Genomic DNA, 55,846 nt, shown 5'->3' on the forward strand with positions numbered 1-55,846 from the left:
GTTGATCTGCGGCACGGTGGGAGCGTCGGCGAATTTCAGGTTGACCACCTCGACCTGGTCGCCGCGCTTCTGGTCGAAGCCGATGGCGGAGCGGACCAGGGCGGCGATGCGGTCGAGCTCGTCCTTGCTGCGCTCTTGATAGACCAGCTCGCCCTTTTCGTTCTTCGAGTAGGCGCCGTCGACCAGAACCGCGACCGAGATGCGGTTGACCCGTCCGGCCTCGGTGACTTCGGTCTTGGTGGTCCGGGAGATCTCGTAATTGTTGGTCTCTTCGGTCTTCTTGCTCTGGTCCCGCGGCTGTTGCGGCGGCGCGTTCTGCTGGTTGCCCGGCAGCTCGTTGTTGACCGTGACCTGGCCGTTGTTCTCGTTGGTCGCCGACTGCTCTTCGCGGGTCTGGCTCGAGCGCAGCACGCGGCCTTCCGGATCGTAGCGGTCGGAGGTCTGGGTGATGCGGTTGTAGTCGAAGTCGGCGGACAGCTGGACGCGGGCGCGGCCCGCTCCGACCACCGAGGAGACGATGTCCTCGACCTGCTTGCGCATCCGCTTCTCGAAGGCGTTGCGGCGCTCGTCGCCGACCTGCTGGTCGATGTCGGTCTGGGTGCCGTCGGCAAGCAGCTGGCCGGCCTCGTCGACGATCGACACCCGCTGCGGCTTCAGGCCGTTGACGGCGGAGGCGACGAGGTGGCGGATGGCGCGGATCTGCGCCGGCTCGAGGGTGCCGCGCACGCGCACGACGATCGAGGCGGACGGCTCCGGGGTCTCGCGCGAGAACAGCGGCCGCTCCGGCAGGACGAGATGGACGCGCGCCGCCTGGACACGGTCGATGGCGCGGATGGTGCGGGCGAGCTCGCCCTCGAGCGCGCGGAGATGGTTGATGTTCTGGACGAAGCTCGTGGTGCCCAGCGCGTCCGACTTGTCGAAGATCTCGTAGCCGACGCCGCCGCCCTTGGGCAGGCCGCCCTCGGCGAGCTTCATGCGCAGCCGGGTCACCTTGTCCTTGGGCACCAGGATCACGCTGCCTTCATTGCGCATCTCGAAGGGAATGCCCTGTCGCTCCAGATCCTTGATGATGCTGGAGGAGTCTTCCATCGTCAGGTCGGTGAAGAGGGTGGTCATCTGCGGCGCGGTCACGCGCATGATGACGAAGCCGAAGAAGCCGATTAAGGCAGCGGTGACTGCGATCATGGCGGTGAGCCGCGCGGCGCCCAAACCCTTCAGGAAGTCCAAGAGACCTTGCAAGCAACTGCCCCATAGTTCGGCATTCGACGGGTGGCCGCTGAAAGGTGATTTGAGCTTCGCGGGCCTTTACGGCCGGTTGCATAGATCGCGAAATTCAATCCTTAACCTTCACCAGCACCCGCATTCCAGGTGGCGATCCGATGTCGGCCGCTGCCCCGCCGTTCGCGGGACGGGGCGCGGAGGTTGAATCGAACCACTGGGCAATTATTGCCTATGGGAAGGTTTCGATATGGTTAACGGTGGTTAAAGGGTCCTAACAAAGTGTAGACATGCAAAAAATCGGCTTGGCAGGGCCAAGCCGATTTTCGAAGAAATCCCGTCGCGTCGGCAACGATCTATTGGCGATATTGCTGAATTCGGGTGGTGCGCAGGCCGGCGAGACCGTGCTGGTCGATCGAGAACTGCCACGACAGGAATTCGTCGACGGTCAGGGTGTAGCGGCTGCACGCTTCCTCGAGGGACAGCAAGCCGCCGCGAACGGCGGCAACGACTTCAGCCTTCCGGCGAATGACCCACCTCTTGGTGCCTGGCGCAGGCAAATCCGCGATGGTGAGTGGGCTGCCGTCAGGCCCGATGACGTATTTCACCCTCGGGCGATGGGGTTCTGTCATGGCGTACTCACAAACTCTTAACCACTGAACTCACGGTAAGACCCTACGCCGCCTCGCTTAAAATTTGCCTAAGCCGAGGGCGCGAATCCGGCGTTGCGCGCGAACGCCGCCACTTCCGGTGGCGCTGCGCCCCGGGAGCGGAATCGTGGTGAATGATTGGTTAAGAATTTCCGGCGCTTACGCTGACAGGTCGCCGCGGCGGCTGAGCTTGTTCAAGTCCAGCCGGGATCGGTTCAGATGGGGTGGGAGCTAGCTCACGATCCGCTGGATCTGGTTCACCGTGTAGGTCTGGCCGCCGATCGTCAGCAACGGCGGCTGCTGGGTCAGGTCGACCGAGGACACGGTGCCCTGGACCTGGGTCGAGATCGCCACCGGACTGCCATTGGTCACATCGGTCGCGACCGTCGTGATCTTGTACTGCCCGTCCGGCCATTGGGTGCCGTCATTGCCCTGGCCGTTCCAGTTGTAGGTCTGATTGTTGCCGGCGCTGGCGGTATATTTGCCGGTGAAGACGGTCTGGCCAACGCTGTTGGTGATGTTGACGGTGAGGTTGCAGTCCTTGGGGATGCTGAGGTCCCAACTCGCCTTTCCGCTGGCCATGGTCGTCGTGGAGCCGCTGACCACGGCGGTCTTGCCGACGAAGGCCAGCGCCTGGGTCGCCTGCGTCGCCTGCTGCATCGTGAGCAGCGATGCGAGCTGGTCGTTGGTCTTGAGCTGCTGCTCGACGCCGGCAAACTGCACGAGCTGCTGGGTGAACTGATTGGTGTCCAGCGGATCCAACGGATTCTGGTTCTGCAGCTGCGTCGTCAGCAGCGTCAGGAAGGTCTGGAAATTGCCGGCAATCGTCGAGCCTGTGCTCGAGCCGAGGCTGTTGTTGCCGGTTGACGAATTGGTGTTGGTCGTGCCCGAGACTGGCGGGCTTGACGTGATCGCGTCGCCGATTGCCATGGAAGCCTCCTGTTAAACCCTGATATCCACGCCGCCTTGCGCGCCGAACATCCGTCCATAGGACCGTCCGGCGAGCTGGACCGGGACGTTTTCGTCCTCGGTCACGATCAGGCGTTGTGCGTTGCCATTCTGTTGATAATCGCCGCCATTCTGGCCGGACGAGTTCTGGTCGCGCAGCGAGAACTGCAATCCGCTGTTGTTGCTCTTGAGGCCGGCGTCCTGCAGCGCCTGCTGGAGCTGCGGCGCCGTCTGCTGCAGCATCGCCAGCGTCTCCGGCTTCTCGACCCGCAGATGCGAGGTCACCTGGCCATTGCGGTCGACGTCGATGCGGACGTCGATGCGGCCGAGCTCGGCCGGATCCAGTCGGATCTCGAAGCGGCTCTTGCCGTTGAGCGCCGAGGCTGCGATCTCGACGGCAAGCCCATGAAGCGGCACAGCGGCCGCCGTGGCGGCGGTCGCGGTCAGGTTGGCCGCGGTGATCTGGCTGGTCGATGCGGCCGGCGTCGACAGCTGGGGCTGCGCGGCGGCCGTGGCCTGTGCACTCGGATCGGGCGCCGGCGCGTTGGTCTGGCTGGTCGTCGGCGCGGCGTTGCGATCATGTGAGGCCGGTGCCTGCAAATTGCCGTTCGCCTTCCCGTCGCCGGCCTCGACGGAGTCCGGCTTGGCTGCAACAGCGGGTTGTTGCGCGAGCGCGCCCTGGCCCGGCTGCTGAGTGGACTGGACGTTGCCATTGCCCGGTTCGGTGACCTTGCCGGCTGCGCCGTCGGCGAGCCCCGTCTTAATCTGTGTGCCCGGCTTGCCCGTCGTCTTGGTGCTGCCGGGAACGGCCGTATCGAGCGCGGCGGTGAAGGTCTGATCGGCAGACGCGGCAGCGTCGCCGGAGGCCGCCGCTGCCGTCTCGGGCGCCGTCGCGGTGGATCCGGCTCCGTCGACATCCTTGGCCGCCCCGGTGGATTTGGCTGCGGCCGCCAGCAGACCTGCCGCGGCATCGACCGAGCCCTGCGGGCCAACACCGGCCACTCCGACGGGCGCGGTCGCGCCGGGCGCATTGGTTTTGCCGTCGCCGCCCGCCGTGCCATCGCCGGTGGCGGGGTTGGCGAGGGTGATGTCGGGCTGGATGACGACGGCGACCGGCGTCGGCACGGCCACGGTCTGCTCGGCTATAGCGGTCGTCGCAGCGCTCGCATCCGTGCTGGCCTGATCGCCGTCCTTCTTGTCGCCCGTCTTGCCGTTGCTGGTCTTTCCGTCGGCGGTCCCGGCCGCATCGGTCTTGGTCGGCGTGCCGGTGGTCGCGTCGGCCGTGGTATCGGGACCGCTGGCGTCGGCGCCCGCAGTGCTGCCGTCGGCCTTGTCCGCCGGCTTGTCCTGCGACTTGGCCTGGGTGGTGCGATCGGCGTCGCCGGCCCGCGCCGGCTCGCGGCTCGGGGTGGAAGCGCTGCCGGCGCGCGGTGACGGCGATGCGGAGGTGGGCGGCGACGCTGTCGACGGATCCGGAGTCGCGGCGTCGACCAGCGCCGAGAAGCTGTCGGACGGCTGCGGAGCGTCCTGACGGGACTGTCTCGGCGCCGTGGTCTTGAGAACCGTGCCTGCCTGGATGTCTGACGTGACGCTGAACACCTTGGACCCTCTCGCGATGAACTCGACCAAGCAGTTCAGCAAGGAGCGGGCCAAGCCGGGGCCGCTGAAAATAGTCAATAAATTCAACTACTTATGGAATCGGTCGCGGCGCGGATCCCCCGCCGCGTCCTCGCCATTTCTGCCCGGCCGGCAAGATTTGCCGCCGGCATCTGCGACCGGCGCAATTGCTTCGCAGGAAGTGCGCCTATATTAGAGACAGATGCTTTCGTGTTGTTTCCGATCAGGACATCCTGTCCGGAGATCGCCCGAAGCAAGCCATCCGCAAAGACGGCGCATGCGAGGCGTTCCCGCGCCGGGAACTCGTTGCCTGACGCCGCGATCGCAGTGACCGGATCATGCTCAACAGTCTCGATCTCGAAGGCCGTCCTGAAGACACCAGGGTCGTCGTCGCCATGTCCGGCGGCGTGGACTCCTCGGTGACGGCCGCGCTGCTGAAGTCGGAAGGCTACGACGTCGTCGGCATCACCCTGCAGCTCTACGATCACGGCGCGGCGACGCACCGCAAGGGCGCGTGCTGCGCCGGCCAGGACATCCACGATGCCCGCAACGTCGCCGAGCGCCTCGGCATCCCGCACTACGTGCTGGACTACGAAGACCGCTTCCGCGAGTCGGTGATCGACAATTTCGCCGCCAGCTACGCTTCGGGCGAAACGCCGGTGCCGTGCATCGAGTGCAACCGCGCCATCAAGTTCGGCGATCTCCTGAAGACCGCGCGCGAGCTCGGCGCCTCCGTGCTCGCCACCGGCCACTACGTCGCCTCGCGGCGGCTGGCGGACGGATCGCGCGCGCTCACTTGCGCGGCGGACAGCGATCGCGACCAGAGCTACTTCCTGTTCGCGACCACGCGCGAGCAGCTCGATTATCTGCGCTTTCCGCTCGGCGACATGACCAAGCCGGAGGTGCGCGAGCTCGCGCGCCGCTTCGGACTGGAGGTCGCCGACAAGCACGACAGCCAGGACATCTGCTTCGTGCCGACCGGCCGCTACACCGACATCATCGGCAAGCTGCGCCCGAACGCGATGGAGCCGGGCGAGATCGTCGATCTCAATGGCCGCGTGCTCGGCGTGCATCAGGGCATCGCGAACTACACGATCGGTCAGCGCAAGGGCCTCGGCATCGCTGCCGGCGCGCCGCTCTACGTCGTCAAGCTGGACGTCGCCACCCGCCGCGTCGTGGTCGGCCCGCGCGAGGCGCTGCGCACGCATCGCATCACGCTGCGCGAGGTCAACTGGATCGGTGACGGCGCGCTCGACGCCGCCGCGCGCGAGGGCCTCGAATTGTTCGTGCGGGTGCGCTCGACGCGGCCGCCGCAGCCGGCTTGGCTGCGCGGTGCGGACGGCCGTTACGAGGTCGAGCTCGTCGCCGGCGAAGAGGGCGTCTCGCCGGGCCAGGCCTGCGTGTTCTACGATGCCGCGTCCGGCCGCGCCCGCGTGCTCGGTGGCGGCTTCATCCAGAGCGCTGTTGCGGAAAGCAGCAGCTTGGGCGGCAACGTGATCAGGCCGCAGCGAGTGGCCGAGCCGGTCCGCGGCTGATCAGCATCCATCATTCAGGGCAGGGGGCATGGGGGACATCGACCGCGCGGGGGTCGAAAAGGCCTATGAGCGCTGGGCGCCGATCTACGATCTGGTGTTCGGCAAGGTCTTCGATCAGGGCCGCCAATCGACCATCGCGGAGGCCGATCGCATCGGCGGCCGCATTCTCGACGTCGGCGTCGGCACCGGTCTGTCCTTGTCGGACTATGCCCGGACCACGAAGATCTGCGGCGTCGATATCTCCGAGCCGATGCTGCGGCGGGCGCAGGCCCGCGTGCGCGAGCTGAAGCTCCTCAATGTCGAGACGCTCGCGGTGATGGATGCCAAGCATCTCGCGTTTCCCGACAATTTCTTCGACGCGGTGGTCGCGCAATACGTCATCACCGCGGTGCCGGATCCCGAAGCGACGCTCGATGATTTCATCCGCGTGCTGAAGCCGGGCGGCGAGCTGATCCTGGTCAACCATATCGGCGCCGAGAGCGGCCCGCGCCGCATCTTCGAGCTCGCCTTCGCGCCGATCGCGCGCCGGCTCGGCTGGCGGCCGGAGTTCCCCTGGGCCCGGCTGGTGAACTGGGCCGCAAAGCATGGCGGCGTCACGCTGGCCGAGCGCCGGCCGATGCCACCGCTCGGACACTTCTCGCTCATTCGCTACCGCAAGGGCTGACCGCCAGATCCTCTGGCCGTGCGCTTTGCCACGCCATCCGCGCGGAACGCGAACGCGGGGTTTGCGTTGCCCCGCCATGAGCATCAGGCAATCCTTGTTCCTCTCCTTCGCACTGGTCTCGGCCGCGGCTGCGGCCCACGCCCAGGCGCCGCCGACGGCGGCCACACCTCCGCAGGCGACGGCGCCGGCCCCCGACGCGAATGCCGCCTGTGCGCCGAATGTCCGCGCGACGGCGACGCCCGACGGCATCACCACCGGCAGCGCCAGCGAGCCGCTCGGCGACAAGCTGGCGAAGACCAACGGCGTGTTGTGTCCGCCGAGCGGGGTCGATCCGGAGATGCACGCGCCGACCCCGGAGGGCGGCACGACGCCGGTGATCCCGCCGCCCGGCAGCCCCGGCGGCTATCCTAACGTGCTGCCGAAATGAGCCTCTTGTGATCTGCATTGCCGACCGCCGCTCTTGGCGCGCACATCGGCCTGTGGCCCTCGACGACCAGCGGATACATGCGCAAGGCCTTGGAGAGTCGTCCGGAAATCCCCTGGTCCGAAAACCGCTGCTGCCCGCGAGCTTTGCTTGACAGGGGCGGAGACGCCTCCTTATATGCCGCCCGTTCACAAGGCCCGGCGCCCGCTTCGACCGGTCTTGCCTTGATCGAACATCGTGGCGGGGTAGCTCAGCTGGTTAGAGCACGGGAATCATAATCCTGGGGTCGGGGGTTCGAGTCCCTCCCCCGCTACCACGCGTGACCCACTATTGTAGCTGCCGTCTGGGAACACTCCTTTCCCGAGTAAAGCAGCTAGCTTTCCCTTCACTTCGATCTCAAATCCTTCCCTGGGTCCCTTCGGGTAAATCGTGACGCTGTGCACGAGAGCCCGGAAATCGTCGATGAGCGTGCCTCGGTCGTCCTCGGCAATGGCGTGGTCCGCCAAGGTTTCCGCTAGCGCATCGACGGTTGCGACATATCGGTCCAAGGTTGCCGGGTGAAGGGCAACCGGAACAGGCGCTTCCTCGAGCGCGGCCAGTTCCGCCTCTACCCGCTCTCGCTCCTCTTTGAGCTCGGCGATGCGTTGCCGAGCGTCGTCCTCCGAAATGACGTATCGGACGACAAGATCGATGTTGCGCTGCCGCTCGCCCTCGATCCGATCGCGCTTCGCCTCCAGGCGCGTGCGTGTTGCGGCGGCGTCTCCGGCAAGGCGCTCTCGTTCACGATTATAGTTGCGCACATAGGTCTCGATCAGCCGAGGATCCTTCAGTTCTTCGGCCATGCCGCTGAGGACCAGATTTTCGACGTCGCGAAGGTACAAGATTCTGCGGTTCGAACAGCTGCCGCTTTCGCGCACGGCCGAGCAGCGGACGCGGGTCTTGCCCGTTTTGTCCCGGTCATGCACCGACAGGCCGGATCCGCAGCAACCGCAGCGAAGAAGTCCGGAAAGCAGATGTGGCGTTCGGCGCTTGACGTGGCTGGCGAGACGGCTCTTCTGCGACTTCAACAGATGAGCCTGTTCCCAAATGGACTGTTCGACGATCCGCAAATGGGGGGCTTCGATGCGCTGCCACTCGTCCGGCGGATTGGGCCGAGACAGCCGCTTTCCGGTGTCGGGATCTTTGACCATCCGGACCTTGTTCCAGACGATGCGACCCGCATACAGCTCATTGAAAATGAGGCCGTTCCCGCGCTGCGCGTTGCCGTTGATCGTCGATGCATTCCACCGCGGGCCTCGCGGCGGACGAATTTCCTCGCGATTGAGATCCCGCGCAATGTCGCGAGGTGTTCGTCCGTCGGCATAAGCGGCGAAGATGCGCCGAACGACGGCGGCCTCCTGCTCGACGATTTCGAGCTCGCCGGGTTTGCCGGCGACCGCACGATAGCCATAGGCGCGCCCGCCAGCGTGGCGGCCATCGCGTATCACGCCGGCCATACCGCGCCGGACTTTCTTCGCGCCATCCTCGCGTTGCATCTGTCCGACGAGACCGCGAATCCCTATCAGGATGGAGTCTGCCGTGCCGTCATGCACCGCTTGGATCTGGATCCCCTGAAAGGACAGCCTCTTGTGAATTCCGGCGAGATCCTCCATGTCGCGCGAGAGCCGATCCAACGCCTCCACGACTACGACATCGAATGTGTGCAGGCGTGCAGCATCCATCAGCTGCATCAAGCCATCGCGTCCAAAAACCGAGGCCCCAGACCGGGCCTTGTCCTCGAACGTAGCGACGACTGAGAGCTGATGACGCGCCGCATAGGTCCGACACAAAGCGATCTGATCTTCAGTCGATCTTTCGCTTTGGAGCTCGGTCGAGAATCTGGCGTAAATGGCTGCGCGCTTCATCATGAACACCATTGCTGCGGCACCGAGAGTTGACCGCATCAAGATGGCATTTTGTCAGCGGCTCTCTTTCCCGCAGATGATCGCGCCTCGCATCGGCAATCGCAAGCGCTTCAACGAATTTGGCCAGGGCATTGTCAGTTTCGGCAACACAGCCTGTTGCCCGATGCGATCCCTGTCCGGTCTTTTGTCGCGCCATCTCAACAGGATGCTGCGCGGGGAGAGCCGAGGCGAGATCGGGGAACGATGAAGCGTAGCATTGGATAGAATCGAGAACAGAAACGTCGTTTGGATGCGGATCGCTTTGACCTTGGGCACTGTGCCTGCCGTCGGCACAGTCAAAAGAGGGGTGTCCGGAAACGGAAGAGGATCGGAGACGCGCTCGCCGTTTAGGATGCGCTGGCGAAGGAAAGGGTCCGGGATCGAAAGTGGGCGGTGTATGAAGTGAGGATACGAGAGCACGAGTCTTTACGTTCTGCGGCCGGTTGAAGGATCGGAAATCGAGCTCACCGCGGCTTCCTCGAATCGACCTTCCGCACGCCATCCGGCTGGATCTGCGATCCATCGGTTTATATCGGATTCATGCCAGCCCGAACCGTTGCTGCTGATTTTGAGCTGGGCCGGGAACGTGCCCTCGGCGATCTTGCGGTAGATTGTGGACCGGGACAGCCCGGTCCTGGTGAGGATGGTCTTCAACCTGATGATCTGGTTCGCGCATGGCCGTGATGCCCTTCGCTGGTCGATTCTGAGGTGTTGTGAGACCAGAGAGGCCAAACAGATGCAGGCGGACAATAAGAGTTCGCGCGTTGCCAAGCGTGGCGTAGAGCCGGCGGCAAACGGGATGGGTCAAATTCCAAGGCTTCGGCCTCTGCCGAGATCGATGCCATGGACGAAGGCCAGATCCTGGCCGAGCCGGCGGCCTGATTCGAATGCAATGCCGAGATCGTTCTTGCGACCGGCGAGAATGGATTCCAATTGCGGGTCGCGTTCGAGACTTTTCGCCATGTCGCCCATCGCGGACCGCGTGGCCTTGTAACCGGACATGTCCCCGGCCTGATATTGTCGCTGACTGGTGTGCTCGAGCTTCTGCCAGCGCTCTACGAAGCGATCGGCGCGGCGGCTCGGATCGGTGCGCAGTTCAGTCTCGAGCTGGAGCGCGCGGATGGCGCGGTTGAGGCGTCCGCCAGCGGCCTCGCGGGCCAGCTCGGGGTTCTTCTTGTAGGCGGCCTCAGCGTCGTGGGAGCCATAGGGGCGCACCTTTTCGAAGGCCTGGCGGGCGGTCTGTAGCTCTTTGACCTGTTCGGGGCTCGCTCTGCCGCCCATCTCATGCGCTGCGAAGATCGCATCCACGGCGCGAGCATGGCGCACCAGCGCTCGGGTCCGCACACGACGGGCTTCCGCTTCGGGATCTTGCGCCACGGTCCTTGCCGGCACTTCGGCTTCGCGCCGGTCGGCTGCCGTGCCGCTGTTTTCTTTTTCGGGGGATCCCCGCTCGGGCCGTCGTCCGCCATCCCGGTCGAGCACCTCTCCAGAAACGCTAAGGCCGTCGAACATGCCGCGCAGCGTCTCTGGCACGGCCTTGCGCACGATCTCGGCCACGCGCTCGCGGAACGTGATCCCGCGCCGCTCGGCGTAGCTCTGGACGGGATCGGCACGGTCGTAATCCAAGGCCATGTCCTTCGACCGGTCGCGCGACAGAGCACGGTTGAGCCGATCCGCATCGGTAAAATCGTTGCGGCCATAATGCAGGTCCACGCTGTCGCGATGCCGCGACAGTGCGACATAGCTGCTGTGGGCGTCCATGCCGGGCGTTGCCAGTACATGGACCCGGTCGACCGTCATACCCTGCGCCTTGTGGATCGTCGCGGCATAACCGTGGTCGATCCGGTTGTAATCCTTGAGGTCAAAGCGCACGGACCGGCCATCGTCGATCTGCACGGTCATGGATTGCGCGCTGACCAGTTCAATGGTCCCGAGTGTGCCGTTCTTGACACCAAGCCCACGCTCGTTCCGCAGGAACATGATGCGGTCTCCGCCGGCGAAGCTTCTCGCGCCGCGCTCGACCGTTACACCCACCTCATTGCCCAGAGCGCCGGCGGCCCGCATCCGTCCGCGCGCCGCCTCGTTCAGCGCGCGCACCTCGTCATTGGTATGGGTCAGGATGATCCGGCTCCGGTCCGGCGATACCTGCCGGTCGCGGTCCCAGCGCGCGATCAGATCGCCCCGCGCCTGCTCGCGGGTCATCGCCTCATGCACCATGCCGTTGGCCCGATAGGCTTCTAGCGCATGGCCGACCTTGCCGGTCGCCAGATTGCGCGTGGCGTCGCGCTGCCAGTCTTCGCGCTGACGGCGTATTTCGCCGATCTCCGCCCCGCCGTGACGCTCATGGATCGACCGGAAAGCTGCGCCCGCCTCGATGGCCTGCAGCTGCTGCGGATCGCCGACCAGCACGACCTTGGCGCCCGCCTCGGCAGCACGAGACATCACGCGCTCGAGCTGGCGCGTGCCGACCATGCCCGCCTCGTCGATGACGAGCACCTCGCTCGATTTGAGTAGATCACGGCCCTGCTCCCAGCCATGCTCCAGACTGGCAATCGTGCGCGACGCAATGCCCGACCCGCCTTCGAGGTTTTCTGCTGCAATGCCGGACAGCGCCACGCCCCGGACCTCGAAGCCGGCTGCTTCCCACGCCTCCCGCGCCACCCCCAGCAGCGCGCTCTTTCCTGTCCCGGCATGGCCGACCACGACGCTGAGACCGCGTCCATCCGTGACGTGCGCCAAGGCGTCAACCTGCTCGGATGACAGCACCAGGCCGCGTGCTTCCGCACGCGCCAAAGCGGCCTGGCGATCCTCGTCGCGCACCTGGTGGCGCTCCCGTTCTGCCATCAGCTCAGCGGCCCGGTGCAGGCGCCGTTCTGCTTCGATCATTCCGCGGGTGGTGAACCGATCCTCGCCGCGAGCGTCCTTGCCGAGGTCGACTAGATCTGGCGCTCCCTGCATTGCGCCCAGCACTTCATTGAACTGGTCGAGCCCGTCACTGTGCCGATGCGCAAACTTTGCGAGGTCACGGCGTGTGAAGGTCGATTGCTGTTGGGTGATCGCGTCCAGTCCAAGGGAGGGATCGGCGATGATCCTCCTGCCGTTGTTTCGCGCGATCTCGCGGTGCATCTCGGCCCGGTCAGCCTCAGCGCCCTCGCCTCCGCCTCTCCGCCCCTCAATGCGCTTGGCCGGTGCGCCGATCTGGCTTTGCGGCTCGAGCGCAATGCCCTGGGCTTCCAGGCTGCGGTGATCAATCCGCGCGTCGATGTCGAGCTCGGCCAGCCGCTCGTTGGCAATCTCCGCCCAGCGTTCGCGCCAGCGCTCGACCATCTCCGTGCGGTTCCACTCTCTCACCTTCTGACCAAAGCCGTTCTGATCGACCGAGCGCATTGTCAGCATGACATGGGCGTGCGGCTTGGGCAGGCCGTCTTCGGCCCTGTCCCAATGCACATTAAGATCGGCGATCATGCCGCGACGGACGAACTCGCTCTGAACGAAGTCCCGAGCCAGCTCAATGCCCTGCGCCTCAGTCAGTTCTCGCGGAAGGGCGAACTCGATCTCCCGGGCCAGCTGGGCGTCCTTGCGGACTTCGAATGCTTCGACATCGTTCCAGAGCCGCTCGCGGTCACTCCACGCCTCCGGCGCATTCTCCGGCAGCATCACCTCGGAATGGACGACGCCGCGCTTGGCCGAAAAATCCTGCTCACGGCCCAACCGCTCGTCGCGCAGCCGCGAGCCCGAGCGGTAGGCCGCCGATGCCACCGCGCTGCTCCCGGCCTTCCGGCCAATGACCTTGACGTGAAGATGATAGATCGCCATCGCGAGCAGAGCATCTACACAGCGAAGCGTACGTCGGCACGACGTATAAGCGCGCCCTCCCTCGAAAAAATCTCGGGAGGGATTATCCCATCTCAGCTCGTCCTGACGACCTTACGGCAAGGCGCCGCTAGCCGAGTTATCATTTCTCCGCCGACGTAGGGAGACGACAATGCGCAAACCAAGGGACTTTGATGCGGACCTGAAGGCACTCGACGACAAAGCGCACGAGCTTAAAACCCGCAAGGTGCGGCAGCTAGGCGAGCTCGTCATTGCCACGGGAGCTGACGCGCTTAGCGCAGACGAACTCGCTGGTGCGCTGATCGTGCTGGTCGAGACCAAGGAGGCCGGAAAGAGGGAGGCATGGGCCAAGCGCGGCGTCTCGTTCTTTCAAGGACGGTCGATGCGGAATGCGCCAGCAACTGACCGCGACGCTAATGTGGTTTCGACGCAACCGAGCGGCGCGCAACCGGCAACAAGCCGCAAGGGCACGGCGTGACATGCGCTCTTGGCAGATCACGCGCCGAAAGCGCACCCGCCATCTCATCGAACTCGGTGGCCTCGTCGTCAAAGCCGGTGTCGTGGAGCAAACCGGCGATGATCGCGCCATCATCTATGGCGCGCTGCTCTGGGTTGCTGACAAACTCCAAAGTGATCAGCGCGAACGGGCGCGAGCGCTATGGATGGCAGAGGGGAAGCGGGTGTTTGAGGCGGAAGCGGCGACACCAGACAAGAACGATCAAAATGGCTCAACACCAAGCAAGAGCTGAAACTCTGCCTGCCCAATCGCCAGTGTCCTTGACGCGCAATTGGCGGCTGTGCGGTGTGAGCTTGAGCCGGCGAGAGGCATGGCAGCAATGCCGCTTAGCGCTCCGGCAAGCCGGCGGCGATCATCAGCTTGATCATCCGATCGGCGGCCTGGACGAAGACCGGGCTGGTGTTCTTCATCGGCGGTGCAACGTTGAGGGCCGTCGTGCCAGGCCGCAACCTCAGGCCCTCCTGCATGGCCGCCTTCGCCTCCTCGGTCCGGCCCAACTGCTGGTAGGCCGCCGCCAGATTCATGTGCGGTCGCCCCGAGGCCGCGGTCTGCGCCGCGACGGTGGTCGGCGCATCGTTGCTCAGGCTGCATCAGGGCCACGACGGTCTGATTGGCAACGACCTCGTCACCAGCAACGTCGCCATGCTTGAACATGTCTTCAAGCCAAGTGAGGATCACGGGCTGCGCGTAACAGCTCGCGTCTCAATTATAGAACCGAGCATCCCATTCCTGGAGCTGGACAGCTAGTTTGGAAACCCCTTGAGTTTTCCCCAACGGGATTGGTGTGGAGGCAAAAGGGTGAAGGGCGTAGCGCAAGCAAGTCCGCTAGGAAGCGAAGGCGAAGAATGCGACTCCGGCGTCAACGACACCAGCACGCGCCTTGGGAGCACGTCCGCTGAACGTGTATCGAGATCAGCCTGGATCGCGATCGCGCTCAGCTTCGCAGCGGTCCTGCTCGACGGGCTTGATACCAGTTCGATCGGCGTGGCGGCTCCCGTCATCGCAGCCCACTTCATGGTCTCGCCGGCGTCGCTCACACCTGCGTTCGTGCTGACGAGCGTCGGCGCCGTGCTCGGATACCTGGCGTCCGGCCCGCTGGTCAGCCGTTGGCAGGCGCGTCCTGTCCTGATCGCAAGCGTGGCGGCGTTTGGCGTTCTCTCGCTGGCAACGCCGCTTGCGGGTTCCGTGGAGCAGCTTGCAGCGCTGCGCCTGATCACGGCTATTGGGCTCGGTGCAGCGTTGCCGTCGGCGATTGCCATTGCGACGTCGCAATGTCCGCCAAGGCTGAAGGAGACGGCTGCCGTCATCGTCGGGACCGGGCTCGCCGCCGGCGGCATCCTGGGCGGTGTGCTCGGTGCAGTCCTGACCGCGCGTTTGGGTTGGCAGTCCATCTTCATCATCGGCGGTGCCCTGCCGCTCGGACTCTCCCTCGTTCTGCTGTTTTGGTTACCCAGGCTGACCGCCGCGCGCGATCCGTTGTCGACCAATCAACGCGACCTGCACCTGGGCGGTTTGAAGCTGATCGGAGATCTGCTCGCCACTGGCGTTGCGAGCCGGACCGTCAGCCTTTGGATATTCTCCTTTCTGATCTTCGCTGACGGCTACGCACTGGTGTTCTGGCTGCCGGCGCTGCTCGTCAAGCTCGGATTCTCGACCGAATATTCGCAGCTTGGCATCAGCTTCTTCAGCGCCGGCGGCCTGGTCGCCAACGTCCTCGTGATGCTCCTCGTGAGCAGGCTTCCGATTGCGCGTATCCTGGTGTCGGCCGTGACCCTTGGGGTCATGTCTGCGGCGGGGCTTGCGGCGCACGACGTGGTCCCGCTCGGTGTCTGGCTGCTGATTGCCGGAACCGGTGCAGGTCTGATCTCCTGCAGCGTGGGGCAGTCCGCTCTCGCTGTCGCGATCTATCCCGAAGCGCTTCGCACCCACGGTGTCGGCTTCTCCGCTGCCGCCGGCCGCATCGGCTCGATCGTTGGGCCCGCGTTCGCAGGTCTCCTCGTTTCGAAGGGTGTTGCGCCGAAAGCGATCTTGCTCGCGGCCACGCTTCCCGCATTGCTTGCGATCTTCGCTCTGCTTCCGCACTTGCGGACGACGGAGCGGTCATGATGCGGCGTTTCAAATCTGGAACGCTGCTCGCCATTTTCGGACGCTGGCTGCATTTGGTGAGAGAGCTTAAGCCGTGGGGCCGGGAAGTGCCTTGTCGGAATAGGAATGACCGCTGTGGAGCATGTTGAGCTGGAAACGCCGTTTGGTCGGCTGCGCGGCGCGCGATCAGAAGGAGTGACCGCGTTTCGGAGAGTTCCGTATGCGGAAGCCCCCGTCGGCCCATTGCGCTTTGAGATGCCGTCAGTGCCGCCGCGATGGGGCGGTGTTCGCGACGCCGTCGCGGCCGGGCCGATTCCTCCGCAGAATCCGTCGCGTCTCGACGTGGTGATGGGGACCTACGACGTCGAGCAAAGCGAGGATTGTCTCCATCTGGACGTCTGGACCGGTCATGCGGCAGGCGACCGCGCTCCGGTCCTGGTGTTCATTCATGGCGGCGCCTTCATGACCGGAGGCGGATCGCTGCCTTGCTACGACGGAGGCATCCTCGCGAAGGACAATGGCCTCGTCGTTGTCAACGTCAGCTATCGGCTCGGCATTCTCGGCTTCTTCCCGCATCCCGGCCTCGGCGGTCTGAACCTCGGCCTGCACGACCAGGTCGCAGCGTTGCGCTGGATAGCACAAGCCATCAGCGTGTTCGGCGGAGATCCGCAGCGGATCACGGTGATCGGCCAATCGGCGGGCGCATTCAGCATCGCGGCCCTTGCCGGCATCGAAGCTGGATCGGGGCTGTTCAACCGGGCGATCCTGATGAGCGCGCCGGTCGGCGTCAAGCTGCGTACCGTCGAACAGTCGCGACCGGTCGCCAATGCAATCCTCGATGTTCTCGGCATCGCCGCTGACGAGGTCGACAAACTCCGAACGATCCCGATTGGTCGCGCCCTCGAGGGCTTGCGCATGCTGCAAAGGCGGCCGCCGGCGACCCCGGGAGATATCACGCCTCCCTTCATGCCGGTTCTGGATGATGCCCTCGTGCACCGCGATCCCATCGAGTCAATTCGAAGCGGCGGCGCACGGTGGTGCGACATGATGATCGGCTTGACGCGCGAGGAGTATGCCGCGTTCTCGATCTCGAATCCGTCGCTCGACGAACTGTCCGATGATGCGCTCGAGGACGTGATCCGATCCCAGGGGGACGACGACGCAAGTGCGACGCTGGCACGGCTGCGTTCCTCGCGCGTGCCTGCGACACCTCGCATGCTCCTGGGCGACTTCTACAGCGAACGGATGTTCACAAAGCAGAGCCTGGAGATCGCCGCCACGCAGTCCAGCCTCGGTCGAAAGGCCTTCACCTATCTGTTCGACTGGCAGGCGCCCGTTCCGGGCCTGGGAGCCTGCCATTGCATCGATCTTCCCTTCCTGTTTGGCAACTTCAACATCTGGCAGTCGGCTGCCATGGTCAAAGGCGCGGACCGGCGCGAAGTGCAGGACCTGAGCCGCCTCTTCAGAGGCTCGATCGCCGCGTTCGCGGCAGCGGGAGACCCGAACGCGCGCGGTCTCCCGGAATGGCCCGCCCACGCGGCGGATCAGGCGGTCCTGCATTTTGATCGCCGCATCACGGCATCGCGATACATCGCCTGACTCGAGCAGGAACGGCCGGGAGTTCTCTCAACGCCTGGCCGGTCTGGGCCTGCGCTTCTTCACGGCGCGTTGGGATTTGCGCCTCACGGCGGACGCCGGACCCGATGGCTGCGGACTATCGGACGAGCGCAGCCTGTCCTGAAGAAATTTGGCGAGACCGGCGAGGAACAAACGGCCGGCGACCGTCAGGGATCGGCGCGAAGGATAGAGCGCATAGAACGTCACCGGTGGCGGCGCCCAGTCGGGAAGCGGCAGAACGAGCCGGCCATCGAGCAGGTCGGCGTCGCACATCGGCATCGGCAGTCGCGCGAGACCGAGGCCGCGTAGCGCAGCCTGGCGAATGATGTTGAGGTTGTTGGCTGAAAAGTTGAGCTTGACGTTGATCTCCGTCGTCGCGTCGCTTGCGCCTAACAGACGCCAGCGCGCCATGAAGCCGTCGGCGCCCCATCCGACGCCCGGGAGGCCTTCGAGGTCTGCGGGGGTCGTGCGCGGGCCGAGGCGCGCCATCAGGGCGGGCGCTGCGACTAAGCGGTAAGGCGCTGTCGCGAGCTTCTGGCAGATCAATTCGGAATCCGCCAGATCTTCGCGCACAGGATGGATTGCGAGGTCGTAGTGATCGATCTTCGGGTCGAACGTCCCTTTGGTGTTGTCCAAGGTCAGGCGCACATCCGGATAGGTCTCGGCAAACTGGATGGCAAAATCGGCGACCAGAATCTCGGAGAGGACGGCCGGGCAGGAGATGCGCAGCATGCCCGAGGGGCGGTTCGTGCGGTCCTCCGCAAGCGCCTTGATCGCAACCAGCTCTTCCCTGATCTTCTGGCTCCGCTCGTAGATAGAGAGGCCGATTTCAGTCGCCGCGAAGTTGCGCGGGCCGCGATGAACGAGATGCACGCCGAGCTGACTTTCGAGGTCGCCGATCCGTCTGCTCAAGCTCGACTTCGGAATGCCTGTCTTGCGGCTCGCCGCCGACAGGCTGCCGGCCTCGATGATTTCGACGAGAAGTGTCAGGTCATCGACCGTTCCCATGAGTAATCCTCTGCGGAGATCTCAGACAGAAGTCCGGATTCGATGAGACGATCGAAAGCGGCACTCCAGCAAGCAGGTCGTCGTTCCAATCCTGGAACGTGACTGTACCGATTGCCGGACTTTTTGTCCCGCGTCCACTGCCTATGCTGTTTCACCGAACTGAACGGGGCGGTTCGAGGGACAACACGCCGGACCACGACAGCGTCTGATGTCTTGGACCTGGGCTTAGAGGACATTGGAGGGGGACTTGAGGCATCATATTCAGCCATTACTCATGGCACTGGCTTTTGCGTCGTGCGCAAGCGCGGCAGCTGTCGCGGAGGATTTGCCGGTCAAGGCAAAGCCAGCGGCCTCCGGTCAGCCATTCTTTTCGCTGATCGATGATCGCCTCACCTTCTCCTATATCCCCAAGGCGACGGACCCCGGCGTGTTCTCCAGGAATCCGGACGGGTCGCTCAACAGCACGACCGCGATGCAGGTCTACTCGTTCACGCATTTCGACATCTGGCAGTACGGTACGAACTTCCTGAACATTTCGATGTTCAAGGCGGACCATAACGATCCCGCCAGCCCCTGCACGAACGCGGGCGTCGTGGTCAATCCGGGCACCGGTGTTGCAACACCGGCCAATTGCGCGGGTGCAATCTTTTTCACCGGTCAGAGCCGTTCGACATTTGGCTGGAATGAAATCTTCGATACCAAGGCGTTCACGGTCGGCCCGCTCCGCAACATCTCCTTCGAGGTCGGTTTGGACCTGAGCACGTCGAACTACTATCGCGCCGCCGCTGCGCAGGCCGTATCGGCCGGCCTGCAGTTCCAGTTCGATCTTCCCTACAAGGGTTACGTCAACGTCGCGCCGCTCGCGACATGGATCTACATGGCACACATGGGATTCCTGCAGTGCGGTGGTGGCTTTGCCCCTCCGGGGCCCGGCGTGAGCTGTCTGCCCGACGGCAACCGGCGGTATCAGCCGACCTGGGCGATTGAAACGAACTACTACATGGACCTCGGCTTCTTACCCGAGAGCATGCGCTATTTATCCATCAGCGGCCGCGCCCAGTTGCTCGGCGCGCTCGGCCCCGAGAACAGCCCACTTCCCTATAATCCGCTGCCCGTCGCGGCGCCGGCCAACTCCATGACCAAAGTCTCACTCAACTCCGAGCCGATCCGCCTTACCTTCGATGCCTCCAAAGCGATGTGGGGCCCGAAATTCTCGCACTATCTCGATGTCTGGGTGGCCTATCGCTACTGGCAGAACAAATACGGTCTCGATCACAATGTCAGCAAGCTCTGCACGAGATCGCCAGGGGTGAGCAACAACACCTGCACCGAATCGAGTCTGTCCAGCGGCATCAGCGTGAAGTTCTAGTGCGTCGACAAAACGGGGGAGAGCGGTTTACCTGCCGCGCCTGATGCGACCGTCGTCAGCTTTTTGGCGTCGCACAGCACCGCCCGATGGGAAACGATGTTCGGAGAGGCCTTGTGCGAGGCCGCGGACAGCAAGCAGATGTCCCGCCATGGGTTCGGCACTCAACTGCTTCGGATCCAGGAATTTTCTGGCCGTCGTGATGAACAGCGTTTTGAGGTCGCTGCCTCCAAAGCACACGCAGGTCGGGTTCGTCACCGGCAATGGGACGATGGTGTCGATCTGCCCGTTCGGGCGGTAGCGTACGACGCGGCCGCCCGAGAAGAAGGCTGTCCATAACCCGCCTGCGGCATCGACGCAGGCGCCGTCCGGTCTTTCCTTCGACGTGCTATAATCTGCAAACAGGCGCCGGTTGCTGATGATACCGTCGTCGAGATCGAAGTCGAACGACCAGGTGCAGTATCGCCGCGTATCGGTGAAATAGAGCGTGCGGTTGTCCGGCGCGAACGCGATCCCATTGGTCACGATGACGTCGCCGAAGATGCGCGTCACCTGGCCGTCTCCGGTCACGCGATAGAGCGAGCCGTTCGGGCGATGCAGCTGGTTGTCCATGGTGCCGATCCACAAGCGGCCGCGCGCATCAACCCGGCCGTCGTTGAGGCGGTTGTCGAGGCCGTTTTCGACCTCGACAAACTGCTCCGGATGATCGGCCGCGCGACGGTACAGAGTCAGATCCCGTGCGAGCAGATGCGAGCCGTCCGCCGTCAGCGCCTGGCTGCCAAGGAATTGACACTCATGGGAAACAGCGTGGTGCGCGCCAGTTTCCGGATCGAACGACTGATGCAGCCTGCCGTCGATATCGATCCACCACAGCTTGCGGGTCCGGTCGCACCATAATGGCGTCTCGCCGAGGAGATCGGCGTTGGCCACCGCAATCTCGACCCGATCAGCGGAGATCGAATGAATGGTCATGTCGGAATCCCGTTCCAGCCGCGCGCGCTATCGATCTCAGCTTTTCCAGCGGGCGCATCGCCTGGACGAAGCGGCAGTTCCTTGCGCAGCAGGTCCGCGGCGTCGGCGGAAGGAACGACAACTCCACGCCGACAGCAAGCCCCGGCGTCGCGACGGATCGGACATGCCCGAGCGCGAGCGTCATGGCCTCGACCGAGGTTGACGATCCGAACACGGCCGGCGGCATCCAGTATCCGGCGTCCGTCCTATTGGGGATGCTGTCCCGCTCGTTCCGGTTGGCGGTGTAGACCGTCTTGTCCGGCTCGCCCTTCACATAGATGAGGATCGGCAGGTGCCGGCTGATGCCGATCGCGTCCATGAAGTCGAACTGGAAATGGTAGTAGCCGCCGAGAAGGTACTGATGTTGTGCTTCGACGTGCAGATCAGGACGTCGATGCCGGCCGCGTCGAGCAGGCCGTCGAGCCGGGCGGTCGAGAAGGGAATGTTGGCGCGCATGAATCGTTCTCTGCGTCGACCACCCGGGGGGCGGCAAGGTGAGGGCGATCAATTGCCGGTCCAGGAGGACAGGGCATGCGCGACACAGTTGTTGATGTGCTCGCTCAGGACGGTCCTTGCGCCCTCGATGTCGCGCCTCAGGGCGCATTCCAGCAGCGCCTTGTGCTGGTTGATCGTCTCGCTGCCGCGATAGCGCAGTGCGTAACGGAAATATTTGTCGAACACGATGGAATGCGTATGCATCAGCTCGCGCGACCCGCAACGCGAGATCAGCGCCTGGTGGAATTCGCCGTCGTAGCGCTTTCGCAACTCGGGATCGTCGCCCTCCTTCAGGATGGTGCGCTCGGTCGCGGCCAGCTTGTGATGCGCTGACACCACGCGTCCTTCCCACTCGACGTCTCCGGCGCGGAACGACTCGGCCATGGCGTGATGCTCCAGCAGGATGCGCAGCTCGGCGAGCTCGCGCAGGTTCTGGAGCGAGACCGGTGCCACCTCGAAGCCACGCTGCCCTTCGGCGACCACGAAGCCTTCGGACGCCAGGCGATTGAGGATCTCGCGCAGGGTCGAGATGCTGACGCCGTAATCCTCCTTCATCGCCTCGAGCCTGAGGCGTCCCGACGGCGTGAGCACGCCGAAAATGATGTCGGAGCGGATGCGCCGATAGCCGCTGTCGCCCGCCGACAGCGGCCGTTCCTCAAGATCCGTCATGCCTTCTGATCCCGCTCGCCCGGAGCGCCGCCCTGTGGGAGCGGGCCACTCGCCGGCATTATAGCAGAGTCGCGGCATCTGATGTCCATTGAAATCTCATATGAAATTATGATTGTCGTTTGACATCGATATTGATGTGTGTTTTCTCGATAAACAGAGGGTACGGAAAATAAGCGCTCAACCCGCCGCGTGCCCCGAAGAAACCAGGGAGGACACGATGAGCTTGTTCGCACGGGCGCTGTCTGCCGCCGCGATCTCGGTGGCGCTGACGGTCGGCGCATCTGCCGCCGATGACATTCAGGAGCGGACGATCCGGTGGGGGCACCTGAACAACACCGATCACCCCGTCAGCTTCGGCGTGCAGAAGTTCGGAGAGATCCTGCTGGCCAAGAGCGGGGGTAAGATGAGGGTCCGCGAGTTCGCGGCCTCGCAGCTCGGCAACGAATTGCAGCAGCAATCCGCGCTGCGCGGCGGCACTCAGGAGATGCTGTCGGCCTCGACCACGTCGCTTGCGACCGTCGTGCCCGAGTTCGGCCTGATCGATTTCCCGTTCCTGTTCAACACGACCGAGCAGGCCGATGCGCTCGCGACCGGCAAATTCGGCAAGGCCATGCTTGAGGGCCTGCCGTCGAAGAACCTGATCGGCCTCGGTTATTGGGGCCTTGGCTTCCGCAACGTCACCAACAGCACCCGGCCGATCACCAAGGTCGAGGACTTCGCCGGCCTGAAGCTGCGCGTCATTCCGAACCCGGTCTATCTGGAGAGTTTCAGCGCTTTCAAGGCCAATCCCGTCCCGATGGCGTTCGGCGAATTGTATTCGGCGCTGGAGACTCGCACCGTCGACGGGCAGGAGAATCCCTACACCGTCATCCTCTCCAACAAGTTCTACGAGGTGCAGAAGTACGTCTCGGCCACCAACCACACCTTCACCCTCAACATCATCCTGGTGAGCAAGACGTTCTGGGACAAGTTGTCGCCGACCGAGCAGCGCCTGATGCGCGAGGCCTATGAGGAAAGCCGCAACTATCAGAAGGAGCAGACGCGCCTCCAGACCGAAAAGGCGCTGGCGGAATTGCAGGCCAAGGGCATGCAGTACAATGCGATCGCTCCCGAGGAGACCGAGCGCATGCGCAAGGCGGTTCAACCGGTCGTGGACAAGGTCTCGGCCAATCTTCGGCCCGAGACGGTGAAGCTGTTCAACGAGGAAGTCGAGCGCATCCGCAAGGACGTAAAGTAATCGCCTCTCCATCACGATAGGCGGCGGAGCCGGCCCATGCCGGCTCACGTCCCACATCTGCTCGGACCTGACGCATGGCGCAGTTTCTCGACCTCTATTGCTCGTTTCTGAAAGCCGTCATTGCCGCGTGTCTCGCGGCCATGGTGGTGCTGGTCTTCGGCAACGTAGTGCTGCGCTATGGCTTCAACTCCGGCATCACGGTGTCCGAGGAGCTGTCGCGCTGGCTGCTGGTGTGGCTGACCTTCCTCGGAGCCATCGTCGCGCTGCGCGAGCACGCCCATCTCGGCGTCGACAGCCTGGTGCGGAAGCTGCCGGCCTCCGGCAAGCGCATCTGCTTCCTCATCAACTACGGCCTGATGCTGTTCGCCGATTGGCTGCTGCTCTCCGGCAGCTGGCGTCAGACCCTCATCAACATCGACGACCGCGCGCCGGCGACCGGTCTGTCGATGGCCATCTTCTACGCCGTCGGCGTGATCTTCGGTGTGTCGGCCGCAATTATCCTTCTCTACGACCTGTACCGGGTGATCAGCGGGCAGGCGAGCGAGGAGGACATGGTGGCGGTCAGGGAATCGGAGGAGCAGTGATGGCCTCGATCGTCTTCGCGCCCTCTCACTCTCTCCGCGTCACCCGGATCATGCCATGACGATCGTCGTCTTCACCGTCTCTCTGCTGGGCGCCATGGCGCTGGGCATGCCGATCGCCTTTGCGCTCCTCATCTGCGGCGTCGCCCTGATGAGCACCATTGACATGTTCGATCCCCAGATCGTCGCCCAGAACGTCATCAACGGCGCCGACAGTTTTCCGCTGATGGCCATCCCGTTCTTCATGCTCGCGGGCGAGATCATGAACAAGGGCGGACTGGCCAAGCGCATCGTCAATGTCGCACTCGTGGCGGTGGGGCATTTCCGGGGCGGCCTGGGCTACGTCACGATCCTGGCCGCCTGCATCCTGTCGTCATTGTCGGGGTCGGCGGCGGCCGACGCCGCCGCGCTGGCGGCGCTGCTGGTGCCGATGATGGTGGCGGCGGGACACAAGAAGACCTATGCGGCGGGTCTCGTGGCGGCCGGCGGCGTGATTGGCCCGGTGATTCCGCCCAGCATCGGATTCGTGATCTTCGGCGTGGCCGCCAACGTCTCGATCTCGAAGCTGTTCCTTGCCGGCATCGTGCCCGGCCTTTTCCTGGGATTGGGCCTTTGCGCCGCCTGGTACTGGGTGGTGCGCAAGGAAAACCTGTCGCCGCCGCCGCGCGCCGCGAGGTGTGGCATGCGATCACCGACGGCTTCTGGGCACTCATGCTCCCCGCCATCATCATCGTCGGCCTGCGCTTCGGGATCTTCACGCCAACCGAGGCCGGCGTCGTCGTCGCCGTCTATTCGATGTTCGTCGCGACGTGCATCTATCGCGAGCTGAAATGGTCCGAGATCTACGCGGTCCTGGTCTCGTCGGCCGTGACCACGAGCGTCGTCATGTTCCTGGTCGCTGCGGCCTTGGTGTCGTCCTGGCTGATCACGGTGTCTGAGATCTCCAACCAGGTCGTCGATCTCCTGAAGCCGTTCATGAGCAACAACACCATCCTGATGCTCGCGATCATGGTGGTCGTCGTGATCGTGGGCACGGCGCTCGACATGACGCCCACCATCCTGATCCTGACGCCGATCCTGATGCCAATCATCAAGGCGGCAAATATCGACCCCGTCTATTTCGGCGTGCTGTTCATCATCAACAACTCCATCGGCCTGATCACGCCGCCGGTCGGCATCGTGCTTAACGTCGTCTGCGGCGTGTCCAAGATCAGCATGGAAGACATCATCAAGGGGGTCTGGCCCTTCATGATCGCGCAGCTGATCGTCCTGTTCGCGATGGTCCTGTTTCCCGGCCTGGTGACGGTGCCGGCGCGATGGTTCGGCGGCTGATCGGGCTGCGTTGGCAAAGGAGTCGAACATGGCCGCACGGATCGTGATCTTGAATGGACCCAATCTCAATTTTCTCGGCATTCGGGAGCCCGACATCTACGGCTCGACGACGCTGAAGCAGATCGAGGACAGCTGCCACGCGCTCGCGGACCAACTCGGCGTATCCGTCTCGTTCCACCAGTCGAACATGGAAGGCGAGCTCGTTGGTCTGATCCAATCCGCTCACGGCCAGGCGGATGCGATCATCATCAATCCGGCAGGCTATTCTTTCACATCGGTCGCGCTGATCGATGCGCTGAACATCTTCGATGGGGTGAAGATCGAGCTGCACATCTCCAACATCCATGCGCGGGACGAGCTGCACCGCCATTCGATCACCTCGCGGGCCTGCACAGCGGTGATTTGCGGACTTGGCGCTTACGGCTATCTCGCTGCGATCCTGGCGGTCGTCCAGCGGCTCGGGCAATTGCCTGAAACGATTCCGCCGGCCCTGCACGGGCTTGCGCTAACCGGCAAGATGTAATCAGGAGACAAGCATGCGCGGAACAGGGTTTCTCGCCATCTGGAGCGACGTCGAGGCGCATGATCTGACCGACTACCGGCATTGGCTGACGCGCGAGCACACCACCGAGCGCGTGACGACGCGGGGCTTCCTGGCGTCGCGTGTGTTTCGTGCCGTGCGCAGCGACGTCAACCGCTTCTTCATCCTGTACGAGCTCGAAACGCCCGAGGTCCTCGACGGCAAGGACTATCTGGCGCGGCTCAACGCGCCCACCCCGTGGTCGCAGCGCATCATGCCGAAGCTCGGCAATTTCATGCGTGGCGGCGGTGTGATCGTCGCGCGCGCCGGGCGGGGCGAGGGCGCCACGATCGTGGCGCTGCGGATCGACAAATTGCCCGCCGACCCGCAACGGCTGGCCACCGCGCTCGTTGGCTGCGACGGGATCGCTGCCGTGCAGATCGGGGCGACCGACGCGCCGCGGACATCCGTACCGACCGCTGAAAAGGGCATGCGGAAGCACGAGGGCTTCTTCTCGGGGCTTCTGTTGATCGAGGCGCTCGATGACGCTTCGTTGCAGAGGGCCTTGCGGCAGGCGCGGACACTTGCATCCGATGTCATGGAGGGAGCCAGCGAGCCTGACTTCTATCAGGGCATGTTTGCGCTCGACGCACGCATCGCGGATGCTTGCTGATGGCGACCTTTTCGCTCGCTGCGCTGACCGTGCTCGACTTGGCGCCGCCCGAGATGATCGATCTGGCGGCCCGCTGCGGCTACGACAAGGTCGGCCTCAGGCTGCTGCCGGCCGTGCCCGGTGGACTGGCTTATCGCCTGATGGATGACGCCGCGCTCCTGCGTACGACGCTCCAGCAGTTGCAGTCGACGGGTGTAACCGTTGCCGATCTCGAGGTCGTCGCCTTCAGACCTGAGACGAGCGTCGCGTCGTTCATGCCGTTCTTCGAGACAGGCGCACGCCTCGGCGCCAGGCACATCCTTGTCGCCGGCTATGACCCCGACCTGGCGCGGTTCTCCGATCGTTATCGGCAGTTTTGCGAGGCGGCTGCTGCGTTCGGTCTGACCGCCGATCTGGAATTCATGCCCTGGACCAGCGTTCCTGATCTGACAACCGCGATGCGGATCGTTGACGATGTCGACCATCCCGCGGCCGGCATTCTGGTGGATGCGCTGCATTTCGATCGATCGCGAAGCAAGCTCGCGGATCTCCGCTCCATCCCGGCCGATCGGCTGCACTATTGGCAGCTCTGCGACGGTCCGGCCGAGCGCCCCGCGACGACTGAGCAAATGATCCATGCCGCGCGCGAGGAGCGCATGTTCCCGGGCGAGGGCGGCATCGATCTCGTCGGTCTCACGCGGGCGATGCCGGACTGCCTGACCATCAGCATCGAGGTGCCGACCGTTGTGCTGGCGAAGACCGTCGATGCTGAAACGCGGGCGCGGCGCGCCCTTGCAGCGGGCAGGGCCGTGGTCGAAAAGGCGCAGGCGCTGTGACGGAAGAGGCTGGTGATGGCGCACAACGATCGCCCGTGGGACGTTGAGACCGATCTGCTGGTCGTCGGTACCGGCGCTGCCGGCATGACGGCCGCGCTGGTGGGCGCGCTCGAAGGGCTCGACGTCGTCCTGTGCGAGAAGTCGGACATGGTGGGCGGCACCACCGCAACCTCCGCCGGCACGGTGTGGATCCCGGGCAACCGGCAGGGCCGCCTTGCGGGGACGCCTGATACGGTCGAGGCCGCGCGCACCTATCTCGCTGCAATGCTCGGCGAGCACGCCGCCGACCGCCGCGTCGACATGTTCCTTCGGGCAGGGTGGGTCGTGCTTGATGATCTCGAGCAGAAGACGAGCGTTCGATTTGCGGCGCCTCCGATCCACCCCGACTACAAGCAGCTTCCGGGCGCTGCGATCGGCGGACGCGCGCTCACGGCCATGCCGTTCGAGGGCCGAAAGCTCGGACCGGATTTTGCCCGTGTCAGGCCGCCGCGTCGGGAGTTCATGGTGCTCGGCGGCATGATGGTGAGCAAGGCGGACATCCCGGCGCTGCTGGCGCCATTCCGCAGCTGGAGCAGTCTTAGGCATGTCCTGGGTCTGCTCGCCCGGCATGCGATGGACCGGATCAGCCACACGCGCGGAACGCGCCTGGTCATGGGAAACGCGCTCGTCGCGAGGCTCCTCGACAGCCTCCGCCGCGTCGCCGTCGACCTGCGCTTCGAGACCGAACTTCGCGATCTCGTTTGCGAGGGGGATCACATCATGGGTGCGGTTCTTTCGTCTCCTGGCGGAGAGCTCAGGATAAGGGCCCGCAAGGGCGTCGTGCTGGCGAGCGGAGGCATCGGCTGGAGCCGTGAGCTAAGAGAGCGTCTATTCCCCGAGCCGGCGCGTCGACTTTCGCTCGCGCCCACCTCGAACACCGGCGATGGCATCCTGGCGGCGGAGCGCGTCAGTGCAGCGATCGCCCGAGACCTCGACAGTCCGGCGTTGTGGATGCCGAGTTCGGTGATGACGCAGGCCGACGGTCATGTGTCGATCTTCCCGCACATCATGCTCGATCGCGCCAAGCCTGGATTGCTGGCCGTGAACAGGTCAGGCCGCCGTTTCGTGAACGAGGCCGATTCCTATCATGACTTCGTCGCCGCGATGCTGCGATCGAACGCGCCGTCTTCAAGTCCGGCCTTCCTGATCTGCGATGCGACGTTCATCAAGGATTTCGGCATTGGGCTCGTTCGTCCGGGGACGCGAAACCTGAAGGCGTTCGTGCAAGCCAGCTATCTGGTCGAGGCGGAGACGATCGAGCAGCTGGCGCGAAGGATCGGCGTCGACGCCGGGCAGCTTGCGGCAACGGTCGAGCAGTATAATCGCTACGCGGACAGCGGGATCGACGAAGACTTCGGCCGAGGGTCCAGCGCGTTGAACCGGTTCAATGGCGATCCGGAGACCAAGCCGAACCCATGTCTGCGGCGGATCGGTCAGGGGCGCTATTATGCCGTCGCCGTGTGGCCGTCGGATCTCGCCAGCAGTTGCGGTCTACTTACGGATGAGCGCGCCAGAGTGTTGTCACGCAACGGAACGGTCTTGCCCGGACTGTATGCCGTCGGGACCGATGCATCCTCCATTTTCCGCGGCATGTACCCCGGACCTGGAACGATGATCGGCCCCGCCATGGTCTTTGCATGGTGCGCCGCGCTCGATTGCGCAGGAACGCTCGCTGACCGAATGAGGCTGTCTGAGTGACCAACGGGAGGTTCGCAGGCGATTCTGATTCGCGACAATTTTGCCTTCGGGTTCAGGCGCCGGGTTGGCGCCCCCGGAGTCGCGGCTCGGCTGCGCCGCACAGACCCATGAGCCGCTGACGGTACCGATTGTAGACTAAGGCGGCCCCGGGCTGCCAACAGAGAACGATAAGCAAGAGGAGAGAACTGATGCCGATCGCGCGAGGAATTTTTTGGGCAATGCTGCTGGTGGCTGCGACTTGCCAGGTGACATCGGCGTTCGCCGAGCCGATGGCTTGTGACGACGGCATCAAAGCCGCCTTCCATCCCGACGAGATCACGACCGTGATCGCGGTCCGCCGGGTCAACAAGGGTGAGGAGCTTTTGGCGCCCGATGCGCCGAAGCCGATCACGGCGGCAGCCGATCTTTGCCTCGTGAAGCTGTTGGTCGGTCCCGGCGTCACAGCGGAGAAGGACAAAAACGCGCGCTCCTATTCAGAAGGTATCGGCATCGAGGTCTGGCTGCCGACGCAGGCCAACTGGAACGAGCGCATCCGTAACTATGGCGGTGGCGGCTGGGTCGGCGGCGGCCATCGCTTCGCCGACAAGATCGGGAGCAAGGTGCCGGCAATTGTCAACGCCAATATCGGCTATGCTTCGGGCACAACGGATGCCGGCCAGCCGTGGTATCAGGACGGTTCGTTCGCCTTCCTCTCTGACGGCAAGGTTAACGTCGAGGGCCTCCGCGACTTCTCGGTACGGGCGATGGTCGAGCAGGCGATCAAGACCAAAGCGCTGGTCAATCTCTACTATGGCAAGGCGCCGAAATTCGTCTACTACGATGGACACTCGCAGGGCGGCCGCCAGGGCCTGAAGATCCTGCAGGAATATCCAGAGCTCTATGACGGCTACATGATCGCGCAGCCTGCGCCGAACATCGCGCGGTTCGGCACCACCAGCCTCTATCCGCAGATCGTGATGAAGACCGAGCTCGGCTTCTCTGCCATCAACAAGCCGGAGGCTGCCGCGTTCGCCGCCAAGGTCGACGCTGCCAACAAGCGCGCCGTTGCAACCTGTGACAAGGCCGGGCTCGGCTTCCTGCTTGATCCCTTCGCCTGCGACTACAATCCCGCCCGCGACGCGGTGCTGCTCTGTACGGGCGAAACGAGCGACGGCGTCACCGGAAGCAACGCCGACAAGGCAGCTTGCATGAGCTCGAAGGAAGCGGGTGCGCTCAACAAAATCTGGTACGGCGCGACCCGCGATGGCAGCGTCGATCCGGCTCAGACGGCGGAAGCCCGCAGCGGCAAGGCGCTCGGCGTGAAGCAGATGTGGTGGACCTTTACCAAGGGCACGTCGATCTCAACGCAGATCACGAGCCCGTCGACTGACAATTTTGCGCTCGGCATGGAGGACGTCAGCTACGCCGCTGATGCCAGCGCGACCTCAGCCATTCCGATCACCAACACCTCGACCGCAAGGCGCAACCGCTGGCTCGAGCTCGATTATGCCGCCTTCGCTGCTGGCGTCGACAAGAATGTCGAACTGCAGCCCACGCTGTTCAGCAATCTGATCACCGACAAGGCCGATCTCTCGAAGCTGCGCGATCTCGGCCGCAAGGTGATCATATGGAGCGGCCTTGCGGATGATGCGATCCCGCCGGCCGGCAACGTCAATTATCACGAGCGCGTGCTTGCTGCGATGGGCGGCGACGCCGAGGTCTCAAAATTCATGCGGATGTATCTGGTCCCGGGGGCTGCGCATTCCTCGCAGGGCCGCTCGTACACCGTGACCGGCAAGAACGACGCCGTGCCGCTGCCGAAACTGCCGGGCAATGCCAACCAGACGCCGACCCGCGACAAGGACCAGTTCTTCTCCGCATTGACGGATTGGGTCGAGAAGGGAGTGCCGCCGGGCGAGATCACGTTGACCTCGCGCGATGGCAGCGTGAGCTATCCGGTCTGCGTCTATCCGCAGCGGACGACGTGGGATGGCCGCGGCCCTGCGACGCAGCCTTCGAGCTTCAGCTGCCGCTAGTCACTACAATCAAGAAATTCTCGACAGAGGGGAGACAGACGAGAGGCGATGGCGGTCTCAGTTGTCGTTGGAAGAGCCTGACTCTTTCACCGTTGCATGTCGCAGCTCCGTCGTCAAAATAGGAATGAAGAACCATTGGTTTGGGATTGGCAGCGGACTTCGCTACCAATCCTACTATCTCATGCGCCAAACTACGATTTTTCGTGATTCGTACTCCCGCTGCTGGCAGTCCTCGTCCGCGAACGGCACGCAATTTCCGCCGAAGGACGTTGAAACAGGTCAGTCGCTCTCAGTCGGACGTCCGCGCAGTGAAGTCTCTGCGCTGTCCCAGGGCGGTTCCGGCCGCCAAGCCTCTATCAACGCATCGATGAATGTACGCACCTTCGGCGACAAGTGCCTGCTCGAAGGATAGACGGCGCGAATGGGTGCACCATCGGCGTCGACCTCTTTGAGGATCGGCACCAGCCGACCTGCACGCAGATCGTCGCTGACCAGGAATGTGGCAAGCCGAGCGATGCCGAAACCCGCAATCGTCGCGTCGCGCAAGGCTTCAGCGTTGGTCGCGACGAAACGCCCATTGATGGCGATCACGCGAGCTTGTCCGTTCTCGTTGAATCGCCAGTCGACGGAGCGCCCGCCGTGCACGAAGGCGAGGCAGCTATGCTGCGCCAACGCGTCGATGTTTCTCGGCGTTCCTCGCTCGGCAAGATAGGCCGGCGACGCACAGGTCACCAGGCGATGGCGCGCCAGAAACCTATTCATCAGCCGAGAATCTTCGCTGCTGCCGATCCTGATCGCGAGATCCACGCCCTCGTCGATGAGATCGACATAGCGATCGCCGAAGGAGGCGCTGACGGATATCTCCGGCCATTTGCGAATGAACTCATTGAGGACCGGAAGCACGTGCAGCCGGCCGAAGGATACGGGCAGATCCAGCCGCAACCGCCCCCGCGGCGCCTGCGAGTGACTGAGCATCGCCATCTCCGCTTCGTCGAGATCGGCGAGCAGCCTCACGCACCGCTCGTGGAAGGCGGCTCCCTCTCCGGTCAGTGAGACGCTTCGCGTGGTGCGCTGGAGCAGCCTGACCCCGAGCCGGTCCTCGAGCCGAACGATGCTCTTGCCGACTGCCGATCGCGAAAGGCCGATGCGTTCGGCCGCTGCCGTGAAGCTCTTGGCTTCGGCGACATGGACGAACACGCTGATGTCCTTCATCCGGTCGATAGCCATTGCGCCTCCTGAAACAGCCCCGAGCTGCAGCCGCGGCCATTCAAATCCGCCACGAACGGTCCGATCATTGGGGCAATACGTTCCCCAGTGAAGGGAAATCACCGGATATTGTGGCTCCAAGGCGCCTATTCTAACCTTTTTGAAACTGGCTGCACCAGCATGGGAAGTAAAATTCCCCATTCAATCAGATCAATGCAAACCGGTAACATGGTAGTGCGAGGCCAATAACCTGCCGCGCAGAAGGGGAAGCGCACCGTGAAGGCTGTTCGCTATTACGGACGGAAGGACATCCGTGTCGAAACCGTCGATGAGCCCAAGGAGATGGGCGCCAGCCAGCTCCTGGTGAAGCCGCTGTGGACCGGCATCTGCGGCACGGACCTCCACGAATACATTGCAGGGCCGATCGTCACGCCCGCGTCGCCGCACGTGTTCACTGCAGCAACCTTGCCGCAGATCCTGGGACATGAGTTCTCGGCCGAGGTACTGGACGTCGGGCGCGACGTCACTCATGTGCGGCGCGGCGACCGTATTTCGGTGCAGCCGCTGATGATGCCGATGAACGACTATTACAGCCGGCGGGGTCTCAACCATCTCAGCGAAAAGATGGCTTGCATCGGCCTCAGCTGGGCCTGGGGCGGCATGTCCGATCTCGCCGTCATCAACGACTACAATGCGGCGAAAGTGCCCGACTCCATCACCGACGAGGAAGCCGCCATGATCGAGCCGGCGGCGGTCGCGCTCTATGCGGTCGACCGCGGCGGTGTCCAGGCTGGCAGCACCGTGCTGATCGCAGGTGCAGGCCCGATCGGCGCGCTGACCATTCTGTGCGCCCACGCAGCCGGCGCCGCCAGGATCTACGTGTCGGAGCCCAACGCATCGCGGCGTCGAACGATCGAGAGCTGGGGTATTTGCGCCGGCGTCTACGATCCCAAGACGACGGACGTGGTCGCGCGCGTCAAGGAGCAGACCGAAGAGAATGTCGGCGTCGACGTCGCCATCGAATGCGTCGGTAACGAAAGCGCATTGAACACCTGCGTCGAAGCCGTGCGGCGGCGCGGTGTCGTGGTGCAGGCCGGCCTGCACGTCGGCAAAGCCTCGACCGATCCGATGTTGTGGGCCCTGAAGGACATCACCATCGAGGCAACCTGGTGTTACCCGATCACGATGTGGCCGCGCATCATCGGACTGGTCGAGTCTGGCAAGCTGCCAATCTCGAAGATCATCGATGGCCGTATCCGCGCCGAGGACGTGGTCTCGAAAGGCTTCGACGTCCTCACTGCGCCAAGCAACGACAAGCTGAAGATACTCGTGTCGACGCAGCTGGCGGCACCGTCGTGAGGCGGCGTAGGCAAGACCAGGGTTGATTGTCCAGAGCGACGCTCAAGTCGCCACGATCAGTGAAACCAAAGGGGAGGAACACCAATGAGAGTGACTATCGCGAGCTGCCTGTCACTGGCCTGCCTGGCCATGGTGACACCAATTGCCGTCCAGGCGGAATATTCCGGCGCGCCGCGCACGTTCCTGTTCAATCCAGCGCTCGACGTCTGCATTCGCGACACCGCGAAGTTCAAGAAGGCGCCGCCCTACACCATCGGCTTCTCCAATGCCGGCCTCGGCGACAGCTGGCGCGTGGTTGGCCTGCACTCGCTTCAGAAAGCTGCGCACGACCATGCCGACGTCGTGAAGAAGCTGCTGATCACCGATGCGGGCCATGACGATGCCAAGCAGGTCGCCGACATCCAGGATCTGGTCTCCCGCGGCGTCGATCTCCTGATCGTCAGCGCCAACACGTCGCAGGCGCTCGATCCCGCCGTCACCCAGGCGACCGAACGCGGCATCCCCGTCGTGATGGTGGACCGCCGGGTGGATTCTGACAATTTCGTCACCTTCGTCACAGCGTCCGACGCGATGATGGGGCGCCTGTTCGCGCAATGGATCGTCGAGAAGCTGAACGGCAAGGGCAACGTGATCATCCTCGGAGGCCAGGCCGGCTCCAGCCCGAACGAGAACCGTGTCAAACCAGCGATGCAGGTGTTCTCGGCCTATCCCGGTATCAAGATCCTGGAGACCGTCTACTCCGACTGGAGCCCGGTGAAGGGCAAGCAGGTGATGCAGGCCATGATCGCCAAGTACGGCCATAGCATCAATGCCGTGTTCTCGCCGCACGGATTGCAGGTGCCCGGTGCGATCGAGGCCTTTCTCGATGCCGGCTGGAAGGGAAGCGAAATTCCGCCGATCACCTCGGCCGACATGAACGGACCGATGAAGATGGCTATCAAGAACAAGTTCCCGCTGCTCGACATCGACTATCCGCCCGCGATGATGGGCACGGCGCTCGACGTCGCGCTCAAGGTGCTGTCCGGCGCCGCGGTGCCCTGCGTCTATACCATCAACAGCAATATCGTTCTGACCCACGGTGACGAGACGCCTTCCATTCCGAAGCCTGACATGTATGCGGAGCAGCACATCGTGCCCGACGGTCCCGACGACATGCTCGTGTCCGGCGGCATGGGCCCGACCTACAATCCGAGCACGTTCAAGATCGACTATCCGCACTGAACCCGGAACAATGGCGTACCGGCGAGGCCGGCACGCCAAAGGGGCAAGACGGACCGAATGCTCACACTCAAGGCCATTTCCAAGAGTTTTCCCGGCGTGCGCGCCCTCCACGGCGTAAACTTAGACGTCAAACCTGGCGAAATCCACGGCTTGCTCGGCGAGAACGGCGCCGGCAAATCCACCCTGATCAAGATCATCGCCGGCGCGGTTGCGCCCGACGAAGGCGAGATCACCCTCGCCGGTCAACGCGTGAGATGGTCGTCACCGCGCGAGGCGAAGCTCGCCGGAGTCCACGTCGTCTATCAGGAGTTCGCGCTGTTTTCGCAGTTGTCCGTCGCCGAGAACATCTTCCTCGGCAACGAGCGGCGCAACGCGCTCGGCCTGGTCGATCACGGACGGACACGGAAAGAGGCCGCTGAGCTGATGCGCAAGCTTGGCATCACCCTTGACCCTCGCGAGACGGTGGCCTCTCTCTCGGTCGCCGACCAGCAGATGGTCGAGATCGCGCGCGCGATGACGCACAATGTCCGCCTGTTGATCCTCGACGAGCCCACCGCCGTCATTGCCGGGCGCGAGGTCGAACTGTTGTTCGAGCGCCTGCGCCGGCTGCGCGAGGCCGGTGTGTCCATTCTCTTCATTTCGCATCGGCTCGACGAAGTCTTCGCGCTGTGCGATCGTGCCACGATCCTGAAGGACGGCCGTCTGGTCGGCACGACGGATACCGTCGCCGTCACGCGCGAACGGCTGATCTCGATGATGGTGGGGCGCGATCTCGGCGAGCTGTTTCCCCCGCGCTCGACCGCGTCGCGACCGGATCAACCCGTGCTACGCACCGACGGCATCTGCGTCGGCGACCGGGTCCGTGACGTCTCGATAGAACTGCATGCAGGCGAGGTCGTCGCGCTGGCGGGCATGGTCGGCGCCGGACGCACCGATCTGGCGCTCGGTCTGTTCGGCGCAGCTCCTATCTCGAAGGGCACTCTCCACATCGCCGGCGAGCGCTTTACGGCAATGACGCCCGCCAAGGCGATCGGGCTCGGCATGGGCCTCGTCACCGAGGATCGCAAGTCGCAGGGGCTTGCGATGCTGCTCGACATTGCTGCGAACATCACTGGGCCAGCACTCGGCGAGGTCACCCGCTACGGAGTGATTGATCGCGAGGGCGAACTGGCGATCGCCGCCCACGAAATCGAACGATACCGCATCGCCTGCCGCGGACCGGCAACGCCGGTCGCAACCATGTCGGGCGGAAATCAGCAGAAGGTGATCATCGCGCGCTGGGCACGCCTGTGCAGGTCGATACTGATCCTCGATGAACCGACACGCGGCGTCGACGTCGGCGCCAAGGCCGATATTTACCGGATCATGCGCGAACTTGCCGATTCAGGCCTCGCAATCCTGATGATCAGCTCGGAAATGACCGAGGTCATCGGCATGGCCGATCGCGTGATTGTCATGCGCGAGGGACGGATCGCCGGCGAGCTGCCGGGATGCGACGCCACGGAGGAAAGCATCATGTACCTGGCCACGAGCGAGCGCGCCGCATGACCGCGATCGCCGCCCGTCTCGCGATGCCTTGGTGGCTGCGCAGCAATGCGGGGCTTGCCGGCGTGCTCGTCCTGATCTGCGCGGTATATCTTGTTGGCGCAACGGTCTCCGACCGATTCCTGACGCTGGGCAACCTGCTCAATGTCTATGAGCAGACCACCGACCTTGCGCTGGTCAGTATCGGGCAAACCCTGACCATTCTCAGCGGCGGCATCGACCTCTCGGTCGGCTCGCTGATCAGCCTCACCTCCTGCCTGACATCAGGCCTGATCAACGGCAATCCGGATCGGGTCGTTCCGGTCGTGCTCGGCGTGCTCGCGCTCGGGACATTCGTCGGCGTGCTCAACGCCGGCCTGGTCGTCACCTTGCGCGTTCATCCGCTGATCGTGACGCTCGGCATGGGCGCGGTCCTGCAAGGCGTGACCTTGCTCTACGCACTGGGACCGGTCGGTCGGGTGCCGCGCAGCTTCACCGTGCTCGCCTATGGACGCATCTCGGGCATCCCCATCGGAGCGACGCTTGCAGTCGTCCTTGGCATCCTGGTCGCGCTGCTGCTGCGATATTTGCCGCTCGGCCGCCAGATCTACGCCCTTGGCGATGATGCGAATTCCGCGCGTCTCGTGGGATTGCGGCGGACGCGCATCCTGATGCTGGTCTACGGCATCTCGGGCTTCTGCTGCGGGGCGACCGGGCTTTATCTCGCCGCGAGGTTCGGCGTTGGACAGCCCTACACCGGCGTCAACTACACCTTGGCTTCGATCACTCCGGTCGTGCTCGGCGGTACCTTGCTGAGCGGTGGCAAAGGCGGCGTGATCGGCACGCTGTTCGGCGCCTTTCTGATCACGCTCCTGAACAACCTGCTCAACTTCATGGACGTGTCGAAGCACTATCAATTGGTCGCGCAGGCGGTCATCATCATCCTTGCCGTCTCCATCTATGTCGAACGCCGCAGGATCGGGTGAGCAGGATGTCAGGCTCCGTAGAAATCGCCGGCTCCGTCACCCCGTCCTGGTCGGTCCGCAGCGTCATGGAAAGCTATGGCACAGCCCTCGCTCTGCCGCTGCTGCTCGCGCTTGGTGGCGTGATCTCACCGGCCTTCGTCAGTCCCGGTAATTTGTCCAACCTGCTGCTACAAGTCGCGCCGCTCGCGATCGCAGCCATGGGGCAAAGCCTGGTGATGATCGTTCGCGGCCTCGATCTCTCTGTCGCCTCGATGATGGCGACCGCCGCCGTGATCGCGACCGGTTTCTCGGGCCTCGACCAGAATGTCCCCGCCATCGTCGCGACGGCCTTGGTGGTCGCTGTCAGCGTTGGCCTGCTCAACGGCTTTCTCGTCACCAAGCGTCAGGTGTCCCCGTTCCTGGCAACGCTCGCCACGATGATCCTGCTCCAGGGATTCAGGTTCGCCTACACGCAGGGCGCGCCGTCCGGCAACGTGCCGCCGGTACTGCGGCTGCTCGGCTCCGGAAAATTTCACGGCGTGCCCTATAACGTACTCGTTCTGCTGTTCGTAGCGGTCTTGCTGGCTGGGGTCCTGCACCGTTCCGCTTTCGGAAGGAGGATTTTCATTGTCGGCGGCAATCCAGTGACGGGGCGCCTGTTTGGCATCCGCTCCGACGCGGTCATGATCGGCTGCTACCTGATCTCGAGCTGCCTTGCGGCGCTCGCCGGGCTGATCCTGAGCGGTTATGTCGGGCTCGTCGACAACTGGGTCGGGCAGGGGTACGAGCTCGACTCGATCGTAGCCTGTGTCGTCGGACGGGTGTCGCTGCGGGGCGGCCGCGGCTCGATCCTTGGCGCCCTCACGGGAGCCGCCATCATCGTCATCCTCGCCAACGAAGTGGTGCTGCTCGGCGTGCCGGTCCAGGTCCAATTGATCATCAAGGGCGTCGTCATTGTCCTCGCTGCTGCAATCTACACTCGTAGAGATGCACCATAGCGTTTTCTAAGGATGCGATGAGAGGAAACCCACCATGAGCGAGCATTGAGAGGAAACTGTTCCGGGTAGAAAACCGGGTACTCTCAAAAAAGTCCAATTGATTGTGCCGCTGCACCGAAGTTTGTTGCACGAGCGGACAGACCGGAGCGTTGCACGTGTTGTAGCCCCTGCGGAAGAGGTCTCCACAAGCGCATTGTTATTCGGCGATTGCTGAGGACATTCCGTGTTCATTACGATTGCCGTCAGCGACAATATTGGCTGGTTCATGGAGAACTTGCCGAGCGTTGGATGTCAGCCACCAGCGGCCATGACCCACCCCACCCGCACGTGCACATGATCGTACCGGGCGGCGGCATCTCGCCCGACGGCCAGCGCTGGGTGTCCTGGCGGCCAGGATTCTTCCCTGCCAGTGCGGGCGCTTTCACGCCTGTTCCGTCGGCTGTTCCTGGAGCGCCTGGCCACCCTCCACCAGGCCGGGCGCCTGATCTTCGGCAACGACGCCCACCTCGCCGGAGAACAATCATTAGCAACGTTGCTGGCAGCGTCGGGCAAGATGGAATGGGTCGTTTATGCCAAGCGTCCGTTCGGTGGCCCCGAGGCAGCGCTGGCCTATCTGTCGCGCTATTCCCACCGCGTCGCTATCGCCAACAGCCGCCTGCTCGCCTGCGGCCAGCAAGGCGTCACCTTCAGATGGAAGGATTACCGCGTCGAAGGGCCGCGACCGTCAAAAGCGGATGACGCTCGCGACGGACGAGTTCATTCGCCGCTTCCTCATCCACGTGCTCGCCTCCGCCGCATCCGCCACTACGGCCTGCTGGCGCGAGGCGCCTGCACCGACAACGTCGCACGCGCGCGCGAGCTGCTCTTCTCGCCATAGGCGGCTCCAGTCAGCCCGGCGACCTCCATCTCCATCAACCGCTGGGCGGCAAAGCCGATCATCTCGCGCAGAAGATCCGCGTCCGGGGCCTCCTCGACGAGCGCGCGAAGGTTCATCATCTCGTCGGTCATCGGTGGTTCCTCGAATCGAGTTGGTGTCAGCAACCCGACCCTACCGGGCAATCACCGGTGACCACCGCAAAGCCGTCCGCCCGCTACGGCGCTATGGGAGAGCGCGCGGGCGGACGGCTTTGCTCTACCAAGTTACACCACGCCCGGGAACACCGCCCTTAAAAGTATCGCAAAGCGGCAACCCGGACAAGCGCAACGACGGCTCTGGGTCGCGGGCGGAAGTCTCATGCAGAGTAAATCTCGTCTGCACAACCTCGGGCAACTGATACGCGTGGCCCTGACGGGCTTCACCTGAACCGCCTCCGTACCGCGATAGGAAATCTGTGCGTCTTCTCCGTCGTGACCGAAGCGCGACCCTTCTGGCGCCCTAGCGTCCACCCGAAGTCGCCTCCGGATCCTCACCAAGGGCCTACCTCGCCACCCTCGGTCTCGCCGCTTGGCGCGGCAAAGATCGATGTTTGATAATGCGATAGGCCCCGGACGGCTAAGGCCTTGAGCCGGTTCACGGCCTATCGGGTGCTGCGGCGCTTGGTCCTGCGGCCGAGGTCCATGCCGTCAATTGGCCAGGAGACTAAGGCCGCTATCCTACTCGACTTGCCGGCCGACCATTTGGCGGCCACTGATCGCTCACGAACGGCGGTTTTTGGGCGGGTCTTCGAGATCCGACCTTCCGAATTAGGCTGCTCTCCTGTAACAAAATAGGGCTTCTGCGATAGTGGGCTTCACGATGTAGCGGACCCCCGCTACCACCATTCCCCACACTCCCTTTACTCTGCTTGGGTATGCCTCCCCGCCAATCAGCGAGTTGAGACGGCCAGCAATTTCAACACAGACCCCGCCCGGGCGCGTGTCATCTCTCGACACCGTCACCGTCTCCACAAGATCTCGAATTGCTTCGGCAGCCTCCGTATCGCCTGCGCTCACACCTTTGCCGAGCGCATTTTCGAGCCGCGCCAATTGCTCTTCGTATCGCCTAAGAATGACGGGGTGGAGCGCAATCGGCTGCGAAGCGGAGGGCTGGCTTTGCAATTCAGCCATGATCCGCTTCCGATTGGCATCCAGAGCCGTGGACCGCGGGCCGAGAATCGAAGGATCGCCATGCCCCTTGGCGATGGCGTCAGCTGGATGCCGCAGCGAAGAAAAAGAAGCTCAATTATCCAGTATGATTGCGGGAACAGGTTTGCCGGCCGCTTCACAGACTGCCTCGATAAGCAGGCGAGATCGTGTCCCCAAGCGTGGTGTAGCTGGCGGCCCACCGCGTTCGCCGGCTGGAGCCGGGCCTGTCAGCTGGCGATAGCCGTGAGGCTGACGTTCGGATCATCGCTCAATGGCGCGATGGTTTCCAGCGTCATGTAGCGGGCGCGTTGGACCGCCCATTCATCGTTCTGTTCGAGCAGGACAGCTCCGATGAGGCGGACGATAGCGTCCTCATTGGGGAAGATGCCGACCACCTCGGTGCGCCGTTTGATCTCGCCGTTGAGGCGTTCGATCGGATTGGTGGAGTGCAACTTGGTCCGATGCTGCGGCGGGAACGTCATGTAGGCAAGCACGTCGGTCTCGGCCTCGTCGAGGAAGCCGGCAAGCTTGGGCAGCTTGGGACGGAGCTGATCGGCGACCTTGCGCCATTGGGTGCGAGCGGCCTCGGCATCGTCCTGGGCAAAGGCCGTGGCGATGAAGGCGGAGACCACGCGCCGTCCGCTCTTGCCGGCATGAGCCAGCACGTTCCGCATGAAGTGGACGCGGCAGCGTTGCCAGCTGGCGCTGAGCACCTTGGTCACGGTGGCCTTGATGCCCTCGTGGGCGTCGGACACCACCAGCTTGACGCCGCGCAAGCCGCGGCGGGCCAGCTTGCGCAGGAAGGCGGTCCAGAACGTCTCGGCCTCGGACGGCCCGATGTCCATGCCGAGAACCTCGCGCCGGCCGTCGCTGTTGACGCCGACTGCAACGATCACCGCGACGGAGACGATGCGCCCCTGCTGGCGCACCTTCACATAGGTGGCGTCGATCCAAAGATAGGGCCAGTCACCCTCGATTGGACGGCCGAGGAAGGCCTTCACTTTGTCGTCGATCTCGCCGCACAACCGACTGACCTGGCTCTTGGAGATGCCGGTCATGCCCATCGCCTGCACCAGATCGTCGACCGAACGGGTCGAGACGCCCTGAACGTAAGCCTCCTGAACCACGGCGGTGAGCGCCTTCTCGGCCATGCGCCGCGGCTCCAGGAAGCCGGGGAAATAGGAGCCCTTGCGCAGCTTTGGGATGCGCAGCTCCACCGCACCGGCGCGGGTCTCCCAGATCCGGTCGCGGTAGCCATTGCGCTGGGCCAGACGTTCGGGGCTCTTCTCGCCATAGGCAGCCCCGGTCTGGCTCTCGACCTCCAGCTCCATCAGGCGCTGGGCCGCAAAGCCGATCATCTCGCGCAGCAGATCGGCGTCTGGGGTCTTCTCTACCAGCGTGCGCAGGTTCATCATGTCTTCGGTCATCGGTGGTTCCTCGGTTGCGTTGGCGTGTCGCAACCCGATCCTACCGGAGAACTGCCGGTGACCACCGCAAAGCCGCCCGCCCGCTACGGCGCTATTTGGGAGCGCGCGTCCGGGCGGCTTTGCTCCACCGAGCTACACCACCTCCGGGGACACGACCAGCAGGCGAACCGCTTTGGCATGCCAATAGATTTTCGCTCACGAATGAACGATTTGCGGGATACTGTTGCTCGGAATTTGCGTCGCCTCCGAACGGGGAAGGGCTGGACGCAGGAGGAGCTTGCGTTCCGAGCAAAAGTCGATCGGAGCTATGTCAGTCAGCTGGAGACAGGCGTATACAGCGCATCTGTGACGATGCTCGGTAAGCTGTCCAAGGCGCTCGGCGTAGAGCCCAGCGAATTTCTAAAACCTTGACCAGAGCCTCTGGTGCTCGTTTCGCTGGGGTGCTCTGGCAGAATTGGCGACAATCGCTCGGGCTGTCCCCTATAGTGAAGACCAGCCACGTCGGCCGATCGGCCAGCGCCAGTAGCCCTCTATACTTGGGAGTCGCGCGACCGGGCCCAGCTTGGTGCGGTATTGGTGCGTGAGGATTTGAAGTAAGTACTGATCCCGCTAACGCGTTGATCGTCCGTGAGACCTTATCACCCTAGGGCTGCGACCGGGCCGTTATGGGCGGCAAGCTATCGATCGGCTTCGTTGATTTTGCTGCGTTCTCGTTCGATTTCGATTGAGTTCGTTGCGGCTTGTTCGGATCGTTCTGGTGCGAGACTGGTGCGGCCCGTTGGGGGCAACATCCTCTCTAGGCTGAAACAGAGGGCGATTCTAGGAAACCTTAAGATCACTTGGCAATCAGGGGGCCACCTCGTGTTGTCCGGAAGCCATCATTGGTACACAATGCATTTTCCGAGAGCTGGGAAGCGGGTATCGACAAATTCACGATACACGACTTGAGGCGCAGCTTACGCACCGTCATGCCGCGCGCGTCTACGTCCCATCAATAAGAAGCCCGCCGGCAATCTGGGCCGTCAGCGCGAGAGCAGGGGGGGTCCGGCAGAGGGCAGCGGACGAGGCACTGACGACTGCACAGTCGATGACTGCGCCCGGGGTTGCGAGAGTCTATGCTGCGGGATCGGGGCCGCCTGCTGCTGGGACAGCGACGAAGGCGGGGTTGTTGACATTCTCTGTCTGATGTCGTCTGCGACAGCTTGCAGCGTCGCAATGTTCTGGGCCATCAGCTCTTGCTTGGCGGTGAGTTGCTCTACGCTGCGCCGCACGACATCGAGATTGAACGCCAGGGGCTCAAGCTGCTGCATCGGGTCCGGGGCAGTTGAAGCAATGGCTGGCGACTTCGTCGTCGAGACGGATAACAACCAGCCCAGCGATGGAACCCGGGCCACTACCTTGTCCCTTGCTGCGTCACCGTAGGACTGCCAGGCAAGGGTGGCGCCGATACCGATGAGAACTGCAATAACAAACCGGGCAAGGGTATGGAGTGTTCGCCTGCCAGTCGACGGCCGGTCGCTCGCGATATTGTCGTCGTTGAGGCCGGAGGGGCGAGGAGAACGGCCAGGCGGTTTCATGGGCCGTCCAATCCGCGGATCGAATCGGGCGTTTGGATCGCGCGCAGGCCCGTCCCACGCATTCTCTACGAGAGGTATGCTTTGCGAGTACATAAGTAGCTCCTTCCTGACTATTCACGGATCGTGATCGCGAGCTGAGCCGGCGCGACGAGTTTCAGCACAATCAGTCTCAGCAATGTCGATTTTCCGGACCCGTTCCGATTGTTCCGGGACGTGAAGCCAGGGTCGACCGGCTTGATGCCTTAGTCGTCACGGCATGGCGATAGACAGTTTCGATTCCTTTCCCGAAGGCGTCGACGGAATATTGCGTCGTTGCGCGAAGCCGGGCGGCATGGCCCATGCGCCAGCGCCGCTCCGGATCGCGGAGCAATGTTTCGATCGCTTCCGCCAACCGAACATGATTGCCGGGTGGAACGGTAATGGCCTCGATGCCGTGGCGCGCCACGCGTGGAACGGCCGTGTCAAGCCATGTATTGATGATCGGCCGTCCCGCCGCCATCGCTTCCAGTTGAGCGATGCCAAATGTTTCCGCATTGGTCAGGGACGGCAGGACAAAGACGTCCGCTGTACACATGAGACTGGCGAGTTTGGCCTTCGGAGCGGAGCCGAGCAGGCGGACGCGATCCGCGACGCCGAGGCTATGAATCATTCGTTCAAGCCGTGCCCGTTCTGGACCCTCGCCGATGATCCAGACCTCAAAGCGGTGGCCGACCGCCGCTCGCACCAGCACATCGAAGCCCTTGTAGGGGACGAGTTGCCCGCAAGCCAGCACGAGCCGTCCACGATCGCGTTCGGCAGCGTCATTGTCGCGCGGCTCTGGCCAATCGTACTTCGAGGCATCGACGCCGAACGGAACGACGTGACATTTCTCAGCGAATTCCTGCAGCAGCGGGCTGCTGTACAGCAGAATGGCATTGGACACGATGATTGCGTCCGCCTGCCGCAGCGTCCGGCGCAACAGCGGTTTCATAAACCACCTCAGTCCGGCATGCGAAGCGATGTCCGCATGGTAGTGCACGACCAAAGGTCGATCGCGGCCCAACCCCAGGGCGAGCATGAGATCGGCGAGCGAAAACGGTGCATGAAGCGCGAGCAGATCGTGATCGGCGACCTGGCGCCACAACCGCAGCGGATAAGTCGGCGCGGCCGGAAGCGAACCTACATCGCCGAACGAGCGCACGCGCTCGATCGTAACGCCGTTCACGACGATGCGCCGTTGCCCGTTCGACTTGGAGCAGACCAGCACGCAGGCGGTGAACGCGTTTTTCAGTCCTGCGCATATGTCGCGGATCACCGACGGGGCTCCGCCGAACAGGTCGGGATAGCAGTCATTGAAGATGTGAAGCACCGAGAGGCGCCGAGAGGGAGCGAGCATAGCCGAACTCTCCATGACTGAGCGCCTCCTGTATATGTGGGAAAATTTCACACGTCAATTGATCTCGACGGAAAAGTGGGATTGTATCCCACGGGACTCGCCGCTACAATTTCGCCATGAACGCCAAATCCCGGAGATCGAAGTCGGCTTCACATCAGCCGATTGCGGCGGCGAGCCTGCGCGCGCCCTTGGCGCGCCTGCTGCGCCCGCTGGTGCGGCTATGCATCCGCGGTGGAATGACATTTCCTGAGCTGGCTCAGCTGTTGCGAGAACTCTTCGTCAATGTTGCCGAGCACGACTTTGCCCTGGAGGGAAAGGAGCAGACCGACAGCCGCGTGAGTCTGCTCACCGGAATTCACCGCAAGGAGGTTGCGCGGCTGCGCGGCGCCGGTGCGCCGGTCAATGAAACGCCTGCCACTCTGTCGCTGACCAGCGCGATCATGGCACGCTGGCTCGCCGCTCCGGAGTTCACGGACGCGAACGGCGATCCGCTGCCCTTGCCGCGCATGGCCAGTGGCGATGCGCCCTCGTTCGAGCAGCTCGTCAGTTCGATCACGAAGGATGTCCGCCCGCGCGCAGTGCTGGATGAATGGCTGGACCGCGAGCTCGTGACCATCAACGGCGATGAAGAGATCGTGTTGGTGGATACCGGCTTCGTTCCGCGCGGCGACGACGAGCGCAAATGGCACTATCTCGGCCGTAACCTGCATGATCATATCGCGGCAGCCGCCGAAAACGTATCCGGGCCAGCACCCCGTTTCCTCGAACGCGCGGTGCACTATGACGGCCTTTCAGCCAAGCTCGCAAAACGTCTCGAAGGGCGTTCGCGCGAACTGGCCATGGACGCCCTGAAGATCGCCAACCGGGAAGCAAACCGCGCGCTCGCCAGGGACAAGGGCGGCGACCACCGCTGGAATTTCGGCATCTACATTTACAGCGAAGGTCCGGACGACGCGGCGAATGGTGATGCTGACGAAGGCGGCTCGTCATGACCAGGCAGCCCGTCATCTCGCGCCGCTCGTTGCTTATGGGACTCTGGCTTGCCGGATCGTCCTCCGCCTGGGCGCAGGTGCGCCGCGGCAGCGATCAGGGTATCGGCGGCACCGGTATCACACGTGGCCACGATCAGGGCATCGGCGGCACCGGCATTGTTGGCGTCATTCAGCGTTTCGGCAGCATTTTCGTCAACGGCCAACGCATCAGCTATGCGCCGAACGTCCCGGTGCGGATCGATGGCGAACCGGTATCGGCGAAGGCGCTCAAGATCGGACATCTGGCTCGTGTGCTGGCGCTGCCGCAGGCGAACGGTTCGCTGATCACCCGCGGCGTCAACGTGGTCAGCGAGGTGATGGGGCCGATCGAAAGCGTCAGGGACGGCGAGATGACCGTGCTGGGCCAGCGGATCATAGCGGCCGGCCACGAAAGCTGGCGCCATCCGGGCGTCAATGTCGCGGTCTTCGGGGTGCGCCGCATCGACGGCGTGATCGTCTCAAGCCTGGTCGAGCAACGCCTTAACGCGACAACGCGGGTTTCCGGACCACTCGAACGCGATCGCGGCGGCCTGCGAATAGGCGGGTTGCGACTCAACGGCGCCGATGCCGCACTCGTCGGACAACGTGTTCAGGCTGAGGGCCGCGTTACGCAAGGCGTGATGCAGATCTCGCGCATAAGGGCTGACGACCTCTCTGATTTCTTCGGCGCGAACCGTCTGTCGATCGAAGGCTATGTCCGCCGCGTCGGCAGCTATCTGCAATTCGGCTCGGGCTATGTCGCGCATGACAATAGTCGCTTCGCATCCTCAGGCAATGCCCGCGTGGTCGTGAACGCCACCTTTGACAGTTCCCGTGGCTTGCGGGTTGAATCCATCCAGTCCGTCAACAAATTTCCGGGTGACTCGATCCAAGGTACGAGATCCGAGCAAACTCCGGGCGCGACGCCCGGCGGCTCGGACGTCCCGGGCGGCGCTACTGTGCCAGGCGGCGGTCCTCCCGGGCTGGGCGGTGGCGGTCCTCCAGGCCTTGGCGGCGGCGGTCCTCCCGGCCTTGGCGGCGGCGGTCCTCCCGGCCTTGGCGGCGGCGGTCCTCCCGGCCTTGGCGGTGGCGGTCCTCCAGGCCTTGGCGGCGGCGGTCCTCCCGGCCTGGGCGGCGGCAGTCCTCCCGGCCTGGGCGGCGGCCGCGGCCGGCGATGAGCAACGAAGATATGGCAGAGCGGGCGAGAGGCGCGCGCTCGCAGCGTCGTCCAGCTTCGCTATGCGATTCATCGCGAGCAACTTGCGCTGCGAACAGCTAGCCCGAGTTCGCGGATTCGCGCTCGAAAATCGGGATTTTGCGATTTTTTTGGCGAGCTAAGTAATTGATCTGCAAAGGGTGGGGTGTTCGATTTCGGGCGAGAATGGTTGTAGTGAAGACCTCCCCGATTCCCAAGGGCGTGGCGATGCGGGTGGATCCGCCGCGCGATGTTTCTGCGACGCACGGAGCGACGAGCCCGCGGCTGAGCAGAATATGAACAACCCGACGGCGCTCGCCGCTCTGGCGAGCGCCGTCTCGCAGACGGTGCGACGACAGAAGATTGGCTGAGTTTCCGCTGATCGGCGGAGAGACGTTTGGTGGATCGAAGCGGATGCGGAGAGCACGCTATCTTGCCGGCGATGACAACTCGATTGAGACGTCGAGCGCGCTATTGTGTCTGTGTTGCCCCGCGATCCTGACGAGGACATGTGCGCCCGCTTGGCAGGCGGGGCTGAGCACGGACTCTCGGATGGACCACCAGATGTCATCACCGCGAGATCACGACGGAAGCCGGACCAATGCTATGTTGTCGACCGCTCGTGTGCAGCCGTGTAGTATCGAACAGAGGAGACGATCACGTCGAAGATGAAGGCGGAGAGACGCCCGATGTAAGCGTCCGGCCGCTGCACATGGCCTCAGATCTTGACATGATCGGCCGGCTCGATCGCCGCCGGGTGCACGGTGACGATGTCGGAAGCGGCCGCGATCTGTGCAAGCTCGGCGTCTACGCGCTTACGTTCTGCCGCGAGCTCATTGACCTTCGGGTTGTGCGCTGAGCGGGATCAGCAGTCCGAGACGAGCTATGGACAGTCGTCTTGGTCAGGCCGCGCGCTCGAACTGCGGCTGCCAGCGGAGCAAGTAGGATTGCAGCGACTGGACGGCGAGCGCCAGCAGGATGCCGACGAACATCATGATGAAGATCGCCACCATCATCTCGCTCGCATTGGCGCGGGCCTCGGCCTCGATGATCAGCTTGCCGAGCCCGCGCTCGGCGCCGATGAACTCGCCGACGATGACGCCGACGAGCGCGAAGGAGACCGCTGGAAGCAGCGAGGCGAACACCCAGGCCAGTGCGGACGGGACGACGACGGTGCGCAGCACGGTCAGCTCGCTCGCGCCCAGCAGCCGGGCCGCGGCGATCTGGTCGCGGTCGACCGCGCGGGTGCCCTCGAAGGTGTTGAAGAAGACGACGAAGAACACGACGAGCCATGCGGTCGCGATCTTGGAGAGATCGCCGAGACCGAAGATCAAGATGACGAGCGGCACCAGCGCGATGCGCGGGATCGAGTTGAGCGCGATGATGTAGGGACCGAACACGCGGGCGAGAAAGTCCGACCGCCCGAGCACCACGCCGGCGGCGATGCCGGTCAGCGCGCCGAACAGAAAACCCCACCAGGTGTTCTTGAGCGTGACGAGGGTCGCGGTCCACAGATTGTTGTCGGTGGCTCCGATGCAGGCGACGACTCCGGCGGGGTCGCTGAAGCAGCCGAGGCGCAGAAAACTCTGCCAGATCAGCGAGGGCTTTGCGACGAAGTAGGGATCGAGGATCTTCGGCACATAGGCTTTGGGCAGCAGCGCCTTGCTCCACTCGAAGCCCCATTGCCAGACCACGAGCACAATGACCAGGATGGCGATCTGCCAGAACAGGATGGCGGCGCGACGGGTCGACATGATCGGTCAGCCTTCTCAGTCAGCCTTGGTGCGGCGGAATTCTTCGCCGAGCGAATGCCAGATATGGGAATAGAGCCGGCCGAACTCGGCGGTCTCGCGCAGGCTCACGGGGTCGCGCGGCCTGGAGAATGACACTTCGAAATCATCCTTGAGGCGCCCCGGCCGGGCCGACAGCAGGATGATGCGGCTGGCGAGCGTCAGCGCCTCGCCGAGATCGTGGGTCACGAACAGCACGGTCTGCCGCTCGCGCTCCCAGATCTCGAGCAGGGTCTTGTGCATCTCGAGCTTGGTGTGGGTATCGAGCGCGCCGAACGGCTCGTCCATCAGCAGGATCTCCGGCGCGAGGATCAGCGTGCGCATCAGCGCCACGCGCTGCCGCATGCCGCCGGACAGCATGCGCGGAAAGCTGCGGCCGAAGCCTTGCAGCCCGGCCTTGCCGATGGCCTCGGTGACGCGCTGCGCGCGCTCCGGCTTCGGCACGCCGGCGATCTCCAGGCCGTAGCCGATGTTCTGCTCGACCGTCCGCCACGGAAACAGCGTGTCGCGCTGGAACACGTAGCCGACCCTTGGATTCACCTTGCCGGTCTCGACCGTGTCGCCGTCGATCAGGATGCGCCCGCCCGAGCGCGGCAGCAGCCCGGCGACCATGTTGAGGATCGTGCTCTTGCCGCAACCGGACGGACCCAGGAGGGCAACGAATTCGCCCTCCCGCACATCGAAGGACACGTTGTCGACGGCGACAAATTCGCGGCCGCCGGTGCTGTAGGTCTTCATCAAACCCTGCACCGCGATCCGGGTGCGTTCCGCGGCAGGGCTCTCCGCGCCGCGCACCGAGGCGAGGCCTGCATTGGAGGGCGGCATCATTTGGTCTTCGCCTTCGCCGCCGCGAGGAAGCTGGGATCGACGATGTCCTCGTACTTGATCTCGGGAATGTCCGTCCCCTTGCGGTACCAGGGCTTGGCGCCGCGTGCATAGGACGCGGGGTCGATGCTGCCGTCATAGGCCCAGGTGGCGGTGTCGAAGCCGAGCTCGGCGCTGACCGCTTCGGGATCGATGCCGGAGAAGTACTTCGGCGTCATCAGCGCCTGCACCTCGGCGAGCGGCGTGGCCTTGACCCAGGCCATGGCGCGGGTGATCGCATTGACGAAGGCCTGCACCAGCGCCTTGTCCTGCTCGATCGTGTCCTTCAAGGCGTAGATGACGAGCACCGGGACCGTGCCGCCGAAATCCTTCTCGAACAGTCCGGGCTTGGAGGTGTCGTAGATCACCTTGCCGAAGCCCTTCTTCTCGACCTCGACGATCCAACTCGGCGGCGCCATGATGGCGTCGAACTGCTTGGTCTGCAGCGATGGAAACATCGTGTTCGGTCCGCCGCCTGCGACCCAGTTCACCTTGTCGCCCAGGCCGCGCGACTCGAACACATAGGTGCCGTAGACCCAGGTGCCCGATCCGATCGCCGTGGCGGCGACGATCGGCTTCGCACCGTCGGCGCGCCTGGAGGCGGCGAGCGCCTCGACCGAGGTGATGCCGCTGTCGTAGAGATCACGTCGCACCACGATGTTGGCGTAGGAGCAGACCATCTCGGTTGCCAGCAGGATCTTGCACGGTTTGCCGCGTGCCGTGAGCTGCAGCGGGTGGCTGGCGTCGCCATGCGCAAACAGCGCTTGATCGGCGGCGAGCGTCTGGCGGCCGAAGGTGCCGGAATTGCCGGTGAGGAGCTTGGGATCGAGGCCCTCGTCCTTGAAGTAGCCCTTCAGCTCCGCGATCATTGCAATCGCATAGACCGGCGACACCGGTCCGAACGCGATCGACGCAGGCCGCGTCTCGGCCAGCAGCCGTCCTGGCAGCAGCGAAGCGCCCGCGAAGGCCGCGCCGGACGCGAGCGCGCGGCGCCGTGTGATCGTCATGGAATCCTCCCGCAGTTCTTATGTTCTCGACGATGTGCGACGTGACCGCTCACCCTGGCGGCTTCACAGGCGAAATCGTTCCGTCCGCTTCCAGCATGGCAATCTCGTCGGGCAGCAGCCCGATCTCGGCCAGGACGTCGCGCGTGTGCTCGCCGACATCAGGCGGATCGTAGCGGTTCGGCAGCCGTTGCCCGTCCAGCGACACCGGCAGCACCGGCGTCTTGGCGCGACGGCCGTCGGGCATGCGGATCTCGGTCAGGCCGCCCGATGCGTTGAGATGCGGATCGTCGAACAGGTCGCCGGGCTTGTTGACCGGCGCGTAGGGCAGCTCGAGCCGCTCCAGCACCGCGGCGAGATCGTCCCTCGCCCACGTCCTGAAGATCGCGGCGATCTCGGGGATCAGCCAGCCGCGATGATCGACCCGGCCCTGCGCGGTGGCGAAGCGCGGATCGTCCAGCCATTCCGTGCGCTCGAAGGCGCGGCAGAACGCCACCCATTGCTCCTCGCCGACGATGGTCACGAACAGCTTCGAGCCGTCCTTTGTGTCGAACAGATCGTAGACCGGCCACGGGCTGTCCTTGATCGAATAGGGGATCGAGGGCTGGCCGGTGACGACCTCGTACATCATGGCCTGCGCCATCAGGAACACGTTGTTCTCATACAGCGCGCTCTGCACGTAACGGCCACGCCCGGTGCGCTGACGCTCGGCCAGCGCGGCCTGGATCGCGATCACCCCGAACATGCCGCCCATGATGTCGTTTACCGAGGCTCCGGCGCGCATCGGGCGATCAGGCAGGCCGGTCATGTAGGCGAGGCCCCCCATCATCTGCACGACCTCGTCGAGCGCGAGGCGGTTCTCGTAAGGCCCCGGCAGGTAGCCCTTCAGCGAACAGTAGATCAGCTGCGGGGCGACCGCCGCCACGGACTCGTAGTCGAGCCCAATGCGCTTCATCAGCCCGGGGCGGAAATTCTCGATCAGCACGTCGCTGCGCGCGATCAGCTTGCGCGCAACATTCTGGCCCTGCGCCGTCGACGTATCGAGCGCGATGCTGCGCTTGTTGCGGCAGTAGGTGGCGAAAAAGCCGGCCGCCGGTCCCTTGAAGGAACGGGTGCGATCGCCCTTGATCGGCTCGACCTTGATCACGTCGGCGCCGAGATCGGCGAGGATGAGTCCGCAGCTCGGACCCATCACCATCTGGCTGAACTCGACGACGCGCACGCCCTCGAGCGGCCGAAGCGGAGCGTCGTGCTCTCGGGCCGCGCCCATCACGCTGCCCTCCGCAGCACCTTGGGGATGCCGGCCTCGTGCAGATGGCCGGTGAGGTGCTTCGGCGCGATGTGACGGGCCAGGATCTCGCGCGTGAGCATCAGCCGGTCCAGATCGATCCCGGTCGATAGACCCATGCGCTCGAGCATGAACACGAGATCCTCGGTGACGATGTTGCCGCGGGCGCCCGGCGCGAACGGACAGCCGCCGAGCCCGGAGACCGCGGCATCGAAGCGGCGGATGCCGGCCTCAAGGCCGGCGACCGCGTTCGCGAGGCCGGCGCCGAGCGTGTCGTGCAGGTGCAGGCGCAGCGTGATATCCGGCCCGATCTCGCGCCGGACGGCCGCAACGACCTGCTTGACGAGCGTGGGCGTCGCGTAGCCGACGGTATCGGCAAGACCGATCTCGTCGGCCCCCGCCTCGACGAAACGGCGCGCCAGATCGCAGACCGCCGCCTCGCTGACATCGCCTTCGAGCGAGCAGCCGAACGAGGTGGAGATCGCGCCCATCAATTGCGGCCGCTCGGCGGCCGGCCGGGCATCGATCGCGGCGCGCACGGCATGGAAGGCTTCGACCTGCTCGGCGACCGTACGGCGGACATTGGCGCGGTTATGGGTCTCGCTGGCCGAGATCACAAAATAGATGTTGTCCACGCCTGCGGCGATGGCGCGCTCCGCGCCCTTGAAATTGGGGACCAGCGCGCCGATCCTCGTCTCTCGATGAGACAGCGCATGGGCCATCACCGCATCGACATCAGCGAATTGCGGCACGACCTTCGGCGGCACGAAGGAGCCGGCATCGATCTCGCGCACCCCTGCGGCCGCGATGGCGTCGATCAGCGCGCACTTCGCTTCGGTCGGCACGAACATGTCGAGGTTCTGCAGGCCGTCGCGCGGCGCGACCTCGCAGATATGGACGTCCGGCTCACGGATCATTGGCGTTGCTTCCCCGTCGCTCGCTTCTCGATTGTACATTTTTCATATAAAGAACAATCCGGCCGACGATCTGTCAAGCTGAAAGAGGTTTCCTCGGCATCATGACCGATTGGGACACATCGCCCTCCGCTGCACGGACGGGCACGACCGACCGCGCCGAGCAGCTCGCCGGCCTGATCCTGGCGTTCGCACGCCGCGAAGGCATGAAGGCCGGGGACCGCCTGATCGAGCAAAGGCTGGCCGATGCGCTCGACGTGTCGCGTGCGCCGATCCGGCTCGGGCTGAAGGCCCTGGAGGCGGCGGGGCTGGCGCGGGGCGAGCCCCATCGCGGCTTCGTGCTGACCCAGAACCCGACGAGCGGTGCGGCACGCCCGACGCTCGCCGCGGTGAGCCGCGCCGAGCAGGCCTATGCGGACATCGCGGCCGACGTTCTCGACCGGCGCATCGAGGCCGACGTCACCGAGGCCGAGCTGATGCGCCGCTACGAGCTGAGCCGCACCGAGCTGCAGCGCCTGCTCGATCGCATCGCGGCCGAGGGCTGGATCGCCCGCCTGCCCGGCTATGGCTGGCGCTTCGCCGAGACGCTGTCGAGCCCAGAAGCCCAGGACCAGGCTGCGGCCTTCCGGGCCGTGATCGAGCCGGCAGCGATTCTGCAGCCCGGCTTCGGGCTTCAGCAGGACGTCATCGCGAAGCTTCGCCAGCATCAGCAGCGCGTACTCGGTGGCGAGCTCGACAAGATGACGATCGGCGAGGTCTATCAGTCGGGCTGCGAGTTTCACGAGGAGATCGCGCGCGGCGCCCGCAATCCGTTCTTCGTCGAGTCGCTGCGACGCGTGAACTCGATCCGCCGCCTGTTCGCCTATCGCAGCTTCGCCGATCGAGATGGCATGCGCCGGCACGTCGAGGAGCATTTGCGCCTGCTTAATCTGCTCGAAGCAGGACGTAATCAAGATGCCGCCGAGCTGATGCGAAGTCACCTTCAGCGTCCGCTATCATCGCGCTTGCCTTGAGCTTTTTGGCTCCGCGGCATGTAGTCGGAGCGGAACAGCAAGTAGCAACTTCTGAGCCGTTCGATTGCGATCCCTGGAAGGAGTAACAGCCGGCTATGGGCCGCAAAGGGGAAGCAAGCGTTCGAGGCGGACCCGACGACATACGAGGGGACAGATTGAAGTGTGCCAGAAGTTCGTTGTGATGCACGCCGAATAACACTTTTGAGGTTTTTCTTTTGAGCTTCTGTAGCGCGCAACGATAGTGGTAATAATGTCAATTATGGCTACCGGCACGGCGTTTCCTGATCTCCGCACCAAGTTGATTCATACCACGATCAAGCTGCTGGCCGAGCAAGGTCCGGCGGCCGTTCAAGCTCGGTCCGTGGCCAATGAGGCTGGCGTCTCTACGATGGCTGTTTACAGCCATTTCGGAGGCATGCCGGAGCTATTGCGCGCAGTTGCCGATCAAGGGTTCCGATATCTGGCCTCTGCCTTTGAGGGGACGCCGAAGACCGATGATCCCGTTACAGACGTCTTCCGTTTGGCGTTGTGTTACCGCGACGTGGCCCGGCAGAACCCGCACCTCTACGATCTCATGTTCGGGCTATCAACTCGAGGAGCCTATCGGGCGATCGAGTATGATCCTACTCCGCTGTCTCGCTCGGAATCCCCTGCATTTCAAGAAGCCTTTGGCCATGTGGTTCGAGCCGCGACTCGTCTTATCGAGGCTGGCCGGATCCGCGACGATGATCCGAATGTCATCGCGGTACAGCTGTGGGGCTTCGTTCACGGGTTCATTACCCTCGAATTGGCTGGCCTCTTGGCTCGCTTTGATGACAGCGTCGAACAGATACTTTTCCCGATGGCAATAAATATGTTGGTTGGCCTCGGCGACACGCCGGAACGCGCCGTCACCTCCATGACGCCATGCGTCAGGTGAGGGCATCCGCTCTCTGTTGATCCTTACGCCCGTTCCCTGAAACGAATAGGGACATTCAGCACTCCTTGCGTCTGCACTATAACGATGTTATTGTCGGTTAATAACATCGTTATGGCTGCTCAAGCAGTGACGCCAGCATCTGAACTGGCGCTCGTAACAGAGGGAGGATTTGTATGGCTGTATCAGTTCTGCCTGATTCGCCTCAGGGCCGGTCGACGCCGCTTGTTCGGCTACCAGCAATTCCGTTGCGCATCTGGCTGCTCCGCGCCATCGCGCTGGCGCTCCTCCTGGCTGCGTCCCTTGATGGGTTCGCGGCGATTATGGCGGGGATCGCGTATTACAAAGGAGCCGGGAATTCTGAGATTGCTGCAAAGCGCATCGCGCTGCTGAACGCCGCCGAAGCCGGCCAAGCCGTGGATACTCCCTCAAAAGTCGAGGAGTACGCTGGCAGCACGGTCGCGCTGGTGGGATCGGTCAGTTCGTCCACTTATGCTTATGGCAAGGAGAGCATCGCCGAGCATCTCCTCGTCTACAATGTCATGAGCAAGGAAAAGGCCGCAATGCTCATGGTCCATTCCTTGCTGGGCGGCGTATGCATGCTTTTCGGCGGCCTGCAATTCTGGCCCGCTTTTCGCCGCCGCTTTCCCAAGTGGCACCGCATATCCGGTGGCATCTATATCGTCGTACTGCAGGGCACGATGATCACCGCCATGATCCATCTTGTGCGCACGTCGGTTGCCGACACGCTGGATCATCTGTTTTTCTACGTGGGACTGTGGGGCCTGGCCCTGGGCATATCGTTCAGCCTCTGGATGGCCGTACATGCGTTGTGGCGCAAGCAGATTGCCAACCACCAAGCCTGGATGTGCATAAGCTACGGGCTCTTGCTGAGCACACCCATCCAGCGTTACGGCTGGCTGCTTTTTGGAGCGCTGGATCCGGGCATCCGCTTTACCGAAGCAAATTATGCCGTCACAGGGGTGCTGATCCCCCTTTCTTTGACGGTCGGCTACCTTCTGTTTACGATCAACCGCTGGGTGCAGCCGGTTCGCCGGGCCGAGTCCGCAAGCATGACTGCGGCTTCCGAAAAGCGCGCGCGTCTTGCACGCAACCTCGTGCTCGTGAGTTTCCCTGCCCTCGTCGCCGCCGCCGCCATTGTTGTTCAATACTACATGGTGACCCCCGCGCTGGAGCAGGCTTTCAGCGCCCGAGAATTGGTCCCGGCGGGTGTCATCCACCTTCATGACACCGTGATTGCAAGCGATGTCGTAAGCCGCGCGACGTTTGCTCTGGCGACGTTAGTTGGTTTGTTGAGCGGAGCGCATCTGCTGTGGATCGCCTTCGTCCGACGGCAACCGAACGGTGTTCTGGTTGCGTCGTCCTGGGCGTTGGCGTTCTCCGGCGCCGTCGCGGGAATTGTATTGATGTACTGGGGCCTGCGGATGGGTATGCCGAGCTTCGCTACCCTTGCAGGCGGTTCGATGCACATGATTGGAGGAGCCGCCACTCTGTTGTTCGCGATTCTGCTTGCCTTCGCCTTGCGCCGCGGAGAGGTGGCCTGGGTCAAGGAATGGGGCGTATTCGTCCTCGCCTGCATCGCGGCTACGCCCACCTTCTACTTT

At 63.8% G+C, this 55,846-nt stretch carries 52 protein-coding genes, 1 tRNA gene and 3 pseudogenes (2 of these 56 cut by a window edge); 32 read left to right on the forward strand and 24 right to left on the reverse strand.

The features are described 5' to 3' along the window. The 4 genes from fliF to QX041_RS22065 all read right to left on the reverse strand — a co-directional run. Positions 1-1,239, reverse strand: the 5' portion of a protein-coding gene (gene fliF, locus QX041_RS22050) for a flagellar basal-body MS-ring/collar protein FliF (RefSeq protein WP_315714168.1). Its footprint begins 360 nt before the window's first position; 1,239 of the gene's 1,599 nt are visible here — the first part of the coding sequence; its start codon is at positions 1,237-1,239; its stop codon lies beyond the left edge, outside the window. Between the two features lie 335 nt (positions 1,240-1,574). Continuing rightward, positions 1,575-1,850 carry a DUF1153 domain-containing protein gene (locus QX041_RS22055; RefSeq protein WP_002714638.1) on the reverse strand — a complete coding sequence of 92 codons (276 nt, stop codon included), beginning with the start codon at positions 1,848-1,850 and terminating at the stop codon, positions 1,575-1,577. A 249-nt stretch (positions 1,851-2,099) separates the two neighbouring features. After that, positions 2,100-2,798: a flagellar hook assembly protein FlgD gene (locus tag QX041_RS22060; protein WP_315750102.1), complete on the reverse strand. Its 699-nt coding sequence runs from the start codon at positions 2,796-2,798 to the stop codon at positions 2,100-2,102. A gap of 12 nt (positions 2,799-2,810) precedes the next feature. After that, complete coding sequence (locus QX041_RS22065; RefSeq protein ID WP_316166536.1) at positions 2,811-4,415, reverse strand: flagellar hook-length control protein FliK; 1,605 nt, start codon at positions 4,413-4,415, stop codon at positions 2,811-2,813. Here QX041_RS22065 and QX041_RS22070 point away from each other — a divergent pair. The 5 genes from QX041_RS22070 to QX041_RS22090 all read left to right on the forward strand — a co-directional run bounded on the left by QX041_RS22070 (position 4,402) and on the right by QX041_RS22090 (position 7,372). Further along, positions 4,402-4,629, forward strand: a complete 228-nt coding sequence (locus QX041_RS22070; RefSeq protein ID WP_316166537.1) for a hypothetical protein — start codon at positions 4,402-4,404, stop codon at positions 4,627-4,629. The two genes, QX041_RS22065 and QX041_RS22070, sit on opposite strands and share 14 nt — an antisense overlap. A 142-nt stretch (positions 4,630-4,771) precedes the next feature. Beyond that, the gene (gene mnmA, locus QX041_RS22075) at positions 4,772-5,968 is read left to right on the forward strand and encodes a tRNA 2-thiouridine(34) synthase MnmA (RefSeq protein WP_315714172.1); all 1,197 of its coding nucleotides are present in this window, start codon (positions 4,772-4,774) and stop codon (positions 5,966-5,968) included. Positions 5,969-5,996: 28 nt separating this feature from the next. Beyond that, positions 5,997-6,632 (forward strand): class I SAM-dependent methyltransferase, encoded by a 636-nt coding sequence (locus QX041_RS22080; RefSeq protein WP_316166538.1) that lies wholly within the window; start codon positions 5,997-5,999, stop codon positions 6,630-6,632. A 76-nt stretch (positions 6,633-6,708) separates the two neighbouring features. Further along, positions 6,709-7,059, forward strand: coding sequence for a hypothetical protein (locus tag QX041_RS22085; RefSeq protein ID WP_315750106.1), 351 nt, complete (start codon positions 6,709-6,711; stop codon positions 7,057-7,059). A 236-nt stretch (positions 7,060-7,295) separates the two neighbouring features. Next, a tRNA-Met gene (locus QX041_RS22090) sits at positions 7,296-7,372 on the forward strand. On the opposite strand, the gene QX041_RS22095 is transcribed toward QX041_RS22090, so the two are convergent. Beyond that, positions 7,329-8,999 (reverse strand): recombinase family protein, encoded by a 1,671-nt coding sequence (locus QX041_RS22095; RefSeq protein WP_315714387.1) that lies wholly within the window; start codon positions 8,997-8,999, stop codon positions 7,329-7,331. The two genes, QX041_RS22090 and QX041_RS22095, sit on opposite strands and share 44 nt — an antisense overlap. On the opposite strand from QX041_RS22095, the gene QX041_RS22100 reads away from it, so the two are divergent. After that, the gene (locus QX041_RS22100) at positions 8,944-9,207 is read left to right on the forward strand and encodes a hypothetical protein (RefSeq protein WP_315707331.1); all 264 of its coding nucleotides are present in this window, start codon (positions 8,944-8,946) and stop codon (positions 9,205-9,207) included. The two genes, QX041_RS22095 and QX041_RS22100, sit on opposite strands and share 56 nt — an antisense overlap. A 218-nt stretch (positions 9,208-9,425) precedes the next feature. On the opposite strand, the gene QX041_RS22105 is transcribed toward QX041_RS22100, so the two are convergent. Continuing rightward, positions 9,426-9,701 (reverse strand): helix-turn-helix transcriptional regulator, encoded by a 276-nt coding sequence (locus QX041_RS22105; protein ID WP_315707353.1) that lies wholly within the window; start codon positions 9,699-9,701, stop codon positions 9,426-9,428. Positions 9,702-9,803: 102 nt separating this feature from the next. After that, complete coding sequence (traA, locus tag QX041_RS22110; protein ID WP_315714175.1) at positions 9,804-12,815, reverse strand: Ti-type conjugative transfer relaxase TraA; 3,012 nt, start codon at positions 12,813-12,815, stop codon at positions 9,804-9,806. A 169-nt stretch (positions 12,816-12,984) separates the two neighbouring features. Here traA and QX041_RS22115 point away from each other — a divergent pair, with 169 nt between their 5' ends. Beyond that, positions 12,985-13,311 carry a conjugal transfer protein TraD gene (locus QX041_RS22115; RefSeq protein ID WP_315706518.1) on the forward strand — a complete coding sequence of 109 codons (327 nt, stop codon included), beginning with the start codon at positions 12,985-12,987 and terminating at the stop codon, positions 13,309-13,311. A 1-nt stretch (position 13,312) separates the two neighbouring features. Further along, complete coding sequence (locus QX041_RS22120) at positions 13,313-13,582, forward strand: conjugal transfer protein TraD (RefSeq protein WP_315706517.1); 270 nt, start codon at positions 13,313-13,315, stop codon at positions 13,580-13,582. Positions 13,583-13,676: 94 nt separating this feature from the next. Here the strand turns inward: QX041_RS22120 and QX041_RS22125 are convergent, their stop codons facing one another. Then, the gene (locus QX041_RS22125; protein ID WP_315706516.1) at positions 13,677-13,874 is read right to left on the reverse strand and encodes a tetratricopeptide repeat protein; all 198 of its coding nucleotides are present in this window, start codon (positions 13,872-13,874) and stop codon (positions 13,677-13,679) included. A gap of 274 nt (positions 13,875-14,148) precedes the next feature. Here QX041_RS22125 and QX041_RS22130 point away from each other — a divergent pair, with 274 nt between their 5' ends. Beyond that, positions 14,149-15,456, forward strand: coding sequence for an MFS transporter (locus tag QX041_RS22130; protein WP_315706515.1), 1,308 nt, complete (start codon positions 14,149-14,151; stop codon positions 15,454-15,456). Positions 15,457-15,561: 105 nt separating this feature from the next. Continuing rightward, entirely contained in the window at positions 15,562-17,034 is a 1,473-nt protein-coding gene (locus QX041_RS22135; RefSeq protein ID WP_315706514.1) for a carboxylesterase/lipase family protein, read from the forward strand. A 27-nt stretch (positions 17,035-17,061) separates the two neighbouring features. On the opposite strand, the gene QX041_RS22140 is transcribed toward QX041_RS22135, so the two are convergent. Continuing rightward, positions 17,062-18,060, reverse strand: a complete 999-nt coding sequence (locus tag QX041_RS22140; protein ID WP_315706513.1) for a LysR substrate-binding domain-containing protein — start codon at positions 18,058-18,060, stop codon at positions 17,062-17,064. Between the two features lie 274 nt (positions 18,061-18,334). Here QX041_RS22140 and QX041_RS22145 point away from each other — a divergent pair, with 274 nt between their 5' ends. Next, entirely contained in the window at positions 18,335-19,429 is a 1,095-nt protein-coding gene (locus tag QX041_RS22145; RefSeq protein ID WP_315706512.1) for a hypothetical protein, read from the forward strand. A gap of 27 nt (positions 19,430-19,456) precedes the next feature. Here the strand turns inward: QX041_RS22145 and QX041_RS22150 are convergent, their stop codons facing one another. Genes QX041_RS22150 through QX041_RS22160 form a run of 3 tightly spaced genes read right to left on the reverse strand, consistent with a single transcriptional unit; the run spans position 19,457 to position 21,601 of the window. Beyond that, positions 19,457-20,398 (reverse strand): SMP-30/gluconolactonase/LRE family protein, encoded by a 942-nt coding sequence (locus QX041_RS22150; protein ID WP_315706511.1) that lies wholly within the window; start codon positions 20,396-20,398, stop codon positions 19,457-19,459. Continuing rightward, the gene (locus QX041_RS22155; RefSeq protein ID WP_315706510.1) at positions 20,373-20,945 is read right to left on the reverse strand and encodes a hypothetical protein; all 573 of its coding nucleotides are present in this window, start codon (positions 20,943-20,945) and stop codon (positions 20,373-20,375) included. Before QX041_RS22155 ends, QX041_RS22150 begins: the two co-directional genes overlap by 26 nt. Then, positions 20,942-21,601, reverse strand: coding sequence for a GntR family transcriptional regulator (locus tag QX041_RS22160; protein ID WP_315706509.1), 660 nt, complete (start codon positions 21,599-21,601; stop codon positions 20,942-20,944). The genes QX041_RS22155 and QX041_RS22160 overlap by 4 nt, the downstream gene beginning before the upstream one ends. Positions 21,602-21,818: 217 nt before the next feature. Here QX041_RS22160 and QX041_RS22165 point away from each other — a divergent pair, with 217 nt between their 5' ends. The 7 genes and pseudogenes from QX041_RS22165 (at position 21,819) to QX041_RS22195 (ending at position 28,496) form a co-directional block, all read left to right on the forward strand. Beyond that, a complete protein-coding gene (locus tag QX041_RS22165; RefSeq protein ID WP_315706508.1) occupies positions 21,819-22,838 on the forward strand; it encodes a TRAP transporter substrate-binding protein in 1,020 nt (339 codons plus the stop codon). 74 nt (positions 22,839-22,912) lie between these two features. Continuing rightward, a complete protein-coding gene (locus QX041_RS22170; RefSeq protein WP_315706507.1) occupies positions 22,913-23,422 on the forward strand; it encodes a TRAP transporter small permease in 510 nt (169 codons plus the stop codon). A gap of 55 nt (positions 23,423-23,477) precedes the next feature. Then, positions 23,478-24,751 (forward strand): annotated as a pseudogene (locus QX041_RS22175) (TRAP transporter large permease). A 28-nt stretch (positions 24,752-24,779) separates the two neighbouring features. Next, on the forward strand, positions 24,780-25,274 hold the full coding sequence (locus QX041_RS22180; protein WP_315706506.1) for a type II 3-dehydroquinate dehydratase: 495 nt from the start codon (positions 24,780-24,782) through the stop codon (positions 25,272-25,274). Between the two features lie 13 nt (positions 25,275-25,287). Beyond that, positions 25,288-25,944: a hypothetical protein gene (locus tag QX041_RS22185; protein ID WP_315706505.1), complete on the forward strand. Its 657-nt coding sequence runs from the start codon at positions 25,288-25,290 to the stop codon at positions 25,942-25,944. Next, positions 25,944-26,759 (forward strand): sugar phosphate isomerase/epimerase family protein, encoded by an 816-nt coding sequence (locus QX041_RS22190; protein ID WP_315706504.1) that lies wholly within the window; start codon positions 25,944-25,946, stop codon positions 26,757-26,759. The genes QX041_RS22185 and QX041_RS22190 overlap by 1 nt, the downstream gene beginning before the upstream one ends. 15 nt (positions 26,760-26,774) lie before the next feature. Beyond that, positions 26,775-28,496, forward strand: a complete 1,722-nt coding sequence (locus tag QX041_RS22195; RefSeq protein WP_315706503.1) for an FAD-dependent oxidoreductase — start codon at positions 26,775-26,777, stop codon at positions 28,494-28,496. Here QX041_RS22195 and QX041_RS34405 read toward each other — a convergent pair. After that, positions 28,497-28,625: pseudogene (locus QX041_RS34405) on the reverse strand (hypothetical protein); the annotation flags it as partial. A gap of 59 nt (positions 28,626-28,684) precedes the next feature. On the opposite strand from QX041_RS34405, the gene QX041_RS22200 reads away from it, so the two are divergent. Further along, positions 28,685-30,511 (forward strand): tannase/feruloyl esterase family alpha/beta hydrolase, encoded by a 1,827-nt coding sequence (locus QX041_RS22200; protein ID WP_315706502.1) that lies wholly within the window; start codon positions 28,685-28,687, stop codon positions 30,509-30,511. A gap of 279 nt (positions 30,512-30,790) precedes the next feature. Here QX041_RS22200 and QX041_RS22205 read toward each other — a convergent pair whose 3' ends face one another. Then, entirely contained in the window at positions 30,791-31,918 is a 1,128-nt protein-coding gene (locus tag QX041_RS22205; protein WP_315714177.1) for a LysR family transcriptional regulator, read from the reverse strand. A gap of 75 nt (positions 31,919-31,993) precedes the next feature. On the opposite strand from QX041_RS22205, the gene QX041_RS22210 reads away from it, so the two are divergent. The 6 genes from QX041_RS22210 to QX041_RS22235 all read left to right on the forward strand — a co-directional run bounded on the left by QX041_RS22210 (position 31,994) and on the right by QX041_RS22235 (position 38,661). Beyond that, a complete protein-coding gene (locus tag QX041_RS22210) occupies positions 31,994-33,076 on the forward strand; it encodes a 2,3-butanediol dehydrogenase (RefSeq protein ID WP_315706500.1) in 1,083 nt (360 codons plus the stop codon). Positions 33,077-33,160: 84 nt separating this feature from the next. Next, complete coding sequence (locus QX041_RS22215) at positions 33,161-34,297, forward strand: ABC transporter substrate-binding protein (RefSeq protein ID WP_315706499.1); 1,137 nt, start codon at positions 33,161-33,163, stop codon at positions 34,295-34,297. A 57-nt stretch (positions 34,298-34,354) separates the two neighbouring features. Then, on the forward strand, positions 34,355-35,845 hold the full coding sequence (locus tag QX041_RS22220) for a sugar ABC transporter ATP-binding protein (protein ID WP_315706498.1): 1,491 nt from the start codon (positions 34,355-34,357) through the stop codon (positions 35,843-35,845). After that, positions 35,842-36,807, forward strand: a complete 966-nt coding sequence (locus QX041_RS22225) for an ABC transporter permease (protein WP_315706497.1) — start codon at positions 35,842-35,844, stop codon at positions 36,805-36,807. Before QX041_RS22220 ends, QX041_RS22225 begins: the two co-directional genes overlap by 4 nt. A 5-nt stretch (positions 36,808-36,812) precedes the next feature. Continuing rightward, positions 36,813-37,784, forward strand: a complete 972-nt coding sequence (locus QX041_RS22230) for an ABC transporter permease (RefSeq protein ID WP_315706496.1) — start codon at positions 36,813-36,815, stop codon at positions 37,782-37,784. Positions 37,785-38,193: 409 nt separating this feature from the next. Then, positions 38,194-38,661 carry a transposase gene (locus tag QX041_RS22235; RefSeq protein WP_315706495.1) on the forward strand — a complete coding sequence of 156 codons (468 nt, stop codon included), beginning with the start codon at positions 38,194-38,196 and terminating at the stop codon, positions 38,659-38,661. Here the strand turns inward: QX041_RS22235 and QX041_RS22240 are convergent. From QX041_RS22240 to QX041_RS22250, 3 genes and pseudogenes are all read right to left on the reverse strand, one after another. After that, positions 38,637-38,792: pseudogene (locus QX041_RS22240) on the reverse strand (IS256 family transposase); the annotation flags it as partial. The gene QX041_RS22235 and the pseudogene QX041_RS22240 sit on opposite strands and share 25 nt — an antisense overlap. Positions 38,793-39,467: 675 nt before the next feature. Continuing rightward, positions 39,468-39,830: a hypothetical protein gene (locus tag QX041_RS22245; protein ID WP_315750108.1), complete on the reverse strand. Its 363-nt coding sequence runs from the start codon at positions 39,828-39,830 to the stop codon at positions 39,468-39,470. Positions 39,831-40,075: 245 nt separating this feature from the next. Next, positions 40,076-41,275: an IS256 family transposase gene (locus QX041_RS22250; RefSeq protein WP_316164510.1), complete on the reverse strand. Its 1,200-nt coding sequence runs from the start codon at positions 41,273-41,275 to the stop codon at positions 40,076-40,078. 201 nt (positions 41,276-41,476) lie between these two features. Here QX041_RS22250 and QX041_RS22255 point away from each other — a divergent pair, with 201 nt between their 5' ends. Then, positions 41,477-41,686, forward strand: coding sequence for a helix-turn-helix transcriptional regulator (locus tag QX041_RS22255; protein WP_315750443.1), 210 nt, complete (start codon positions 41,477-41,479; stop codon positions 41,684-41,686). 611 nt (positions 41,687-42,297) lie between these two features. Here QX041_RS22255 and QX041_RS22260 read toward each other — a convergent pair. Both QX041_RS22260 and QX041_RS22265 read right to left on the reverse strand, forming a co-directional pair. Then, entirely contained in the window at positions 42,298-42,852 is a 555-nt protein-coding gene (locus QX041_RS22260; protein ID WP_315827669.1) for a hypothetical protein, read from the reverse strand. A 169-nt stretch (positions 42,853-43,021) separates the two neighbouring features. Beyond that, positions 43,022-44,242: a glycosyltransferase gene (locus tag QX041_RS22265; protein ID WP_315827670.1), complete on the reverse strand. Its 1,221-nt coding sequence runs from the start codon at positions 44,240-44,242 to the stop codon at positions 43,022-43,024. A 101-nt stretch (positions 44,243-44,343) separates the two neighbouring features. Between QX041_RS22265 and QX041_RS22270 the strand changes: the two genes are divergently transcribed. The 3 genes from QX041_RS22270 to QX041_RS22280 all read left to right on the forward strand — a co-directional run bounded on the left by QX041_RS22270 (position 44,344) and on the right by QX041_RS22280 (position 47,291). Further along, positions 44,344-45,219, forward strand: coding sequence for a DUF6502 family protein (locus QX041_RS22270; RefSeq protein ID WP_315714183.1), 876 nt, complete (start codon positions 44,344-44,346; stop codon positions 45,217-45,219). Continuing rightward, complete coding sequence (locus QX041_RS22275; RefSeq protein WP_315714184.1) at positions 45,216-46,415, forward strand: hypothetical protein; 1,200 nt, start codon at positions 45,216-45,218, stop codon at positions 46,413-46,415. The genes QX041_RS22270 and QX041_RS22275 overlap by 4 nt, the downstream gene beginning before the upstream one ends. A gap of 747 nt (positions 46,416-47,162) precedes the next feature. Next, the gene (locus tag QX041_RS22280) at positions 47,163-47,291 is read left to right on the forward strand and encodes a hypothetical protein (protein ID WP_315714185.1); all 129 of its coding nucleotides are present in this window, start codon (positions 47,163-47,165) and stop codon (positions 47,289-47,291) included. A 43-nt stretch (positions 47,292-47,334) separates the two neighbouring features. Here the strand turns inward: QX041_RS22280 and QX041_RS22285 are convergent, their stop codons facing one another. The 5 genes from QX041_RS22285 to QX041_RS22305 are packed head-to-tail and all read right to left on the reverse strand — an operon-like array spanning position 47,335 to position 52,295. Beyond that, positions 47,335-48,186, reverse strand: coding sequence for an ABC transporter permease (locus QX041_RS22285; RefSeq protein ID WP_315714186.1), 852 nt, complete (start codon positions 48,184-48,186; stop codon positions 47,335-47,337). Positions 48,187-48,201: 15 nt separating this feature from the next. Then, entirely contained in the window at positions 48,202-49,050 is an 849-nt protein-coding gene (locus QX041_RS22290) for an ABC transporter ATP-binding protein (RefSeq protein WP_315714187.1), read from the reverse strand. Then, complete coding sequence (locus QX041_RS22295) at positions 49,047-50,093, reverse strand: ABC transporter substrate-binding protein (RefSeq protein ID WP_315714188.1); 1,047 nt, start codon at positions 50,091-50,093, stop codon at positions 49,047-49,049. Before QX041_RS22295 ends, QX041_RS22290 begins: the two co-directional genes overlap by 4 nt. A gap of 49 nt (positions 50,094-50,142) precedes the next feature. Further along, positions 50,143-51,360, reverse strand: a complete 1,218-nt coding sequence (locus tag QX041_RS22300; protein WP_315714189.1) for a CaiB/BaiF CoA-transferase family protein — start codon at positions 51,358-51,360, stop codon at positions 50,143-50,145. Then, positions 51,360-52,295: a hydroxymethylglutaryl-CoA lyase gene (locus QX041_RS22305; RefSeq protein ID WP_315714190.1), complete on the reverse strand. Its 936-nt coding sequence runs from the start codon at positions 52,293-52,295 to the stop codon at positions 51,360-51,362. The genes QX041_RS22300 and QX041_RS22305 overlap by 1 nt, the downstream gene beginning before the upstream one ends. A 101-nt stretch (positions 52,296-52,396) precedes the next feature. Between QX041_RS22305 and QX041_RS22310 the strand changes: the two genes are divergently transcribed. The 3 genes from QX041_RS22310 to QX041_RS22320 all read left to right on the forward strand — a co-directional run. Beyond that, complete coding sequence (locus QX041_RS22310; protein WP_315714191.1) at positions 52,397-53,305, forward strand: GntR family transcriptional regulator; 909 nt, start codon at positions 52,397-52,399, stop codon at positions 53,303-53,305. A gap of 259 nt (positions 53,306-53,564) precedes the next feature. Continuing rightward, positions 53,565-54,224, forward strand: a complete 660-nt coding sequence (locus QX041_RS22315) for a TetR/AcrR family transcriptional regulator (RefSeq protein WP_315714192.1) — start codon at positions 53,565-53,567, stop codon at positions 54,222-54,224. Positions 54,225-54,397: 173 nt separating this feature from the next. Continuing rightward, a protein-coding gene (locus QX041_RS22320) for a DUF2306 domain-containing protein (RefSeq protein ID WP_316166539.1) crosses the window boundary here: on the forward strand, positions 54,398-55,846 show its 5' portion. 159 nt of this gene lie beyond the right edge of the window; only the first 1,449 of its 1,608 coding nucleotides appear in the window; its start codon is at positions 54,398-54,400; its stop codon lies beyond the right edge, outside the window.

It is taken from the genome of Bradyrhizobium sp. SZCCHNRI2009 (genome assembly GCF_032485115.1).
Classification (GTDB): domain Bacteria; phylum Pseudomonadota; class Alphaproteobacteria; order Rhizobiales; family Xanthobacteraceae; genus Bradyrhizobium.

What these genes read in the sequence shown, in the direction of transcription:
- QX041_RS22055 (WP_002714638.1), bottom strand. Translation starts at nt 1,850, where the DNA reads ATGACAGAACCCCATCGCCCGAGGGTGAAATACGTCATCGGGCCTGAC.
- QX041_RS22060 (WP_315750102.1), bottom strand. Translation starts at nt 2,798, where the DNA reads ATGGCAATCGGCGACGCGATCACGTCAAGCCCGCCAGTCTCGGGCACG.
- mnmA (WP_315714172.1), top strand. Translation starts at nt 4,772, where the DNA reads ATGCTCAACAGTCTCGATCTCGAAGGCCGTCCTGAAGACACCAGGGTC.
- QX041_RS22080 (WP_316166538.1), top strand. Translation starts at nt 5,997, where the DNA reads ATGGGGGACATCGACCGCGCGGGGGTCGAAAAGGCCTATGAGCGCTGG.
- QX041_RS22085 (WP_315750106.1), top strand. Translation starts at nt 6,709, where the DNA reads ATGAGCATCAGGCAATCCTTGTTCCTCTCCTTCGCACTGGTCTCGGCC.
- QX041_RS22100 (WP_315707331.1), top strand. Translation starts at nt 8,944, where the DNA reads ATGGCTGCGCGCTTCATCATGAACACCATTGCTGCGGCACCGAGAGTT.
- QX041_RS22095 (WP_315714387.1), bottom strand. Translation starts at nt 8,999, where the DNA reads ATGCGGTCAACTCTCGGTGCCGCAGCAATGGTGTTCATGATGAAGCGC.
- traA (WP_315714175.1), bottom strand. Translation starts at nt 12,815, where the DNA reads ATGGCGATCTATCATCTTCACGTCAAGGTCATTGGCCGGAAGGCCGGG.
- QX041_RS22115 (WP_315706518.1), top strand. Translation starts at nt 12,985, where the DNA reads ATGCGCAAACCAAGGGACTTTGATGCGGACCTGAAGGCACTCGACGAC.
- QX041_RS22120 (WP_315706517.1), top strand. Translation starts at nt 13,313, where the DNA reads ATGCGCTCTTGGCAGATCACGCGCCGAAAGCGCACCCGCCATCTCATC.
- QX041_RS22125 (WP_315706516.1), bottom strand. Translation starts at nt 13,874, where the DNA reads ATGAATCTGGCGGCGGCCTACCAGCAGTTGGGCCGGACCGAGGAGGCG.
- QX041_RS22135 (WP_315706514.1), top strand. Translation starts at nt 15,562, where the DNA reads ATGACCGCTGTGGAGCATGTTGAGCTGGAAACGCCGTTTGGTCGGCTG.
- QX041_RS22140 (WP_315706513.1), bottom strand. Translation starts at nt 18,060, where the DNA reads ATGGGAACGGTCGATGACCTGACACTTCTCGTCGAAATCATCGAGGCC.
- QX041_RS22145 (WP_315706512.1), top strand. Translation starts at nt 18,335, where the DNA reads ATGGCACTGGCTTTTGCGTCGTGCGCAAGCGCGGCAGCTGTCGCGGAG.
- QX041_RS22150 (WP_315706511.1), bottom strand. Translation starts at nt 20,398, where the DNA reads ATGACCATTCATTCGATCTCCGCTGATCGGGTCGAGATTGCGGTGGCC.
- QX041_RS22160 (WP_315706509.1), bottom strand. Translation starts at nt 21,601, where the DNA reads ATGACGGATCTTGAGGAACGGCCGCTGTCGGCGGGCGACAGCGGCTAT.
- QX041_RS22165 (WP_315706508.1), top strand. Translation starts at nt 21,819, where the DNA reads ATGAGCTTGTTCGCACGGGCGCTGTCTGCCGCCGCGATCTCGGTGGCG.
- QX041_RS22170 (WP_315706507.1), top strand. Translation starts at nt 22,913, where the DNA reads ATGGCGCAGTTTCTCGACCTCTATTGCTCGTTTCTGAAAGCCGTCATT.
- QX041_RS22180 (WP_315706506.1), top strand. Translation starts at nt 24,780, where the DNA reads ATGGCCGCACGGATCGTGATCTTGAATGGACCCAATCTCAATTTTCTC.
- QX041_RS22185 (WP_315706505.1), top strand. Translation starts at nt 25,288, where the DNA reads ATGCGCGGAACAGGGTTTCTCGCCATCTGGAGCGACGTCGAGGCGCAT.
- QX041_RS22190 (WP_315706504.1), top strand. Translation starts at nt 25,944, where the DNA reads ATGGCGACCTTTTCGCTCGCTGCGCTGACCGTGCTCGACTTGGCGCCG.
- QX041_RS22195 (WP_315706503.1), top strand. Translation starts at nt 26,775, where the DNA reads ATGGCGCACAACGATCGCCCGTGGGACGTTGAGACCGATCTGCTGGTC.
- QX041_RS22200 (WP_315706502.1), top strand. Translation starts at nt 28,685, where the DNA reads ATGCCGATCGCGCGAGGAATTTTTTGGGCAATGCTGCTGGTGGCTGCG.
- QX041_RS22205 (WP_315714177.1), bottom strand. Translation starts at nt 31,918, where the DNA reads ATGGGGAATTTTACTTCCCATGCTGGTGCAGCCAGTTTCAAAAAGGTT.
- QX041_RS22215 (WP_315706499.1), top strand. Translation starts at nt 33,161, where the DNA reads ATGAGAGTGACTATCGCGAGCTGCCTGTCACTGGCCTGCCTGGCCATG.
- QX041_RS22220 (WP_315706498.1), top strand. Translation starts at nt 34,355, where the DNA reads ATGCTCACACTCAAGGCCATTTCCAAGAGTTTTCCCGGCGTGCGCGCC.
- QX041_RS22225 (WP_315706497.1), top strand. Translation starts at nt 35,842, where the DNA reads ATGACCGCGATCGCCGCCCGTCTCGCGATGCCTTGGTGGCTGCGCAGC.
- QX041_RS22230 (WP_315706496.1), top strand. Translation starts at nt 36,813, where the DNA reads ATGTCAGGCTCCGTAGAAATCGCCGGCTCCGTCACCCCGTCCTGGTCG.
- QX041_RS22245 (WP_315750108.1), bottom strand. Translation starts at nt 39,830, where the DNA reads ATGGCTGAATTGCAAAGCCAGCCCTCCGCTTCGCAGCCGATTGCGCTC.
- QX041_RS22250 (WP_316164510.1), bottom strand. Translation starts at nt 41,275, where the DNA reads ATGACCGAAGACATGATGAACCTGCGCACGCTGGTAGAGAAGACCCCA.
- QX041_RS22255 (WP_315750443.1), top strand. Translation starts at nt 41,477, where the DNA reads ATGAACGATTTGCGGGATACTGTTGCTCGGAATTTGCGTCGCCTCCGA.
- QX041_RS22260 (WP_315827669.1), bottom strand. Translation starts at nt 42,852, where the DNA reads ATGAAACCGCCTGGCCGTTCTCCTCGCCCCTCCGGCCTCAACGACGAC.
- QX041_RS22265 (WP_315827670.1), bottom strand. Translation starts at nt 44,242, where the DNA reads ATGGAGAGTTCGGCTATGCTCGCTCCCTCTCGGCGCCTCTCGGTGCTT.
- QX041_RS22270 (WP_315714183.1), top strand. Translation starts at nt 44,344, where the DNA reads ATGAACGCCAAATCCCGGAGATCGAAGTCGGCTTCACATCAGCCGATT.
- QX041_RS22275 (WP_315714184.1), top strand. Translation starts at nt 45,216, where the DNA reads ATGACCAGGCAGCCCGTCATCTCGCGCCGCTCGTTGCTTATGGGACTC.
- QX041_RS22280 (WP_315714185.1), top strand. Translation starts at nt 47,163, where the DNA reads ATGATCGGCCGGCTCGATCGCCGCCGGGTGCACGGTGACGATGTCGGA.
- QX041_RS22285 (WP_315714186.1), bottom strand. Translation starts at nt 48,186, where the DNA reads ATGTCGACCCGTCGCGCCGCCATCCTGTTCTGGCAGATCGCCATCCTG.
- QX041_RS22290 (WP_315714187.1), bottom strand. Translation starts at nt 49,050, where the DNA reads ATGATGCCGCCCTCCAATGCAGGCCTCGCCTCGGTGCGCGGCGCGGAG.
- QX041_RS22295 (WP_315714188.1), bottom strand. Translation starts at nt 50,093, where the DNA reads ATGACGATCACACGGCGCCGCGCGCTCGCGTCCGGCGCGGCCTTCGCG.
- QX041_RS22300 (WP_315714189.1), bottom strand. Translation starts at nt 51,360, where the DNA reads ATGGGCGCGGCCCGAGAGCACGACGCTCCGCTTCGGCCGCTCGAGGGC.
- QX041_RS22305 (WP_315714190.1), bottom strand. Translation starts at nt 52,295, where the DNA reads ATGATCCGTGAGCCGGACGTCCATATCTGCGAGGTCGCGCCGCGCGAC.
- QX041_RS22310 (WP_315714191.1), top strand. Translation starts at nt 52,397, where the DNA reads ATGACCGATTGGGACACATCGCCCTCCGCTGCACGGACGGGCACGACC.
- QX041_RS22315 (WP_315714192.1), top strand. Translation starts at nt 53,565, where the DNA reads ATGGCTACCGGCACGGCGTTTCCTGATCTCCGCACCAAGTTGATTCAT.